The 55,637-nt window shown below is 67.0% G+C and carries 56 protein-coding genes, 1 tRNA gene and 1 pseudogene (2 of these 58 cut by a window edge); 17 read left to right on the forward strand and 41 right to left on the reverse strand.

What is annotated here, in order from left to right; all coding sequences use genetic code 11:
• The 29 genes from IE97_RS0117960 to IE97_RS0118115 all read right to left on the reverse strand — a co-directional run.
• A protein-coding gene (locus IE97_RS0117960) for a phage/plasmid primase, P4 family (protein WP_030240728.1) crosses the window boundary here: on the reverse strand, positions 1–2,122 show its 5' portion. It extends 323 nt beyond the left edge of the window; the window shows 2,122 of its 2,445 coding nt (coding positions 1–2,122); its start codon is at positions 2,120–2,122; its stop codon lies off the left edge, out of view.
• Positions 2,123–2,169: 47 nt separating this feature from the next.
• Complete coding sequence (locus tag IE97_RS43795; RefSeq protein ID WP_420706104.1) at positions 2,170–2,361, reverse strand: HNH endonuclease; 192 nt, start codon at positions 2,359–2,361, stop codon at positions 2,170–2,172.
• 265 nt (positions 2,362–2,626) lie between these two features.
• Positions 2,627–2,812 carry a hypothetical protein gene (locus tag IE97_RS0117970; RefSeq protein WP_030240732.1) on the reverse strand — a complete coding sequence of 62 codons (186 nt, stop codon included), beginning with the start codon at positions 2,810–2,812 and terminating at the stop codon, positions 2,627–2,629.
• An 87-nt stretch (positions 2,813–2,899) separates the two neighbouring features.
• On the reverse strand, positions 2,900–3,184 hold the full coding sequence (locus IE97_RS0117975; protein WP_030240734.1) for a hypothetical protein: 285 nt from the start codon (positions 3,182–3,184) through the stop codon (positions 2,900–2,902).
• A gap of 175 nt (positions 3,185–3,359) precedes the next feature.
• Positions 3,360–4,094, reverse strand: coding sequence for a hypothetical protein (locus IE97_RS0117985; RefSeq protein ID WP_030240740.1), 735 nt, complete (start codon positions 4,092–4,094; stop codon positions 3,360–3,362).
• Positions 4,095–4,338: 244 nt separating this feature from the next.
• Positions 4,339–4,563, reverse strand: a complete 225-nt coding sequence (locus IE97_RS0117990) for a hypothetical protein (RefSeq protein WP_199809821.1) — start codon at positions 4,561–4,563, stop codon at positions 4,339–4,341.
• A 17-nt stretch (positions 4,564–4,580) separates the two neighbouring features.
• Positions 4,581–5,426, reverse strand: coding sequence for a hypothetical protein (locus IE97_RS0117995; RefSeq protein ID WP_030240745.1), 846 nt, complete (start codon positions 5,424–5,426; stop codon positions 4,581–4,583).
• A 246-nt stretch (positions 5,427–5,672) separates the two neighbouring features.
• Entirely contained in the window at positions 5,673–5,954 is a 282-nt protein-coding gene (locus tag IE97_RS0118000) for a hypothetical protein (protein ID WP_030240748.1), read from the reverse strand.
• Positions 5,947–6,228 (reverse strand): hypothetical protein, encoded by a 282-nt coding sequence (locus tag IE97_RS0118005; RefSeq protein WP_030240751.1) that lies wholly within the window; start codon positions 6,226–6,228, stop codon positions 5,947–5,949. Before IE97_RS0118005 ends, IE97_RS0118000 begins: the two co-directional genes overlap by 8 nt.
• A gap of 69 nt (positions 6,229–6,297) precedes the next feature.
• Positions 6,298–8,271, reverse strand: coding sequence for a hypothetical protein (locus IE97_RS0118010; RefSeq protein WP_051705023.1), 1,974 nt, complete (start codon positions 8,269–8,271; stop codon positions 6,298–6,300).
• Positions 8,272–8,439: 168 nt separating this feature from the next.
• Positions 8,440–9,015: a hypothetical protein gene (locus IE97_RS0118015; RefSeq protein ID WP_030240757.1), complete on the reverse strand. Its 576-nt coding sequence runs from the start codon at positions 9,013–9,015 to the stop codon at positions 8,440–8,442.
• A gap of 56 nt (positions 9,016–9,071) precedes the next feature.
• Positions 9,072–9,251 (reverse strand): hypothetical protein, encoded by a 180-nt coding sequence (locus IE97_RS0118020; protein ID WP_030240760.1) that lies wholly within the window; start codon positions 9,249–9,251, stop codon positions 9,072–9,074.
• A 108-nt stretch (positions 9,252–9,359) separates the two neighbouring features.
• Positions 9,360–10,187: a peptidoglycan-binding protein gene (locus IE97_RS0118025; RefSeq protein ID WP_030240763.1), complete on the reverse strand. Its 828-nt coding sequence runs from the start codon at positions 10,185–10,187 to the stop codon at positions 9,360–9,362.
• Between the two features lie 79 nt (positions 10,188–10,266).
• Positions 10,267–12,444 carry a right-handed parallel beta-helix repeat-containing protein gene (locus tag IE97_RS40425; RefSeq protein WP_199809822.1) on the reverse strand — a complete coding sequence of 726 codons (2,178 nt, stop codon included), beginning with the start codon at positions 12,442–12,444 and terminating at the stop codon, positions 10,267–10,269.
• Between the two features lie 109 nt (positions 12,445–12,553).
• The gene (locus IE97_RS0118040) at positions 12,554–12,817 is read right to left on the reverse strand and encodes a hypothetical protein (protein WP_030240767.1); all 264 of its coding nucleotides are present in this window, start codon (positions 12,815–12,817) and stop codon (positions 12,554–12,556) included.
• Positions 12,808–13,449 (reverse strand): hypothetical protein, encoded by a 642-nt coding sequence (locus IE97_RS0118045; protein ID WP_030240771.1) that lies wholly within the window; start codon positions 13,447–13,449, stop codon positions 12,808–12,810. Before IE97_RS0118045 ends, IE97_RS0118040 begins: the two co-directional genes overlap by 10 nt.
• Entirely contained in the window at positions 13,433–14,539 is a 1,107-nt protein-coding gene (locus IE97_RS0118050) for a hypothetical protein (protein ID WP_030240774.1), read from the reverse strand. Before IE97_RS0118050 ends, IE97_RS0118045 begins: the two co-directional genes overlap by 17 nt.
• 33 nt (positions 14,540–14,572) lie before the next feature.
• Positions 14,573–15,568: a hypothetical protein gene (locus IE97_RS0118055; protein WP_030240777.1), complete on the reverse strand. Its 996-nt coding sequence runs from the start codon at positions 15,566–15,568 to the stop codon at positions 14,573–14,575.
• Complete coding sequence (locus tag IE97_RS0118060; protein WP_030240780.1) at positions 15,569–16,444, reverse strand: hypothetical protein; 876 nt, start codon at positions 16,442–16,444, stop codon at positions 15,569–15,571.
• Positions 16,445–16,481: 37 nt separating this feature from the next.
• Positions 16,482–18,644 carry a phage tail tape measure protein gene (locus tag IE97_RS0118065; RefSeq protein ID WP_199809823.1) on the reverse strand — a complete coding sequence of 721 codons (2,163 nt, stop codon included), beginning with the start codon at positions 18,642–18,644 and terminating at the stop codon, positions 16,482–16,484.
• A gap of 237 nt (positions 18,645–18,881) precedes the next feature.
• A complete protein-coding gene (locus IE97_RS0118075) occupies positions 18,882–19,163 on the reverse strand; it encodes a hypothetical protein (protein WP_030240787.1) in 282 nt (93 codons plus the stop codon).
• Between the two features lies 1 nt (position 19,164).
• A complete protein-coding gene (locus tag IE97_RS40435; protein WP_030240792.1) occupies positions 19,165–19,596 on the reverse strand; it encodes an HK97 gp10 family phage protein in 432 nt (143 codons plus the stop codon).
• Entirely contained in the window at positions 19,596–20,579 is a 984-nt protein-coding gene (locus IE97_RS0118085; protein WP_030240795.1) for a phage tail tube protein, read from the reverse strand. The genes IE97_RS40435 and IE97_RS0118085 overlap by 1 nt, the downstream gene beginning before the upstream one ends.
• A 14-nt stretch (positions 20,580–20,593) precedes the next feature.
• Positions 20,594–21,031 (reverse strand): hypothetical protein, encoded by a 438-nt coding sequence (locus tag IE97_RS40440; protein ID WP_030240798.1) that lies wholly within the window; start codon positions 21,029–21,031, stop codon positions 20,594–20,596.
• Between the two features lie 10 nt (positions 21,032–21,041).
• Positions 21,042–21,410 (reverse strand): hypothetical protein, encoded by a 369-nt coding sequence (locus IE97_RS0118095; RefSeq protein ID WP_030240802.1) that lies wholly within the window; start codon positions 21,408–21,410, stop codon positions 21,042–21,044.
• Positions 21,411–21,498: 88 nt separating this feature from the next.
• Complete coding sequence (locus IE97_RS0118100; RefSeq protein ID WP_030240805.1) at positions 21,499–22,674, reverse strand: phage major capsid protein; 1,176 nt, start codon at positions 22,672–22,674, stop codon at positions 21,499–21,501.
• An 11-nt stretch (positions 22,675–22,685) separates the two neighbouring features.
• Entirely contained in the window at positions 22,686–23,324 is a 639-nt protein-coding gene (locus tag IE97_RS40445) for an HK97 family phage prohead protease (RefSeq protein WP_030240808.1), read from the reverse strand.
• Positions 23,308–24,561, reverse strand: a complete 1,254-nt coding sequence (locus IE97_RS0118110; RefSeq protein ID WP_199809824.1) for a phage portal protein — start codon at positions 24,559–24,561, stop codon at positions 23,308–23,310. Before IE97_RS0118110 ends, IE97_RS40445 begins: the two co-directional genes overlap by 17 nt.
• Positions 24,562–24,678: 117 nt before the next feature.
• The gene (locus IE97_RS0118115; protein WP_199809825.1) at positions 24,679–26,247 is read right to left on the reverse strand and encodes a terminase large subunit domain-containing protein; all 1,569 of its coding nucleotides are present in this window, start codon (positions 26,245–26,247) and stop codon (positions 24,679–24,681) included.
• Positions 26,248–26,346: 99 nt separating this feature from the next.
• On the opposite strand from IE97_RS0118115, the gene IE97_RS0118120 reads away from it, so the two are divergent.
• A complete protein-coding gene (locus IE97_RS0118120) occupies positions 26,347–26,934 on the forward strand; it encodes a hypothetical protein (protein WP_030240818.1) in 588 nt (195 codons plus the stop codon).
• Between the two features lie 49 nt (positions 26,935–26,983).
• Here IE97_RS0118120 and IE97_RS0118125 read toward each other — a convergent pair whose 3' ends face one another.
• Positions 26,984–27,352, reverse strand: coding sequence for a phage terminase small subunit P27 family (locus tag IE97_RS0118125; RefSeq protein ID WP_420706105.1), 369 nt, complete (start codon positions 27,350–27,352; stop codon positions 26,984–26,986).
• A 261-nt stretch (positions 27,353–27,613) separates the two neighbouring features.
• Positions 27,614–27,769, reverse strand: coding sequence for an HNH endonuclease (locus IE97_RS43800; protein ID WP_420706102.1), 156 nt, complete (start codon positions 27,767–27,769; stop codon positions 27,614–27,616).
• Between the two features lie 220 nt (positions 27,770–27,989).
• On the opposite strand from IE97_RS43800, the gene IE97_RS42150 reads away from it, so the two are divergent.
• On the forward strand, positions 27,990–28,415 hold the full coding sequence (locus IE97_RS42150) for a hypothetical protein (RefSeq protein ID WP_158708311.1): 426 nt from the start codon (positions 27,990–27,992) through the stop codon (positions 28,413–28,415).
• 137 nt (positions 28,416–28,552) lie between these two features.
• On the opposite strand, the gene IE97_RS0118135 is transcribed toward IE97_RS42150, so the two are convergent.
• Positions 28,553–28,627: transfer RNA gene (locus IE97_RS0118135), tRNA-Phe, on the reverse strand.
• A 439-nt stretch (positions 28,628–29,066) separates the two neighbouring features.
• Complete coding sequence (locus IE97_RS0118140) at positions 29,067–30,686, reverse strand: recombinase family protein (RefSeq protein WP_037835118.1); 1,620 nt, start codon at positions 30,684–30,686, stop codon at positions 29,067–29,069.
• Positions 30,687–30,771: 85 nt separating this feature from the next.
• Between IE97_RS0118140 and IE97_RS0118145 the strand changes: the two are divergent.
• Both IE97_RS0118145 and IE97_RS0118150 read left to right on the forward strand, forming a co-directional pair.
• A pseudogene (locus IE97_RS0118145) lies at positions 30,772–31,704 on the forward strand (AlkA N-terminal domain-containing protein); the annotation flags it as partial.
• Positions 31,704–32,189: a methylated-DNA--[protein]-cysteine S-methyltransferase gene (locus IE97_RS0118150; RefSeq protein WP_030240830.1), complete on the forward strand. Its 486-nt coding sequence runs from the start codon at positions 31,704–31,706 to the stop codon at positions 32,187–32,189. The pseudogene IE97_RS0118145 and the gene IE97_RS0118150, both read left to right, overlap by 1 nt.
• 12 nt (positions 32,190–32,201) lie before the next feature.
• Here the strand turns inward: IE97_RS0118150 and IE97_RS0118155 are convergent, their stop codons facing one another.
• Entirely contained in the window at positions 32,202–32,684 is a 483-nt protein-coding gene (locus tag IE97_RS0118155) for a DUF456 domain-containing protein (RefSeq protein WP_030240832.1), read from the reverse strand.
• Between the two features lie 211 nt (positions 32,685–32,895).
• On the opposite strand from IE97_RS0118155, the gene IE97_RS40455 reads away from it, so the two are divergent.
• Positions 32,896–34,608 (forward strand): protein phosphatase 2C domain-containing protein, encoded by a 1,713-nt coding sequence (locus IE97_RS40455; RefSeq protein WP_078603288.1) that lies wholly within the window; start codon positions 32,896–32,898, stop codon positions 34,606–34,608.
• Between the two features lie 10 nt (positions 34,609–34,618).
• Here the strand turns inward: IE97_RS40455 and IE97_RS0118165 are convergent, their stop codons facing one another.
• Positions 34,619–36,268 carry a helix-turn-helix domain-containing protein gene (locus tag IE97_RS0118165; RefSeq protein WP_106975375.1) on the reverse strand — a complete coding sequence of 550 codons (1,650 nt, stop codon included), beginning with the start codon at positions 36,266–36,268 and terminating at the stop codon, positions 34,619–34,621.
• 190 nt (positions 36,269–36,458) lie between these two features.
• Here IE97_RS0118165 and IE97_RS0118170 point away from each other — a divergent pair, with 190 nt between their 5' ends.
• Both IE97_RS0118170 and IE97_RS0118175 read left to right on the forward strand, forming a co-directional pair.
• Complete coding sequence (locus tag IE97_RS0118170; RefSeq protein WP_030240846.1) at positions 36,459–37,088, forward strand: hypothetical protein; 630 nt, start codon at positions 36,459–36,461, stop codon at positions 37,086–37,088.
• A 438-nt stretch (positions 37,089–37,526) separates the two neighbouring features.
• A complete protein-coding gene (locus IE97_RS0118175; RefSeq protein WP_051705026.1) occupies positions 37,527–38,009 on the forward strand; it encodes an ATP-binding protein in 483 nt (160 codons plus the stop codon).
• Positions 38,010–38,095: 86 nt separating this feature from the next.
• Here IE97_RS0118175 and IE97_RS0118180 read toward each other — a convergent pair whose 3' ends face one another.
• Both IE97_RS0118180 and IE97_RS0118185 read right to left on the reverse strand, forming a co-directional pair.
• Positions 38,096–39,136, reverse strand: coding sequence for a DUF2637 domain-containing protein (locus tag IE97_RS0118180; protein WP_030240855.1), 1,041 nt, complete (start codon positions 39,134–39,136; stop codon positions 38,096–38,098).
• A gap of 229 nt (positions 39,137–39,365) precedes the next feature.
• A complete protein-coding gene (locus IE97_RS0118185; RefSeq protein ID WP_030240859.1) occupies positions 39,366–40,214 on the reverse strand; it encodes a (2Fe-2S)-binding protein in 849 nt (282 codons plus the stop codon).
• A gap of 164 nt (positions 40,215–40,378) precedes the next feature.
• On the opposite strand from IE97_RS0118185, the gene IE97_RS0118190 reads away from it, so the two are divergent.
• Together IE97_RS0118190 and IE97_RS0118200 are read left to right on the forward strand one after the other, a co-directional pair.
• Complete coding sequence (locus IE97_RS0118190; RefSeq protein WP_037835675.1) at positions 40,379–41,188, forward strand: GntR family transcriptional regulator; 810 nt, start codon at positions 40,379–40,381, stop codon at positions 41,186–41,188.
• A 398-nt stretch (positions 41,189–41,586) separates the two neighbouring features.
• On the forward strand, positions 41,587–42,123 hold the full coding sequence (locus tag IE97_RS0118200) for a hypothetical protein (RefSeq protein WP_030240866.1): 537 nt from the start codon (positions 41,587–41,589) through the stop codon (positions 42,121–42,123).
• Between the two features lie 16 nt (positions 42,124–42,139).
• Here IE97_RS0118200 and IE97_RS0118205 read toward each other — a convergent pair whose 3' ends face one another.
• Complete coding sequence (locus IE97_RS0118205) at positions 42,140–42,913, reverse strand: hypothetical protein (RefSeq protein WP_234310781.1); 774 nt, start codon at positions 42,911–42,913, stop codon at positions 42,140–42,142.
• A gap of 165 nt (positions 42,914–43,078) precedes the next feature.
• On the reverse strand, positions 43,079–44,752 hold the full coding sequence (locus IE97_RS0118210) for a PucR family transcriptional regulator (RefSeq protein WP_030240875.1): 1,674 nt from the start codon (positions 44,750–44,752) through the stop codon (positions 43,079–43,081).
• A 259-nt stretch (positions 44,753–45,011) separates the two neighbouring features.
• On the opposite strand from IE97_RS0118210, the gene IE97_RS0118215 reads away from it, so the two are divergent.
• The 4 genes from IE97_RS0118215 (at position 45,012) to IE97_RS0118230 (ending at position 50,070) form a co-directional block, all read left to right on the forward strand.
• Positions 45,012–45,902: an FAD binding domain-containing protein gene (locus tag IE97_RS0118215; RefSeq protein WP_030240877.1), complete on the forward strand. Its 891-nt coding sequence runs from the start codon at positions 45,012–45,014 to the stop codon at positions 45,900–45,902.
• The gene (locus tag IE97_RS0118220) at positions 45,902–46,453 is read left to right on the forward strand and encodes a (2Fe-2S)-binding protein (protein WP_030240886.1); all 552 of its coding nucleotides are present in this window, start codon (positions 45,902–45,904) and stop codon (positions 46,451–46,453) included. The genes IE97_RS0118215 and IE97_RS0118220 overlap by 1 nt, the downstream gene beginning before the upstream one ends.
• A 2-nt stretch (positions 46,454–46,455) precedes the next feature.
• Positions 46,456–48,855, forward strand: a complete 2,400-nt coding sequence (gene pucD / locus IE97_RS0118225) for a xanthine dehydrogenase subunit D (protein WP_030240891.1) — start codon at positions 46,456–46,458, stop codon at positions 48,853–48,855.
• A gap of 63 nt (positions 48,856–48,918) precedes the next feature.
• Positions 48,919–50,070, forward strand: a complete 1,152-nt coding sequence (locus IE97_RS0118230; RefSeq protein ID WP_030240895.1) for an XdhC family protein — start codon at positions 48,919–48,921, stop codon at positions 50,068–50,070.
• Positions 50,071–50,110: 40 nt separating this feature from the next.
• Here IE97_RS0118230 and IE97_RS0118235 read toward each other — a convergent pair whose 3' ends face one another.
• Positions 50,111–50,551, reverse strand: a complete 441-nt coding sequence (locus IE97_RS0118235) for a hypothetical protein (protein ID WP_030240900.1) — start codon at positions 50,549–50,551, stop codon at positions 50,111–50,113.
• Positions 50,552–50,628: 77 nt separating this feature from the next.
• Complete coding sequence (locus tag IE97_RS0118240) at positions 50,629–51,417, reverse strand: polysaccharide deacetylase family protein (RefSeq protein ID WP_030240904.1); 789 nt, start codon at positions 51,415–51,417, stop codon at positions 50,629–50,631.
• Positions 51,418–51,520: 103 nt separating this feature from the next.
• On the opposite strand from IE97_RS0118240, the gene IE97_RS0118245 reads away from it, so the two are divergent.
• From IE97_RS0118245 to IE97_RS0118260, 4 genes are all read left to right on the forward strand, one after another.
• Positions 51,521–52,483 (forward strand): NAD-dependent epimerase/dehydratase family protein, encoded by a 963-nt coding sequence (locus IE97_RS0118245; protein WP_030240906.1) that lies wholly within the window; start codon positions 51,521–51,523, stop codon positions 52,481–52,483.
• A gap of 147 nt (positions 52,484–52,630) precedes the next feature.
• Complete coding sequence (locus IE97_RS0118250; RefSeq protein ID WP_030240910.1) at positions 52,631–54,277, forward strand: carbamoyltransferase; 1,647 nt, start codon at positions 52,631–52,633, stop codon at positions 54,275–54,277.
• Positions 54,274–55,272, forward strand: a complete 999-nt coding sequence (locus IE97_RS0118255) for a glycosyltransferase family 2 protein (RefSeq protein ID WP_030240915.1) — start codon at positions 54,274–54,276, stop codon at positions 55,270–55,272. The genes IE97_RS0118250 and IE97_RS0118255 overlap by 4 nt, the downstream gene beginning before the upstream one ends.
• Positions 55,269–55,637 carry the 5' portion of a D-glycero-alpha-D-manno-heptose-1,7-bisphosphate 7-phosphatase gene (locus IE97_RS0118260; protein ID WP_030240917.1) on the forward strand. The gene runs 231 nt beyond the window's last position, so 369 of the gene's 600 nt are visible here — the first part of the coding sequence; its start codon is at positions 55,269–55,271; its stop codon lies beyond the right edge, outside the window. Before IE97_RS0118255 ends, IE97_RS0118260 begins: the two co-directional genes overlap by 4 nt.

Consider the following 55,637-nt stretch of genomic DNA (forward strand, 5'->3'; position numbering starts at 1 on the left):
GAAGCCCGTTCGCGTACCATTCGACGGCTCCGCGCACAGCCCACGCCACAATGCCCGCAGCTTCAGCGCGAAGCTTCCTGTCAAGGTCGTAATCCCGCTCGTGGGGCGCGAAATACCGAGTGAACGGAATGAGCTTCACACGGCGCCAAAGCCCTTCATCCTGTGACTTAAATTTCGGCTTGTGGTTCGTGGCAAGCATGATCAGAAACGTGGGCGCGAACGTGAAGAATTCCTGTCGCAGGAATCGCGCCGTGACCTTGTCCTTACCCGTGACGCGCTTCAGGACGGCTTCGCTCATGGGCTTGCCCGACTCGCCCTCAGACGCCATGACGAGACGCGCACCACGAAGGGCGGCAAGATCGTTCGGAATCCCTCCGCCGTTGCCCTTGTCTTCGAACGTGGCGAAGGGCGTCGTCTTCGTGATCCGGCCGAACACGTCAGTCAGCGTCTCCGTGAAGACGCTCTTACCGTTGGCGCCCTTACCCCAGAGCACGCCGAAACACTGTTCGCTCGTGTTGCCGGTAATGCCGTAGCCGACAAGCCGCCGGACGTAGTCCACAAGATCAGCGTTGTCCGGGAAGATTTCCGTAAGGAACTGTTCCCAGCGCGGAGCCTTCGCCGCCGGGTCGTACTCCAGCGGCAGCGACACAGTCAACATGTCACCCTTGTCGTGCGCCCGAAGCTTGCCCGTGCGGAGATCCACCACGCCATTCGCGAAGCTCAACAGGTGCGGCTTAGCGTCGAACTCCTCAGCGTCCACGTACACGCTGGGCACGCTGCGAAGCTCCGTCATGAGCGCGTCGATTCTCGTGGTCATGGTGAAGCCGCGCGACTCCGGCAGGCACCCGGCAAGCACAAGCGCCGCGCCCATGGCGTGAATCTCCTGACGCACACGCGTTGCCGACTTGACCCAGGTCACGCCGTCCCAAACGAAGTACCCCAACCCGGGGGCGTACTTGATACGCCCGTCAGTCCATGCGACCAGGGCGTGAGCGTTCATCGCGTCCGACTCGCCGTACGTCGACACAAGGTCGCCCAGGATGCGGGCAGCGTCGGCGCCCTGGTCGCTCGACACCTGAACGGCGCCGGTCCGCTGGGCAACCTCCGCCTTACGGTGCTGTGCCTCAGTGGTCGCCCGATCCTTCACGGGGCGAGCGGCCTTGACGGCAGCGTGAAGAGCCTTCGGGAACGCTTCAGGGTCGCGCTCACGCCAATCGGTAAGGTCTTCGCCTGCCGTCGGAACGGTCAGCGCGTACACGTCGATACCGTGGGCGGCAAGCCCCTCAGACAGACGAAGCGTGAAGCTCTGTCCGGCAGTGTCGTTGTCGCCACACACAATGACCTGAAAGCCGCGAAGCCCGTCGGCCAACTCCGCGACAAGCTCAGGATTGTTGACCAGGGAAGCGCCCCGGACGGCAACGGCGTCATACCCAACGCTGACGGCTGTGAGCGCGTCGCCCGGCCCCTCAGTGACCAGAATGACCCCGTAACCGGCTTCGCCCCTGAACACGCCGTACGGCGCCCAGCGCTGCCCTTCAGGGTTGCTCAGACTCAGCCACCGCCCCGGACACTGCCCACTCAGGTCACGCCCCTGGGCGCCACGGGTCACGCCGTCGAACCCCTTCAGCGGCACCACGAGACGCGGGTACCGGGCGAAGGTACGGGAGACGAACGACGGCTGAATGCCTGCCGCTACCGCACGGTCGTATTCCTCCGGCCGGAACGGCTTAGCTTCGGAGTACCGGAGCCCCAGCCGCTCAGCCTCAGCGGGTCCGATACCGAACCGGTTGTCGGCATACGTACCGTCACCCAGCGGCAGCGACTCAAGCCACATGCGGAGCGCGACCACGTTTGCCGGACCAACCATCTTCGGCCTTTCCTTCGGAACGGTAGCGCCGTCGCCGGTCGCGTTGAACAGATCAGCCCACTTCAGCCCAGCGGCATCGACGACGTCCTTCGTCTCACAGCCCGCGCGGCACGTGAGTCTCACCTTCAAGTCGTCACCACGCCAGATACGCAGCGACGGACGCGAGTCGGCGTGAGCCGGACAGACGGCGAGATACCCCCCGTCCGGCTCTTCGCTGACTTGCTGGAAACGCCCCAGGATGCCGACGAAGTCCATACGAACCCCCTTCGATAGTTGCTCTCAGTGGGGCGTAAGGGAGTCGGTTACTCGACGGCAGGCGCGAACGTCAGTGCCCAGTCGGCAAGCGTCTTCGCACCCTTGCTGAGGTTGCAAGGAGCGCACGCCGGAAGCATGTTGTGCGCAGCGTCGGCACCCCCCTTGCTGAGCGGGTGCACGTGGTCAAGGTGCGTTGCCCGTCCGTCGCAGTAGGCGCAGCGATACCCCCAGCGGCGCATGATCTCGGTTCGGGAATACTCTTCGTGCTCGACGCCGTACGCCGTGGCACGTCGCTTCTGACTCAGGGTGTGCCGCTTGTCCTTCGGAAGCTTCCGGTAGTAGTCCTTGATATACGCCTTCCGGCGCTTGTTCCGGCACGGCGCGCAAGCGCATTTAGGTTCGTGCGTCACTTCCTACCCCCAGCACACAGCGCAAGCGCGAAGGAAAACCCGGATATGAAGGCCAAGCACACGGCAACGATGACGTTGAACTTTTCGTCGGTACTCACTCGCCCCACCACACAACGGACGCGCCACGAGTGATGGCGGTAGTCAGCGCGTCGGCGTAGCGCGCCCAGTCTCGCCGGTCGGTCGCCCCTTCCTTCAGGTAAATCGTGTCGCCCGGAAGTCGATCCCGGACGTCCCCCAGGGCAGGCGCCATGTCCGGCCCAATGAACAGTGCTGTGTGCATGTCTCTGCTCCCTGACTACTCACGTGAGTAGTCCGAACGCGACGAAGCCCCGGTACGAAGCGCAATGCTCCGCCCGGGGCTTGTCGGTCAGTGTTGTCCCGTCACGTTGCTACGCAACAGGCGTACGTGCTCCGTGCCGATCCATTCAGCGCGAAGCGTCTTCCGTTCGTCCAACCCGCTTCGGGACTCGACGCCGGTCGGCTGCACCTTCAGGAACGGAATTCGCTTGCCGTACGCGTAGCGAATCTCGATTTCCCGAATGATCGCGTCCGACGCGCGGCATCCGTTCCCACAGCGGGTGGCGTAATTGATCAGGTCACCGACATACAGCCTTTCCCCGGCGTAGTCGGTGACCGTTCCGCGCTGACCCATCAGTGATATTCCGGATCGAAGTCGTCTGCCGTTGGGGTGCCGAAGCGTCGAGCGCGCTCACTCAGGACGGCACGGCGAGCTTCCGGCGGGTAGTCCCACAGCGGAAGCTTTACCGTGCCGTCATGTGCTTCACGGAGCGCACGCGCCCAGTTGAACGGCTCCGTAGCGTCTAGCTTCACTCCGCGATAGCGTCGTTGTACGACTTAACGACGTTGATAACGGGCTTGTAATACGAAACAAGCTTGTTCCGCATGGGACCCTTCTTCGGCGTGTACTCGACCAACTCCAGTTCGAGATAGCCGAACACAGCGCCGCCCCGGCCGATACGCTCGACGTCGTCTTCGGCTTCGTGCAGAACCTTGAAGAGCGTCCATGAACCGGTCTGGAACTTGAACTTGCCAAGCTCAGGGTCGTCGGCCAGAGAGAACGTCACGGTGATGGACGGGTTGGGTCCGTCATCGTTCTTCGCGTCCGCCTTCCGCTCATCAAAGAGCTTCGGGCACCCGCACGGCTGACCGATCATGTCCGGGTCGTTGTGCGAGACGAAGTCGAAACCGTCACAGTGGTGCTTCAGCTTGCCGTTAACCCACTGCTTCATGTCCCAGTGGATACCGTCCGCCTCAATGACGACCGGAATCCGGGACTTCTCCGTGAAGACGTCGATGAAGTTTTCCGACGTGCTCTCCTCGTTCTCAACCGGCGAGCCGCCGAAGAGCTGAGCGACAGCGTCGGCCACGGACTTCTCGCCGGTAGAGATGCGCCAATCGGCAAGCGCAACGGGAACCATCTTGCCCCGCTCGTTCAGCTCCGAATAGCCGGAGTGGAACCGGCCAACGGTGTCGTCGCTGTACGTCTCGCGCTTCTTCGGCTTGTTGTCTTCGTCGCCTGCCCAAATGGAACGCTTAGCCATGTGTGTGCTCCCACGTGTCGGGGGCTTGTTGCCCGCTTCACTTGTGGGTAAGGGAGTCGGTGACCCGCGCTGACTACTCACGTGAGTAATCGGGCGGTACAAGCCGCAATACAAAAAGCCCCTCAGCGCCCGTGTAAGGCACTGAGGGGCTTCACTGGGGGAGTTACGTCGACTGGGCGACGCTAGCCGCCACAGCTACCGCACAGCCCGCTTCGCTGGGGGTTGCACAGACAGTTGGGACCGGTCAACTTTCCTCCTTCACAGGCGAGTCGCCCAGCACAGCGCGCACAGCGTCAGCTTGTGCCCGACGGTCGCGGATCACGCGCTTCGCGCGCTCGACGGCTTCGGCGGGTTCGACGTCGTCAATCCACACGTCGATTTCGTCCAGCAACACGGAGCCGACGCACAGTTTCTCGCGAAGCTGTACGCGTACTTCAGCGTTGCGGAACGGGTAGCGCCCCGGCTTCACACGCCAAAACTCCGCCACTAGCGCGCCCTTCGCTGAGTACCGGTCACCATGCGACCGGTCGACTTCCGCGCAACCGGCTTGCCGATCACCTTCCGGGAAAGATCACGGTCCCAGTCGAACGTTGCCCGCAGATGAAGGAACTGGGCGAAGACGTCCGGCCCAGTCTCAACCGGCTTGAACGCCCAGGTCTCATCTGTGATGTGCAGTACGGCAGCGCCGTCGAACTCCGGCATGGGCGACGTGTTGCCGTCCGGGTCAATGACGAAGTCGGCGTTCATGTAGGCGCTCATCTGAAGGGCAACGTCGGGATACGTGCTCTTCGACGTCTTCCAGTCGCCCATGATCAGATGCGGCTTCCCGGACCGGTCCGGCGTGGGCATGCCGTTGTCGTCCAGCCAAATGCGCATGACGACGTCAAAGCTTCCGGCGTACCCGTAGGTGTCCGACCATGCGACGTCCTCAGCGCGCACAAGCTCAGGGTTGACGGCGTCAAGGAACTCACGGAAGTGCTGGACGTACGGCGTCAGATCAGCGCGCACCCGCCCGACGTACTCACCGCGAATCAGGCGCTCGAAAAGATCGTGCGCTTCGCTGCCCAGGTCAGCGCGAACCTTCGTGTACCGGCGCGCGGCACCACTGAGGTACTGAACGGCGCCTTCCTTGTCGCGCGCTGCCATGTCGGCAACGAAGTCAATGGAGTCGACGGCAAGCTGTGCCGCCATTTTCGCGTTCCACGGGCCGAGGAAGTTTTGTTTCGGCAGCATGCCGATAACCGACGTGACGCCCGGGTGAACGACTTCCCGGTTTTCGGGATGGACGTAGAAGCGGCTTCCGCCCCGGTAGATAGTGCGGACCTTCGGCACGATGTGCCCCCTTCAGCGGTAGGTGTCTCTACCTGTCTGAAGGGAGTCGGCTACGTGGTGACGCTGTGATGCAGTGGCGCCAACTCCGGATTGCTCTTAGAGAAGTCTTATGTGATTCCTAGAAATGAGTCACAGCGTCACTGCATCACTCGCCCCTGGTCGGCGCTGTACGGCGCTGTGACGGCATGACGAAGCCCCGCCGGTACGTGGTGACCCGGCGGGGCTGTGAGGGGCGCTCAGGGGGATCTAGGGCGCTTGCTGACTCCGTAGCGGGTGCAGCCGCTCAACTTCCATGGCGAACACTTCCGGCTCGCCCATGTCTGCTACACGCAACGCGCTCGCCAGCCTGAACGCCACGTGTTCCGCAGCAGCAACGATCGTGTCGGCGCTCGCTGTTGCAGCCCACTGATAGGTGCGCGCCCCGGGCAGGGACGTGAAGTGATCGCCCAACCCCCACAACGCTTGCGCTGTTTCCTGCCGTACCGGGTACGGCGCGGTGAAAGAGAGTGTCACTCTCCAGTCAGTCATGCGCCTGCCCCTCCTTCGCGGGTGCTGAGTAGGCCACGGTCATTGTGACGCTGCCCTTGTCCGTCTCAAGCTCGATGCTGGCAACGCCGCCGCTGTCTGTGATCTCTGCGAGTGCGCGCATTGTGTCGTTCGACAGGTAGTAGTCATACCCGTCAATGACCCAGAGTGCGACGTCCCGTAGGGCGGGAAGTCGGTCAACTGACGTGCCGGACCCCGGACCTTCAGCGGACACAAGATAGCCACTCTCACGGGTGATGATTTCCGCGTCTTGCATGCTGTACCCCCTTCTATGGAAGGCGCCCCCGGGCCATTCCCAGGGGCGCCACGTTCTGTGCCGGTCTGACTACTCTTCGTCGCTCGTAACCAGGGCGCTCAGGTCAAGGTCGAACGCGTCGGCGGCAGCGCGAATGATTGCGTACGCCTCAGCCTTCGCCTTCCGCTTCTCGTTCGCCGCCGTGACCTTCTTGAAGCGCTTCCCGGCCTTCTCGATTTGCGCCTTCACGGCGTCCAGCGCTTCCTTCGTGCGCTCAGCGTCGGTCTTCTCCTTGACCGGAGCAAGCTTCTCGGCGAGGTAGTCGGCGGGAACTTCCGACTTCAGTTCCTTGACCTTGTTTTCAAGCTCTTCGATCTTCTCCTTCGGGGCGTCGTCGGCTTCCTTCGCCGTCTCCAATTCTTTCGTGGCCGACTCGATGGCCTTCACGCGCCGGTCGTAGCGCGCAAGCTCCGTACGGCCGTACCGGGGGAGGGTTACCCCGTGGTCGGCGTACAGTTCACGAATCGCCTCAGACGGCTTCAGTTCCGCCGGGAAGTCCTCAGCGTCTTCGCTGATACCTTCGGCCTTCAGGTCTTCACGGAGCTTCGCGTTGTCGTCCAGCTTCTTCGTGGCGCCCGGGAAAAGCTCATCCATGATGCTGCGCGACGAGTCACGGTCGGGACCGTCGAACGACTCCAGCCACTCGCACAGGACGTCACTCGCCTTGTTCTGCGTCGAGCGCTGAAGGGAGTTGAAGGCAGCAAGCCGGTCAACGTCGTCGTCAGCGATGGTCTTTCGAACCTGGTCGTACACGGCGCTGTGACTGTTCTTCGTGGTCTTACGCGCCGACATCAGGTCGGGCAGGTTGTTCGCGTCCGGGTTCGGGATGCGGGTGCGCATGTCGAGCATGATGTGTGCAAGCTTCTCGCCCGCGTTGGTCAGCTCCATCCCAAGGCGCATGCCTTCGCTGAAGGTCTTGACGCCGTCCTCAACAAGCTTCGGCACGCCGTCAAACTTGTTGAAGTCCTCAGCCTCAGCGGGGGCGGCGGCAGTGCGCTTCGCCACAGCCTTGCTAGCGGTCTTCTTCGCGGCGGCAGGGGCAGCAGCGTCGGCGGCAGCGTCGTCAGACTCCGACTTCAGCTCAGCAAGCCGCGTCTTCTTTGCGTCGCTGACCGTCGAGCGAAGCGTGTTGCGGTGCTTCGTCGGCAGGGTCTTGATGATCTCCTCGGCCCGGTCCGTGAACTTCTGGACGGCGTCGGCGTCGGTCGCGCTCTTCGTCAGGTCGGCCAGTTCGTGAACGGCGCTGATCAGCGCGTCAATGTCCTGGGTCGGCTCCGGCTTTGCGGCAGCAGTCTTCTTCGCGGCGGCAGGCATGTTGTTCTCTCCCTTGTTGAATGCGTCGCGTGCTTCCTTGGCACGGTCGGCGGCTTCGGCATGGTCGGCGCCCAGGGCGCGAGCCTGGTCGAATGCGGCGTTGTACGCGGCGTCAGCGTCAACGGGCGTGATGTTGGTCTTCGTCACCGTGACGTCGTCCAGACCCGGCACCTTCACCGGCTCTTCGGTCACGGTCACGTCGCCGGTCGGAACGACCTTCGAGCAACCGGCGCACAACTCAAGTTCCGGCTTCTGTTCCATGGCCGGACCCCAGTACTGAATCGGGTTCTTTGTGCGGGTGCGACACATCGGCAGGTTTCGCCCCTGTGCGTCAACGGCGTTGCGCAGTGCGTGAATCGCGTCGGCACCCGGCACGGCGCCAATGCGCACGTCGCCCCGAACGTCCTTCAGCTTCAGCTTCTTCGCGGCCACGGTGCGGCCCCCCTCTTCGTTGTTGGCCTTCGACTCTTCGGCCTTCGGCTCTTCGGTAGCGGACTCCGCCGTGACTTCCACGGTGGCAACCCGCTCAGTCTCCCAGCCGTGCGGCAGACGCTTCGCGGCGGCTTCGGGGCTCATGCTCCATCGAGCGGCAATGAACTCTCCATCCCGCTCGATGATGACGACGTGCGTGTAGGTGCGCGACGAAGTCCGGGTGAACTTCTGCCCCTTGTACTCTGCCGTGAACTTCATCGCTGCCCCTCCGTTGTCTCCGCTGTGCTGCGCTCAGCCTAGCGCCCCTGAGGGCCGGTTTCTGACTACTCACGTGAGTACACGGGAAGCTTTACCGTTCCTTGACCAAGCCGAGACACAAAAAAGCCCCCTACCGGCCACCCGAAGGCAGTCAGTAGGGGGCACGCGTCAGCGGGTCCGGGGGAGTAGGAGACTGTCAACGACGCTGTTCAAGTCGTCCAGCGTCCCAGTGTTGGCAATGGTCAGCGCCGTTGCCCAGTTGTCCAACTCCGTTTCGCTCCGATGCTTCGCCGTCTCGCCGGTCGCTCCGGCACCTGGGCGCGTCACCCGGACAAGGGCGAAGCCCCAGTTCCTCAGTGCACGCGCTTCGTTCTCATACCGGACGTCCGTCACGACAACCGGCAGGTTCAGCCGCTCGGCCGCCTCAATGGCAGGCACAGCCGCGCGAACCCAGAAATCCGGGTCAATGTCGCGGACCGTCTGCCCAGCGTGCTGAAGAATCCGGCGCACTTCCGGATACGTGGTCTTCGCGTAGTCCCATCCGACGTCGGCAACCAGGGCCGAAAGTCGGACCGTCACGCCATAACCGGTCGGAATGTACGGGTCGAGATTCAGCGCCGCACGCTTCAGCGGGTCAGCAAATGCCACGCGCTGATATCCGTATCGCTGCCGGAGTCGAGCGCCGACCGAATCCTTACCCGACTGGGCGGGACCGATAAGGCCGATGCTCTTGTAATAGGCCATTGCCGAATTCCCTTCGCTGGAATGCTCTTGCACTCGCCACGAAGGGAGTCGGCTACTTACGCGCCTAGGACGGCGTTCACGAAGCTCACGATGGCAGCACCCGGGAATTCCGGCTTGACGGCGGTGATCACGCCGACTACGCCGACAACGAATGCACTGACGATCTTCGGGTGAGCTTTCGCCCAGGACACGACGGCGCCCAGGTCGAAGCGCTTCGGCTTGCTGTGGTCGCCCATGGCGTCCCCTTACTGTGAGTTACGGATTAGGCCGGAGCCGGCATGCCCTGAACCCGTACAGAATCGGACATACCGGCTCCCGCGGAGCTAACGCAGAGTGAGCGTCGCTCAGACCTTCGGGACCTTCAGCGCGTCCCACGTGGTCTTACCCGGCCACCCGTCAGCGTCGGCGCCCGTGTATCCGCGCTTGCGCTGCCACTTCGCGTACGAAGCCTTGTCGGCGTCAGTCCACTGGGGACCAGGACCGTCCTTGTACGCGGAGCAACCCTCAGCCACGAGACGCTTACCCATGGCCGTGATGAGCGGAGACTTCGGCTCACGCTTGAAGAAGTCGGCGCCCGGGAACGGCGCGTACGCCTTCGGCTTGCTGGGGCTCGACGGCTTCGCGGCAGGCTTCGCCGCTTCACTCGTCTTCGCGTGCTTGTACCCGAATCGAGCGGCGTTCGGGTCAGCGCTCAGCGAACCGGAAACCGCCGGGTAGCCGTAGCCGTACACGTACGCGTCACGCCGTACGCGCTTCTTCGCATACACGCCGTCGCCCTCAGCGCCACCGGAAGCGTTCGTGTTGCCCTCATACGTGTAAACGTACGTCTCGTCATACGCGTACACGAGACCCGTGTGAGCGCCCCCGCCGGAGCCGAAAAAGATCTGAGCGCCAACGGCCGGATACTCGGAGAAGCGCCCCCGGTTCTTGAACCATGAAACGCCGATGGCGCACGAAGCCGTGTGCGGGTAAAGGTCAGCGTGTCCAGCCTCATGGGCAACCCAAGACACGAAGGCCGCACACCATGGCCACCCGTAACCGTTCTGGGAATACCCGGGAATCCTGCCGAACCAACGGTTGTACTTCGAGTCGTTGACCCAGTGGCCACCCGCGAACTTCTCACGCGTGCCGACTTCGGCCTTCGCGACCGACAGAAGCTTTTCGATGCTCAAAGCGAACTCCATTCGCGCAACCAAAAGCCCCCCAGTCGAATTACTGAGGGGCTGGACTACTCACGTGAGTAGTCAGAGATCAGATCAGGTTGTGACCCGGTGACGTCGAGCCACCCGTGAAGTCGAGCTTCGGTGTCGCCGTACCGGCCACGATGGCAACACCGGACGCCCAGCCGTTGCCGCTCATGTCGTTGCCCACGATCACGGCGCCGGTTGCCGAGTTGTCCAGCGTGACGCCGTTCGTCGTGACACCGTTCGCGCGGATCTTGTTGCCGGACACGAAGCAACCCGTTGCGTTGGCGCTGAGGCGAACTCCGGCACTTGCCGCGCCGATGACATGGTTGCCGGTCACCTGAACGTCCGAAGACGCCCCAGCGCCCGACCCGACGAAGATGCCGTAGTTGCTCGACGTCGTCTTGACCGTATTGTTCGCCACCGTGGCGCCCGTACATCCTGAGATGTTCACGCCGTTCGATCCCGCGCTGAGAACCTTGTTCCCAACAACGTCCGCGTAGTCACTGTTCAGCGCGTACAGACCCGTAGACGACGTCGTGTTGACGTTGTTGCCCACGATGGAAGGCGCATTGCAGTATTCGGCGTGTACGGCGTTACCGGTGATGTTCCGCGCTGTGTTGTTGGCGACCGTGGCCGTAGAGATGACGTTAGTCGAGTTGCCCAGCACGCGAATCGCCGAGTCCGTACCGGAGCCGCTGACCACGTTGCCGCTGATCTCGATAGCCCGCATCGTCACGGAGTAACCCGACGGCGCAGCGACCAGAATGCCGGAGTAGCCCGTTCCCGAAATGACGTTGTTGGCAATGACAGCGTCCGACCACGAATAGCCGTGAATGCCTTCCCGGAGGGTGCCTTCGATTCGGTTGCCCAAAACCTGAATGTTCTGGAAGGTGCTGCCCGAAGCCGAAGTGTGCGAACCGACAGCGCGACCGAACGGACCCAGACGCGACGACGCACCGAAATAACAACCCTGAACGAGAATGTTCCGGCTTGCCGTTCCGTCGTACGCTCCGATACTCGAAGAGCCCGAAACCGCAATGTCAATCTGAACGGCTTCGGAATACTGCCGAGAGTTGTCACCCGAGTTGTCGCGGTAACCCTCAAAGCGGCAGAACAGTGCGCGTCCGCCGTCGATAGAGTTGAACTCCAGCGCGTGAGCACTCGACGTGTTCTGAAGCGTCGCGAACATCACCGTGATGTTCTTCGCGTGAACGAAACCCATTGTGTTCGTCGTCGCCGTAACCGTGCCGGTCGTACCGTCGGAAGCGTTGTTGTCCCATACGCCGCCGAAGACGCGAATATTGCTGTGGCCGGTGTAGCCGTTGAACGTCTCCGAAGAGAGGAAGTTCCGCAGCAAGCCCGTGTTGCCGACGCTGCGAATCGTCGCCCCGAACGCCGAAATGGTCGTGTGGTCATACACGACAAGGAACGTCGACACGTTGTACGTGCCCGGGGGAATGAGGACCGTCCCGCCACCGGCATTCTTCGCAGCGTCCAGCGCTGCCTGAATCGCCGTAGTGTCGTTCGTGACGCCGTCGCCCTTCGCCCCGTACGCCTTCACGTCGCGGACTCCGCCGTTCGCCTTCGCGTTCAGCGTGCCATCAAGGAGAAGCGTGCCGGAGCCGCTACGGGACAAGAACACGTCACGTGCAGCGTTGCCGGGTCCCCACGCAAGCGACCCTTCAACGGTCATGCGCCAACGGTCGAATCCGTCGCCGTTTACGATTCCCGAAAACGCCGTAGACGTTCCCGTGTTCTGCCGACTGAGCGCCGTTCCGGTGAGCGTGCCGCCGGTCAGACTCAGCGCTGAAAGCTCAGCCGCCGTAAGGGTGACAACGCCCGTCTTGTCGTTCACGGACGTTACGCCGCCCGACGTGCCCGGGTCTCCCTTATCGCCCTTCAGTGACGCGAGCCAATCAGTCTCACTGCCGGTGAACCCGTTCTCTACGGCGATCTCGTACGCGCTGTCACCAGGGACGGCAACGTAACTCGGCGTAGTCGGGTCGGCGGGTGCAACGTCAGCCAGGTCAACCGTGTTGTCCGGCGTGTCACTCGGCAGCACCATGGAATAGGTACGTGCCCCAGTGACGCCGGTTAGATTCTCCTTAACCGTCCATGTCCAACCCGTCGGGTTCATGTCGGGGGAGTCGGTAGCGGGCAGACGGACGCCAACGTTTCCGTCGGCGTCGATTATCTGCCCCGATTCGTCGAGCGACGCGACGACCGAACCCGCAAGGAACAAGTCCGATTCCGAAAACGTAAGAAGGGGCGGACCCGTAAAGGTGACCGACCCCTTCAGTGCTCTTCCGTCCGGACCCCGGTAGGTTCCCGTAACCCGGACGGTCGGAATCTCATTCGGGAGTGGTGCCATTCGCGCCCCCAATCAGGTTGTCAATGTGTTCGCGAAGCTCACGGTTTTCAGCGCGAAGCGACTCGACGATTTCAATAAGGCGCGCGACTTCCTTCTCAAGCCGGTCAGCGCGCATGGTCTGTGCTTCGGCTTCCTCGCGCCACGCGTCACGGGCGCCGGTCTTCACCTGCCGGTAGACGAGCGTGAGGAAGAGGCAGACGCCGCCGACAATCTCAGCGGCACCAACCATGTCTGTCAGCCCCATGTGACCGGCCCTCCGTCCGTCGGCGTCAGCACGCCGTTAACGCGCGGATTGCCGCCGGTCGACTCTTCCTCGTACGTCCCCAGCGGCACGCCGGTAATCAAGAACGGGTTGCCCATGCCAACCGTCAAGTCGTCGCCGTTGTCGACCACGCGCTTGTTCACCCGGTACTCGACGGCGAAACCCTTCCACTGGTTCGGGTCGTCAAAGCCGATCGGCTGAGGATGCACCCATGACCACGTGATAGTGCGAGTGAACCCGTTGTTCGGCGCCGGAAAGTCGTCGTTCTTGTCGAGCGTGATTTCTGAAGTCTTGCCGCCCGTGATCATGTCCCGAAGCCACACGGTTACCGACACGTCGAGCGGAGACGCGCCCCCAATGGTCTGGGGAATGTGGAACGGAATAAGCAACAGAAGAACCGGCTGATTCAGGCCGGTCGAGTTGATGACGCCCAGCGTGTGAACGAACTGGGAACCCTCGTTACCTTCCAGCGACGGAGACTGATACGAGCCGTACGGCATGCGCTCATTCACGCTGCCAAGCTTCGGCTTACGCTCTAGCGCCGCTAGTCGACGCTTCAATTCGTTTAGCTCAGACACGAGCGAGGGCGGCAGCGCGCTAGCTTGAATCGCCACTTACGAACACTTCCTTACTGGCCAGAGATAGCGTCGCTGCCTCAGTGCCGTTCACGTCCACTTCAACGCGCCGTTCCGTCAACACAAACTCTTCAAGCAACCGCACGTAGCCGGAATCGACATTCACCGTGCCGTACGCCCCAGGAATGAAGTCGCGCGGGTCGAACACGCCCGGGTACAACTTCAGCGTCGGAATGGCGATTGCCTGCCGTCCCACAGCGGCCAACGCACCGGCCTTCGGAGTCAGGGACGCCGTCGACTTCAAGTCGGAACACGTCACAACCTGAGTCAGCGTCGGGGCATCAAGGGGGTTCGAAACCGTCGCGTACGGCTTCAAGCCGGTACCCATGTCGGCGCCGAACGCCCATGCGCGGGTTGCAAGCTTGCTGCCGTCGTAAGCCACCTGGGACACGTCAGCGTCGACTAGATGCGTCAGTGTCGGGAACGTCAGCGACACACGGCCGGTTCGCAGAATCCGGTTACCCACGCGCGTGCGCTTACCGTTCGCCCAGAACGTTTCGTACCGGAAATCGAAGCCGCCGTCTTCGTCGGCAAGCTCGTTGATTGCCTCAGCGATGTTCTTGAACTCGGCAAAGCCCCAGTCGCGGGAACGAATCCGGCCGGTCGTCGTGAGCCGTGACGTGTCGGTACCAATACCGCCGTTGTCGTTCGCCCACTCAATCCAGTCAGTCAGAAGAAGCGCCTGATCTTTCGTGCCGCTGTAACCCTTCCAACGACCAGGGATTACCTGCGGCCTGCCGCCTTCATCGTCCTTCGGGACCCATCCGCCCAGGTAGCACGCGCTGTAGTAGCTGTGCCACCCGGACGCATTGAGCGCCAACGTACCGGCGGCAAGATCAGCCGTTGCCGTCCAGAGCATTCCGCCCCAAACGGTCTCGCCGTCACGCGTCACCACTAGTGCGGAGCGACCAGGCTTCAGCGTGTCCGGGTCAGCGGCACTCAGCGGCATACCGACAGAAGCCGTACCGGCCGAATTCAACGTCTCGCCGTAACTAATGCCGGTAACCGGCAACGTCGCTTCAACGTCGCCGGTTTTGGCTTCAACCTGAAGCACTTCGTATTCAGGCATGGATATACCTCCTACCTATACGAAGGGAGTCGGTTACGTGTTGAACGGCGACTTCGAAAGCTGTGCATTCACGTACAGCGCAGAAATGTTGCCGTTAGGGTCAGCGGCCAACTCCAACCCGCCGGTTGTCGTGTAGGCGAGCCGCGCCGTTCCGCCGTTCTTCGACGCCGCCGAATACGACTCGCCCACGATGGTGTACGTGTGCTGAGTCGGTCGGCTAATGCTCGACGGCACGGAACCAATAGACGAGATGAGCCCCGTCGGCGTGAACCCGGGGGAGAAGTCCAGACGCCCGGACATTTCCCAGCACACAGACGACTCGCGAATGTAGAGGTTTCCCGACGTCTGGATATTGGTGGTGCCACTTTGGAAGTCGAGCGGCGTCACCGAAACCCACGGGCCGAAGTCAGCCGTGAACCATGTCGCGTCAGCCTTCCGTACCCAGCGCTGATTGCGCCCGTAGTCGTACAGCACGAAGCCGGTCGGGTATGCAGCCGCCAACGGCAGTACGCCGTCCCAGTCGATAGCCAATGTGCCGTTGTTGTACGCGGCCTGATCGGTGTACTGACCCGTAGTCCGAACAACGGTAAGCGTGAAGGTTGTTGAAGCCTTCGGCACGTCGACAATGCACAGCGCAACGGCGTTGTCCGGCCGTGCCGGAGTCTGCGGAGAAGCGGCAGGGGTGCCCTGAACAAGTTCGATGGAAAGCCCGTTGGAGCCGTCTACTGCCGAAGTCGTCAGCCGAGCAACGATCAGGTCCTTACGCGGGTTGTCGTTCGACGCCGTCGGAATGGCGACTGTCTCACCCGAAGACCACGCCCAGGTGCCGCCACCGGTCGAGCCGCCGATAAGCACGCTGCCCGCACCGATGGAAACCGTTCGGTTCGTCTGATTCGAATTGGACAGAAACTCTGACGTCGTGCGGAAGACATGCCGGATACCGCCCCGGACGATAAGCCAGTCATGCCACGTTGCGAGATCAGCCGCCCCATAGCCGACGCCGTCCTGAAACCATGCCTTCGAAGCCATCTAAACCCACCTATCCGACCACGTGAATACAGCCTTAGCTGACGTGTATTCGTTCCTACTGCGGAGCCGCAAACGATGCTCACCCGGGCCGAACTCCGGCCAAGTCGAGCCAACGGTGATAAAGCCGCTGACGTCGCCCCCCTGACCATTCCGCACGGTCATTGCTGCGGAGTCGATAACAACCGTGCCGTCGTAGTTGACGCCGAAAGACTGTCCCGTCACGTCGTCAATCAGCAGCGGAGAAGCGCCGTTCGTGATCGTGACAACCGGTCGAGCCGCCACGCTGCCGTACTGCGTAAAGCGGGTCACCGGATCGTCCGGCGTAGTGCCCTGAGATTCAACCTGCCAAGGGACCGTTGCCGGGGGAATGAAGCCCGTCGGCACAACTGCACGCTTGATGCTCCGCACCGTATGCACACGTGGCGCGTCACCATTGATGTACGGCGACGTAGCGAACAGTTCGACCACCATGTTGCAAGTCAGGTACGCGAAGTTCAGGTCTAGGGGCGCCGACCGGCGACGAACACGAGCCATCACGTACGCCGTCTGATCGGCGGCAGCGCCCGGGAACCGGAACCTGAACGGGAACTCTTCAGCCCCCTCAAGACTCGGCATAAACGCTGCCTGTACGGCGTTCAGCGCGTCCGTGAACTCTTCCCGCGTCGAGCCGTAAATCTCCAGCGTGAGCGTGACCGTGCGCCCGCTCAGATAGTCCCGTCCGGCCCACAATCCATTGCGCTGCACAAGCGTCAGATCAGACGACCGAACTTCGGGTAGGGAGAGAAGCCCGTCAACGCCGACAATCGAAACGGCGGAGTCGGGCACTCCGACGGTGAGCCCCCGATACTCACACGTCCAGTCGTTCAACTCCGCCACTTCAACACTCCTCCCTGACTACTCACGTGAGTAGTCGTCACGCCGGATTCGTCCTCAGCGCCCACGCGACTTCGCGCCCGATTGCCCAGGGGTCGGCGTTCGTCTGAACGTTTACGGTCACGCCGCCGCCATTGCTGAGCGCATGATTGGGGCGCACGTGGGAACCGTTGGGCAAGAACACTTCCTCCGGTCCGCGCTCACCAACGCGCGTCCAGCCGGAAGCCGGACCACCCATGGCGCGAATCTTCGGAATCGGGTTAGAAGGCAGACTGATGCTGACCTTTCCCCAACCCAGCTTGTCGGGGATCGCCCAGTTGAGCAGATCAATCACGGTATTGATTGCGCTCTTCGCGGCAGTCCCCACAGCGGAAGCAAGCGACGACGCAAAGCCACCCAGCTTGGAAAGCCCGCTCTTGATGCCGTTAATCACGGCGCCACCGATGGACTTACCGGCGCTCACCAGAGACGACAGCGCTGCGAGAAGCCGCGCGGGAAGTCCCTTCACGAAACCAACGACGGCGTCGAGTCCAGCCTTCGCCTTTTCCTTAACCCACTTAAACGCGTTCGTCGTCGCGTCGACAATCGTGTCCCAGTGCTGAATGATCAGACCCGGGCCGGTGAAGTTCAGGAACAGATTCTTGATCCAGTTGAAGACACCCTTGATCTTCTCCCAAACCCACTCGAAAGCCTGAGTCGTGTACTGCACGATCGTGTCCCATTTGGCAACGATGATTGCCACAAGGCCAACAATCGCAGCAATGAGAAGACCGATCGGCCCCATGGCGATAAGCCACGCTGCCGCCATACGAGCCGCCTGAAGCATGGCCTGAGCGCCCATGAGTACCCAGCCGCCGACAACCGTTGCGGCACTCACTACGGCCGTAGCCGCCGACTTGATCCACCCGCCGACCACAGACCAGTGTGCGAGCACCTGCGTTGCCGCCGAAGTGGTGGACGTCGTCGCCGTCGTGATCCACGCCGTCACGTTCGCTATCGCCGTTTGCGTCGCCGTGATACCCCATGCAATCAGCGCAGGGAGAAGAACGACCGTGATCAGACCGGCAATGGTGCCGAATATCGCGCTGTGCTGCGAGACGAAACCGGCGGCAGTAGCGAAGGCTCGCCCGACAGTGCTCAGCTTCCCGGCAAGCGATTCCACAGCCGGAATAACCGTTGTCCCCAGGAAGTCAGTGAGCCCCGACTTAAGCGCCCGGGTGAACTGCGCAACTCGGTTCGCGGCGTTGTCGTGCATCGTGTCGCCTGCCTTTTTGGCAGCGCCGTCAACCTTGCCCAGCGCCGAAACGGCAGTGTCAACGTCCATCGAATAAAGGGCGTCACCCAAGTCTTCAGCCTGTGTTCCAAAAAGGTTCACAGCGGCGGCAGATCGTTCCGCCGGGTCCTTTATAGCTCGAAGCTTGTCGAGCGTCAGACCCAAAGCTTCCTGCGCTGCCGGACCACCCGCAGCTATCTTCTTCCGCATATCGTCTGCGTTCAGGCCGATTGCCTTGAAGCCGTCGATAGTGGTCTGACTGCCGTCAATGGCGCGGATGCTGAATTCCTTGAACGCGTCGGCAACAATGTCAGCGTCACGCGCGCCGCCCTGTAGACCCTGCTGAATCAGACCCATTGCAGTCTGACCGTCGAGCCCCAGTTTCCTGAACTGAGTCCCGTATTCGTTGAACGTGTCCAACAGGTCTTGCGACTTGTTGGCGCCTTCCTGTGCGCCACGAACGAGAATGTCAAACGCTTCGTTCGCGTTGTCGGCAAGCCCCGTTTTAATCATCTGGCCGACGGCATTCGATGTTGGTCCGACTTCGTCGCCCAGGACCGCAGCGACGTCCATTGCCTTCTTGGAGATATCCGCCATTTCGTCGGCGGTAGCTCCGGCAGGCACAAGGCCCTGTTGCCAAAGGTTCTTCAGGGCTTCGTTCGCGTCGGCCACAGACTCGCCGTAGCCGTCGGCGTACACGGCACCGGCGGCTTCGCCTAGCTTCTTAGCCTCAGCGGGAGACGCGCCCAACTGCGCTGCCAGCAAGTCATTGCTAACTTCCTTCTCCAGCGCCGACGCAATGCCCATGCCGATACCGACGGCGATAGCGCCACCCGCAGCAAGCGCAAGTCCCTTCGCGTGCTCACCGAACGCGCTGACTTCCTGCGCCGCATCGTCGAGCGTCTGGGACAACTGTTCAGCGTCGCCCATGATCGTGACCTGAATCGGTCGAGCCACAGCGCACCCCCTAAGTCATAACCGGCGTGCGCCGCTCACTGCCGCTAGCTGCACTTCGCCCACCACGAGAAGACCGGCGAATTTCCTTCTTCTCCGCCTCAATGTCCTCGGCCATCTGTTCAACCAACGCGTTGAAATCGCGAAGTTCCATGCTGCGCACGTCCGACCATGTGAGCCCCTTGAAGTGGCCGATCAGACGTGCGCACGCAATCACGCGTTGGCTTCGGTAGGGTCCGGCTTTCCCTTGCCCTTCAGGTTGATCTTCAGCGCGCCGACGTCCTCAAGCGTGATATCCGGGTACTTACGCTTCATCGTCACGTACGCCATGGCCTTAAGCATCGGAGCGCGACGCGCACCCGGCTTGTTAAGCATGTCGAGCGGCTGACCGGTGATCTCCTCGATGGCGTCAATCTCGTCCAGCGTGAGGGAATCAAGCTTGAGGTCAAGCGTGAAGTCAGTGGGGATCTCACGCTTCGGGGTGCGCTGAGGCATATCAACTCTCCAAGAATTTGCGAACGACGGCGTCAATGCGACGCTCATACGTAGCGGCCACAGCGTCCGACTTACGCGCCATGGCACGGAAAAGGAACCGGTTCGGCTTGATGTTGTGCGCTTTCCAGCCGAAGTGAATTGCGGCAGCGTAAGGAACGCGCGCGGCAGAACCAGCCTTGATGACGGCACCCTTCACAGACGCCGTGACCTTGATGGACTTGTCCAGCTTGCCCGGACGGTACTTCTTCGATGACTTCGCATCGCGCTGACCGTCCGGGCTTTCTTGCTTCGCCTGGGGAATGAGGACTTCGCCGGAAGCCTTATTAGCTTCACGGACGGCCTTATTCAGTTCCTTATCCCTCAGGCTCCGCACATTGCGCTGAAACTCCCGAAGCCCCTCAACACGAATCGTGTACGCGGAGCGTTGGGCCATTACGGCTCGACCGGCGTACCGGGCTCGACGTACGTCAGCTTCAGTGCGGCAGTGCCGTCGCCCGGGTCAAGGACGCGGAACGGCAGGTTATGAACCGTGACTTCGTCCGTGGCCGCTTCGGGAGACTCGCCCGTGAACTGAATCGCCGGAGCCTCAATCGTCAGCGACGAACCAGGCAGCACGCCGACGAACTCAACCCGCAGGGAGCACAGTTCACCGGCAATGAAAGCCTCATACAGCCCCAGCGAAGCGGCGCTGAACTCACCTTCAAGGGTGCCTTCGTACGTGGGCACAGCGTTCCGAATCGGCTTCTTCTTCAGCTCGTTACCGCGCAGGAAACGCCGGTCCGTCTTCATACCCAGTTCGCCGGTCAGTTCCAGCGACGTAGCGTCGAACGCAACCGCGCTGCCGCCACGGGAAAGCTCGACGCCGGTACGCGTCCAGTCGTACGGGTACGCGTCAACCGGGTACGTGGGCGCCACGATCTGTGCCGGGTTGGTCGTGTGCTGCACGTCCTGAAAGTCGAACGTGACGTTCAGCTTGACGGCTTCCTCAACCTCAGCGGTAAGGCTCCATTCGGTCGCCACGCAGCCCAGGTGCTTGTAAGCCGCCTTAGTGCCGTCGGTGCCGGGTCGGACCATCTGCGCAGAGAATGAGGGCGCCTGAGTGACGTCTGACGTCTCGATGACGGTCGTCTTCACGCCGCCCACGTCGGTAACGGTGGCCTTGTCGAAAGCGGCAGTCAGAAGAGAACCGGCACCCGCGTCGAGTAGGTCAACTTCAAGTTCGCCTTCACCGCCCATGTTGACGACGTTTCGCCGGTCAGCGCGTGCCGTCTGCATCCCGGCGCGGAAGCCGACAGACTCAATGAATTCGCGCGAAGTCTTCCAGCTATCCGCCTGCCCCTCGTAACCCTCAACGACGGCAGACAGGGTGCCGTAAGAATCCTCGCGGCCGATGCCAATGCTTGCGTCCAGCGCCATGCGTGCGCCCCCTTCTATTGGTAGACGCGCCCACGAACACGGACGCGAACGGTCAGCGCTGCATAAGCGCCGTCAGTGGTTTCAGTCGACTCGACAGACGCCGATTCCGGCCGGACGTCGAGCAACCCGGGAACCGAAGCAAGGTTGGCGTTCAGCGCTGCACAAGCCGCCTTCACGTGGTCGCGTATCTCATACACGGAACGCTCAGCGTCAATCGGGTTGCCCGGGGTCGTAACAACGGCGTGCGCTTCAACGTAGCCGGTTACGTTGGTCGGCTTCGCGCCGGAGCGCATAGCCACGGGGGCGAGGTCATCGTCTGTGGTCGCCCCCAGCCACACACTCTTACGTCGGGCAGTGTCGCCCGTTTCCGCGAATGTGCACTGAACCCCCGTCGGCACGGTCGCCTTCAGGGTTTCGAAAAGTGCAACCTTCGCGTCAAAGATCAGTGCCACGGTGCGCCCCTCACATGAAAATGAACGGCAGGCGCACCCGGTACAGATTCAGCTTCGCGTTCACTTCGGGAAGTGACGTCGGACGCCAATGGCCACCGGCTTGCGCCAACTGGATTGACCCGAACTCTGATTGAAGCTGAAGCGCCCGATCGGGAATTCGCGACACGTGGTCGAGCACGTATTGCCGCGCCAAAGTGCGCACACACCAACGGATCGTTTCCGGCGTCGGATTCTCTGCGGTGTCCCACTTCTGTCCGCAGTACGTCTCCACCGTTTCAACGGCGAAGTCGATTGCCTCAGACAAAAGCTCATCCGAGAAAAGGGAGACGTCGTCCAACCCGTCCAGCGTGCGAAGCTCATCTATCGTCGCGTATGCCACGCTGCGCCCCCTTCAAGGGACCCAGGGTCAGGGGCGCCCCGACTACTCACGTGAGTAGTCAGGAACGCCCCACAACGCCTAGGGGAGATCAGGCACCGACGGTCAGAACCTTCGCGCCACGGGCGTCAACAAGCAGACCGTCCGCACGCTGAAGGAACCGGTAAACGATCTGGTCAGTGCTGAACTTCGCGTCGACCGAACGGTCGACACGCAGCGAACCGGCGAAGCGCACCCTGTACTTGCTCAGGTCAGCAAACAGGATCTTGTTCACCGGCATGCCGTCGTCAGTCTCAACAACCTTGCCGTTAAACAGGTTTGGGGCGCCGACGGTAAGACCGGACTGCCAAAGGTACTGGCCGTTCGCGTCCTTCAGCTTGCGCATCTGCGCCGCACGAAGATCGTTAACGACGTACTTCGCGTTCGTCCGGTACGCCGAAGGAACCTCATGGAACAGGTCAATCAGCGCGTCGGAAACAGTCGAGTCCTCAGCGACGGCGGAGAAAGTAGCCGTGGCCGGAGACGCGTCGGTCAGGATGCCGCGCGGCTGTCCCGTACCGGTACCGGTGATGAAGTGGCGACCCATGGCGTCACCAATGGCCGGACCCGCGTCGCTCACCAGGAAGCCGACAAGGTCAAGAACCTGGTCGGTGGCGAACTCATACGACACGACCGAAGCGAAGCCGTACTTGAAACCGCCCATGCTCCGCTGAGTGGTGGCCGGGTAGCTCTCGGGGATCTCCTGAGTCTCACCGACGATGGAAGCCGAAGAGCGCCCGGTGATCACCGTGAAGTCGAGCGGGTTAGCGTCGCTCGTGGTGAACGTGGTCGCGCCACCGCGCATGATGGCCGACCGCTCGACCGCCTGTGCGATGAGCTGACCGTAAAGGGTCCGGCTCAGGACGTTCGGGTTACCGGCCTTCGTGCCGTCGCGCTTCTCAGGGGCGAACTCGAAGGAACGAGCCTCACCCAGGTTGCCCGCACGAAGGACAGCTTCGTCAGTCTGCTCAGTGGCGCCGGAACGCTGCGAAGCGCCCGAACCCTGAAGGCCAGACAGAAGGGACGTCACAGCGTCGGTCGCCTTAATGGCGTCGATGCCACGCTTGATCCGACCGTCGAAATCGGCAACGGCAGTGAGAAGGCGCTCTTCCTTCTCGCGCGCCTCAGCCGTCATCTCCTTACCGGCGAATTCATCAGTCAGCGCCCGAAGCTCAGCGGTCGCACGCTCGCGCGCCTCAAAGTTGGCGCTCAGGGTAGTAGCGTCCATGCGGACACTCCTTACTTAGAAAGCGCGCGGACAAGGGCACGCGCGTCAGGGTGAGAAGCCGGGGCTGCATCGCTGACCGGCTGGGAATCGCGCTCTTCGATCGGGGGCGCGAACTCCCCAATACGCAACGCCTCTTCAATCGAGCGAAGCGACGCTTGCGTAGTCGGATAGGCAGGGTTCACGACCGGACCCAACTCGACTACATCCATGGCAGTGATCTCGCGAACGGGAAGCCCGGTTTCCGGATCGTCGTCGTCAGCGCGTCGCTGTCCGCCGTCGAGCACTCGGAACGTGAAAGACGACCCCTGAAGGTCGCCCCGCTTCAGAAGCTCCGCAACGTCACGGCCAACTGTCGTATCCGGCAAGTCGATTTCGTACCAACCGCCTTCGCGGTCTTCACCAACCCGCAACGTGCCAGACGACGTGCGCCCCAGAAGTGCGCGCGTGTCATGGTTGAAGGTTGCGTACACGTCGTTCTGTCGTAGCGACGGAGCACCGGCCCCGGGAACAATGCGTTCCCGGAAGCCGCCCAGGTCATGACTCAGCTCATTGAACCGGTACGCATACCCGCGCATAGAAATACGCCCGTCGGTGGACGCGCGCTCTTCCAGTGCTCCGCGCGCGAACCGAAGCTCACGCGTCGTCGTCATCTTCAGTTGCCCCTTCGTCTTCCGGCTCTTCGTCCGGCTTCTCTTCGGGCGGCTCGATGGCCGGGGGAGTAGGCGCCGGTTCCTGCTCTTCACCGACTTCACCCAGGTTCATAGGCACCCGGTACGTCTCGCCCAACCCGTCCGGCAACGGGGGCATGTCCTCAGCGGCTCGCACTTCGTCAATGCTGTAAATGCCGTTCTGAAGACCGATGCTCCAAAGCTCCATTCGTTCCTTCGGAGCGCCACGCTTGATTTCGTCAAGGTTGAACTTCACGAAGCGGAACCGGTCGGCAGTCTCAGCAAAGAGAAGCCGATTGAAGCCGGATTCGATCCGCTCTAGCCACGGGCGAAGACTGAACATGGTGAACGCGATGTTCTGTTCAGCAAGACCGGAGCCCCACGAAGTGGAATTCGTCGCGTCGCTGATCAGGTGCGGAGGGACGCCGAAAATGCGCGCAATCTCCGGAACCTGAAACTGACGTGTCTGGAGGAACTGAGCCTCATCGGGGCTCATAGCCACCTTTGAAAACTTCGCGCCCTCAGTCAGAAGTGCAACACGATGCGCGTTGTCGACTCCGGCGTTAGCGGCACGCCACGCTTCCCGCGCACGCGCCAAACCCTCTTCGCTCATGGTGCCGGGAACTTCCACCACAGCCCCGGGCATGGCGCCGTTGGCGAAGAACTTCGAACCGTACTTCTGAGCGGCAAGCGCAAGCCCGATGGACTCACGCGCGTACGTGATCGGGGAACATCCGACGAACTCACCCGGCAGCATCATTCCGGGAATATGAAGCACGTCGCGCGGCGTGAACCAACCCAACAGGACTTCATTGCCGTCGGCGTCAATGTCGTACGCCTCAAAAACCTTCCGGCGAAGTCCGTCCACCATGACCATGTGAACGTGAATCTTCGTCGGGTCGAGCACGTCAAGCCCAACGATGTTCGGACCGGCCCAGCGGACGGCAAGGAACGCGTTCCCCTGAAGGAGAAGCGAAAGCACCGTCTGACTCAGAATGTCAATCCGGCCCATGCCGCCCGGTTCGGCGTTCGGGTAGTCCAGCCACTCAGGGGACGCCATCTCTCGACGCGCCCCACCGCGCTTGCTGTACGTCGTCAGCGGCAGCGTGGCAATCGTCTCTGACAGAAGACGCACACAGCCGAAGACGGCAGACACCTGAAGCGCTTCCCGGGGCGTCACTGCCTCGCCGGAAGCCGCCGCAGAACCCAGGGCGTACACACTCGGGTCGTACGGCTCCCATGCGCGCTGTAGCGCCGGAGACTCGCCACGCCCGAAGAGTGCAGACCAAAAACCCACCGTGCCCCCTTCGGGTAGTGCGACTACTCACGTGAGTAGTCAGATATCGGAGAAGAACTCTTCAGACCCCGGAAGCCCCGACGTGAACACCTGTCCGTCGTCGCCTTCCCAGGTGGCCACAATCGCCGTATCGACGTGAGCCCCGTTGTCTTCGCGCCACATCACGGCGCCCCAGACGGCAAGGATCATCGCTACGGCTAGGTCGATTTTTCGGCGGCTCGACGCATGCTCTTTCGTGATGCGTGCGCCGTTCTTGTCTTCCTTCAGGACGGCGTTACCGACGTGACGCGCAAGTGCCGGATTTCCGTCGTGCGACATGCGCCCATCACGGGCAGCGTCGTACACGGCTTGCGTGGCAGGCACCATGCGCTTAAGGGAGTTGGTAGGGAACGCTTCAACCGGGAAGCCGTCGGCTTCGAGATTGTCTAGCGTCTCTTCCCAGCGGTACGGGTCAGCGACAAGGTTCCGCACCCGGTACACGTCGAGCGCTTCGTGAAGGGCATCCCGGACGTCTGCCATAGGCACGCGCCAATGAACGTCATCGGCCGGAGCTTCCCAGTGGCCGACCACGAACACGCGAAGGTCTCGGATGCGGCAGGCGACAAGCGCTGTGCTGTCACCCTTCCAAGAACCATCGAAGCCAAGAACGACTTCGTCACCAGGCTCTAGCGGGTCGCCGTCGGGCTTCGCCAATGAGTCCCACAGTCCATGCGGAAGCCACGTTGAGGCGCCCCGAACGAACTGGGAAAGCCGGTAGATCCTGAAGCTAGCTTCAGTGCTCCGCTGTGCGGCGGCTTTGAAGTCGTCAGGGTTGAGAATGTCGTACGACGGATTACAAGCCCGCCAGACTTCCGGGTCGAGATGGTCAACGGTCTCGCCCAACTTCGGCCCCCAGGACCGATAGAAAAGCGTCGGGTCGTCAGCTTCGCCGGAGTTGACCCGCTCGCCCTGCTCACAGAGTTGCGCAAAGGGTCCGTCCGGGTCCGGCCCAGCCGTCGAGATGATCAGGAACATGGGCTGATTACGGGCGGCACTGCCCAGCGTCAGCGCGTCGAATAGGTCACTGTGCTTACTGAACGCGTACTCATCAAGCGACACAGCGGCAGGGTTCAAGCCCTGTTGCCGCCCAGCGTCGGCGGACACAACCCGATAGGTGTTGTCCTTGTACCGGATCACGTCGCGCTGAACGTCGCAGACGGCGGCAAGCTTCGGGGAAGCGTTCACCATTTGCTTCGCCGAGTCGAACACCATTCGTGCCTGGTTCCGGTCATTGGCGGCAGCGATGATCTGACGCTGAGAATCGCCACGGTCGGCAATCAGGTGATACAGCATGATCGCTGCGGCAATCGTGCTCTTCCCGTTCTTGCGCGCGACGCACACGACGACCGTGCGGTGTTTCCGGCGCCAACGGCCGAACGTGTCTTGCGTCAGTTCGTACGCGTCAATGAGAAGTTCGCGCTGCCACGGGAGCAGGCGGAACGGCTGACCGGCGAACGAACCAGTCAGGTAACAAAATTCTTCGATCCACTTCGCGACCCGGTAACCCTCACTGGGAAACGGCGCGTCAGCGGGTATGTGGCGAGAGATGACCGGGTCAATGTTCGCCACGGACACCCCCAGAAAGTTCAGGAAAAGTGCCTACTCACGTGAGTAGGCATGCTAGGCTTCGTTCTGTAAGAACGAAGCAAGCGAAACGGAGCCCCGAAGATGATCACGAAGACCGAAGCCGGGAAGCGCGTAGTCACTCCCTGGGGCGCCGGTACCGTCGAGCACCACACCGACGGGTACGCCGGTGAACTCGATTACTTCCTGGTCACGCTCGACAAGCCCGCCGACTACGGCGTGACCCAGGTGCACATCAAGCCCGCTGACGTCGTCTGGGAGAAGCCCGCCCAGGTGTCTACCGGCGAAGGGCCGGAGCCCCGTTCGATCCGCTTCGAGTCTGAGACGTGTGGACGCTGCGGCGGCAAGGGCCGGAAGAATGACGGCGGCTGGGGCGCCAACCACAAAGGCATTTGCTACCGCTGTAACGGCGCGTGCGTAGTCGACACGGCCAACGGATACCGGGCCCGACAGGCGTACAACAAGATGCGGGATGAGCGTCTGGGTACGACCTGGGGTGAGCTTGCCGACGGCGAAGTGTTCAAGTTCGAAGGCAAGTTCTACGAGAAGGGCGCGCACCCGTGGCTGGTGCTGCCCGAAAGCACTCCGGTTCACCGGCACAACGGCGCAGCGACCCGGGCAATGTGGCGCGAGATCGCGAAGCGCTACAAGGGCGCAACGCTCGAATACTGAGGCAGCAGGAAGAACGCCCCTGGGGAAACCTGGGGGCGTTCTTCGTGCCCTAGAAGTCTTCCGGCCCAGCGGCCACCTTCCGTGCCTCAGCGGCCACGAGACCCAGCCTCAGACGTGCTTCCGGTGTGAAGCCGATCGCTGTCTCAATGCTCCGTAGTTCCTTCTCCGTCGACTCGACGAAGCGGAGCATGGGGTGCGCGACCGGTTGGCCGTTGTACCCCTCCGACATGTAGCCGTCGGCTTCGACCAGCGCCAACAGGTCCGCACGCCGGTCGTGAAGCTCGCAGTACCGGAGAATCACGTTCCGGTCAGTGTCGGGGGAGTACGCACCCATACCGGCAGACCACACGTTCCGCCACACGTCCTTGCCGGTGGCCTTCAGGTGCGTCGGCACCCTGGGCGCGCGTCCCTCGTACACAACGGGGGCAGGTTCAGCGACGGCGGCAGTGTTGGCGTTTCCGGTACGCATGTCCGGCGCCTTTGCTCGACTCACTTAGCACCCCCTTAACGGGTCGTTAACTGACCCATTCTCAGCGTGCCGAAGTGGCGATAGGCCAGTGTTTACAAGGGTTCAGGGCGCTGGGGGGCCGGGGTCCGGCCTTACACCTAGCGTGCGTTTTCCGAGCTGGGGCCGGGATCGCTGTAAGAAATGGCGGCGAACTTTCGACCCGCATTCCCCCTAGAAGGGGCGCTTGCCGAAGTCCATTGCCGTCTTCGCTTTATGGCATGACTTGCATAGGCATTGCACGTTGTCTTCAACGTCTTCGCCGCCCAATGCAAGAGGCTTGATGTGGTCAATGTCCAACTGACTAGGCAGCGCGAAGCGAAGGCACATCACACACGCAGCACCACCAGCCTTACGCACAGCCCGCCGAAGCTTTGCCGCAGCGTTGTTGCCACGAGCAATGGCAGCACGCCGCTTAGCGTGACTCTTGATGCTGCGCTGTGCGTTGTAGTGGGAATGGTGCAGTGCACATCGTCCGGCGTGCGTCGCCCAGTCCCTACATTCAAGGCACCGTGTACGCACACCGACACCCCCTAGTAGAATCCCCCCTATGCGTGAATGCACAGGATGCAGGAAAGAAAAGCGAGACGACGCGTTCAGCGTCACCAGGACACCCAGCGGAGGGCAGCGCAGAGAGACCGTATGCAAGAAATGCAAGGCCGAATACCAACGTGATCGGCAACGCGCACAGAACGAATCCGGCGAGCGCACATACGCGGACAGGATGATCGCCCACCGTGCGCGCCAAATGCGCCTGAGTGAAGACGAGTACATTGCCGCCCAGCATGCGCCATGCGAAGTCTGTGACCGTGAAGCCGAGGAAGGCGCCCTGAACTACCCGTACCGGAATCGCCGGACAGGATCGTTTCAAGGCACCGTGTGCCCGAATTGCAGTCGAGCGATCGGCTACCTGGGACACGACCCGAACCGGGCGCATGCCCTTGTGGCGTTCCTGATCAGTAAGCCGAAGGTCTGACTACTCACGTGAGTAGTCAGGAAGTGTTTAGGGTTACTCGCCGTCCGCTCACTCAGTGACTAGCTGAGCAGTGGGGACCGGTTTCACCCTGGGCGCATATCGTCGAGCCAGTCACGGCTCTATTGTGTGCGCCCTTGTGCCGCCCGATGGACTCGAACCACCGACCCCCGGGATTTCACTCCGGTGCTCTATGCCAACTGAGCTAGAGCGGCAACGCCGGTCACTCAACCCTGGGAGAGATGCAGGGGAGTCGACCGGCTGAAGGATGAGCACTCAGGCGCCGTGCGGATCGCTACTTGATGCGCGGTGCAGATTCACCCCTCTACCTATATGAAGGGAGTCGGTGACTTACCGGGCAGCGACTACAGCGCCGGAAGCCGGTCGGTGACGTTGTGATGCAGTGGCGCCGACTCCGGATTGCCTATAGAGAAGTCTTATGTGAATCCTAGAAATGGATCACTGCATCACTGCATCACTCGCCCCAGGTCAACCGCCTGCCGCTGAGTGGTGCCGTGACGAAGGAGCTACTAGTTAGGCTAACTAAAGATTCGAGCCTAAAAGAGAAGGGCCGAACCGGTATCGGCTCGACCCTTCCCGCTGTCCCCAGGAAGCCCCTGGGCGCCCGCCTGAGCGCCTTTCGCGGCCTGGCGGCTACTGGGACCCGTTGGCGTGCTCTTCGTCCCGCGCAATGGCTTCCAGCTCTTCGGCGCCCTGGGCGAAGAACTCATTGGCCATGTGCCACTTCACGCGGTCTTCGTTGAGCTTGAACGTGCGCCCACGCTTCGCGCGCTTGATCCGGACCGTAACGCCCGCTTCACGCAACATGTCGCGCCGTTCCTTGTCGTCGGCGTCCCGCCACGCGTCCGCAATGGTCATGCCGAGTTGCACAATTTCCACACGGGCCGGTCGGGCTTCCCGTGACTCAAGCTCAGCAAGGCGCGCGTCGAGTGCGTCGGCACGGCGTTTCCACGCTGCCTGAGCGGCCTTACTCTTCTGTTGCCCCTGCTCCCTCATGTGGGCTTCGTACTCCGCCGTTGTGGCGTCAATCTCCGGCTGAGGGTCGTACCCAGGGATGCGCCGTGTTTCGGTGAGTCGCATTCCGCCGACGGACCGAAGGAACCGTTCCCGAACGTAGTCTTCGGCCCATTCGAGCTTCACGCTTGCTGGCTCAGGGCACTTCTCGCCCCGCCCCCACGCTCCGCACTTGTAGACGGCGGAAATGCCCTTACTGTTCGCTGAGGGATTCCCGACGAACATGTGTTGTCCGCACCCGTCACACAAGATCACGCGCAACAGAAGCGCCGTACTATCGCGGCGTTCCCACTTCGTACCGTCTTCGTTGGCTTCGATGATGAGCGCGCCCACAGCGTCGAATTCCTCGCGCGTAAGGATCGGCTCACGAGTGGCCATTACGGGTGCACCTTCGTCGTCGCGCACGGGTCCCGACCGCGTCATTTTCCAGCCCAACAGGCTTTCCGACGTGAGAAGTTTTTTCAGGGCGCCGTGCCGCCACTTGAAGCTTTCCTTTTTGATTCTCTCGCCGACGCTGTTACCGACCCCGCCGCCCTTCTTCCTACCTTGAACCAGGCTCCAATGGTCGCGCGGTGAGGGAATTCCGGCTTCGTTCAGTTCGTGGCAGATTGCGGAAAGCGTCTTGCCGTTCTTCAGTTCCTTGATGGCGCGTTCAATGACGACAACGGCTTTTTCGTCCTGAACAAGCGTCATGCCGCCGCTTTCGAGTGGGGCTGGCATGTAGCCGTAAGGGGGCTTCGAACCGCGCCACCGAAGCGGCATGGTCCGCATTGCTGCCTGAGCGCCCAGCACCCGCTCACGAATGGACTGAGCTTCGAACTGAGCGGCGAAGGCAAACAAGGTGACCATGAGCTGTGCCATAGGGTCCAACGGGTTGCGGAAGTCGAGTACAAGCCTTCCGCCGGGTCCCTCAGCAATGACGATCATCTTCCGGTGATCGCGCGCCCATTTGCTCAGTTCGTGCATGTCGTCCATGGACCGAACGGCACGGTCAAACCGCCAGAACACAAGCGCGTCGAAGTCGTCGGGGCGCTTCAGCCATGCGCCCAGTTCCGGACGCTCGAAGGGTGTCGTCTTGGACGCGCTAACGCCCAGGTCGACCGCTTCACGGTCGCTGAAGTCGATACCGAGTGCTGCGCCCGCGTCATGGTTGGCGGTGCGCTGCCGCTCAGGGCTTGTCGTCTCGTCCGTCAGCACGGACAGGCGGAGTACGGATAGGCCACGCAGGGGGGTCGTCATGCCGGACACGAAGGGAGTCGGTGACGTGGCGCTGACCTGGGCATTTACCGTCAAGGGATGGCCTCTCCTGAAGTGTCAGTTGAGCGCCTTCGGTTTCGCCAGCGTGCGGCAGTTCAACGACACGATCCGCGCCGTGTACGCGTCGACACCGAGCGAGCTGCGCGCCGCCGCGCGCAGGAGCGGCCGGGGCCGCCGTGCGGCCGCCCCGGACGCCGGCATCCCGCTGCGGCTCGCCCACCGCGGCCCCTACCAGGCCCGCCCCGTCTTCGACCTGCTGGAACGCGAGGCCGTGCCCGGCATCGAGGACGTCAGCGGCCCGCCCGGCGCACGCACCTACCGGCGCACGCTCCGCCTCCCGTACGGCACCGGCATCGTCGCCGTCGACGAGCGCCCCGGCACCGCGCGGACCGGACTCGGAGCCCACCCGGGCGGCTGGCTCGACGCCCGGCTGCACCTCACCGACCCCCGCGACCTCACCACCGCCGTCCAGCGGCTGCGGCGGCTGTTCGACCTCGACGCCGACCCCTACGCCGTCGACGAGCGCCTCGCCGCCGACCCCGGACTCGCGCCCCTGGTCGCCGCCCGTCCCGGCCTGCGCTCGCCCGGCACCGCCGACCCGGAGGAACTCGCGGTCCGCGCGCTGACCGGCCGGGCGGAGGCGGAGCGGCTCGTACGGCGCTACGGCAAGGCCCTCGACGCCCCCTGCGGCAGCCTCACCCACCTCTTCCCCGAGCCCGCCGTCCTCGCCGGGGCCGAACCCGGCGGCACCCTCGGCGCGCTCGCCGCCGCCCTGGCCGACCACGCCGTACGCCTGGACCCGGGCGCCGACCGGGACGACGCGCAGGACGCCCTGCGCGCCGTGCCCGGCCTGGACGCCCGCACGATCGCCGAGGTCCGCACCCGCGCCCTCGGCGACCCGGACGTGGCTCCCCCCGGAGCCGAAGTCCCCGACAGCTGGCGCCCCTGGCGCTCCTACGCACTGAACCACCTGCGTGCCGCAGGGAAGTGGGAGTTGTGATGACCCCGACGTACTGGACGAACGTGGCCTCCCCGCTCGGGCCGCTCCTCCTCACCGCAGCCCCGGACGGCGAGCTGACCTCACTGTCCGTGCCCGGGCAGAAGGGCGGGCGGGTGGTGTCGGACGAGTGGCGGCGGGACCACGGGCCCTTCCGTGAGGCCGAGGAACAGCTCACCGCCTACTTCGCCGGGGAACTGAAGGAGTTCCGGCTCGCCTGGCGCGCCGACGGCACCGCCTTCCGGGAGAAGGTCTGGGCCGCACTGGACGACATCCCTTACGGCTCGACCGTGACCTACGGGGAGATCGCGGCCCGGATCGGAGCCCCCAGGGCGGCGGTGCGGGCCGTCGGCGGGGCGATCGGCGCCAATCCGTTGCTGGTCGTCCGGCCGTGCCATCGGGTGATCGGCGCGGACGGCACGCTGACGGGTTACGCGGGCGGGCTGGACCGTAAGGTGCGGCTGCTGACGCACGAGGGTGTGCTGTAAGGCCGTGTGGCGTCACCCCGAGAACACGGCGCCGACCCACGCCGCCGCGATCAGCTGGCAGGTGAACAGTTCGGCCAGCACGCTGGAGCCGCCCGAGCGCATCGCGGTGCGCAGGGCGGTGACCGCCTCGGCACGGCCGCCGAGGCGGAGGCGCTCGGAGAGGTAGATGCCCGCCAGAAAGCCCGGGATCGCGCCGAGCACGGGAAGCAGGACGAAGCCGAGGGTGGATCCGGCTCCGGCGTAGGCCAGCATCCGCCGGTTGGCGCGGCTCGCCCGCAACCGCCGGGGCGGAAGAGCCCAGCGGACGCCCTGGGAGACGAACATCAGGCCGGTGGCCCCCACCAGGACCCACCACGCGACGGGCTGGGGATCCTTCAGCGCCCACCACATGACCGCGGCCCACACCAGCAGCGACCCGGGCACCGCGGGCAGCAGCACTCCGCACAGTCCGAGCAGGATGACCAGCCCGACCAGCAGGAGGTCCCACACTCCCATCTGACCAGACTGCCGGAAACGGGGAGAAGGCGCAGGTCAGGGGCCTGGCAGCGGTCAGGATCCGCAGGTCAGCCGGTCGCGGCCGCCGGGACGCCCTGTATCGGATGACCGTTCTACGGCTCACTCGACGCGTCGATCATGCTGCCGAGACAGGCCGGTTTTTTCCACAAGCCCCGTTTTCATCCCGCTCGTGCGGTGGACAATCAGGAACATGAGCCAGCAGGGGGGAAGGCCCACCGGTCAGGAGGACGACTGGTGGAGGCAGTTGTACGACGACTCCACCGGCGACACGGGGCCCGCCCCGGCACCCGACTCCCTGGACGACCGCTTCGCGTCGGCGGCGGGGGCGGTGGGGGAGCGGGCGGATCCCGGGTCGGGCGGGGCGACGGGGGACGAGCGATCTGTCTCCGGCCCGGCGAGGCCGGGCCGGGCGGATGAGGGACCTGTCTCCGGCGCGGGATCGCCGGGCGCACGCTCCGGCTCCCACGACGGGGAGTCAGCGGTGCCGGGGACTCGGGCAGCGGACGTCGACGCGGAGCCGGTGGTTCCGGTGCCGCGGACCCGGAACGCCGACGCACTGGACACCCCCCGCCCCACCGACCCGGCACCGCAGCGCGCACCCTGGGAGCCACCGCCCGCGCGCCCCACGGGGCCGGTCACCTTCCCGACCGCCGCGACACCGACAGGGCACGCCGACCTGTCGCCCGCGCCCACGCGTCCCACCGACCTGTCGCCCCCGCCCCCACGCCCCACCGGTCCACCGCAGGCGCCTCCACGCCAAACCGGCCCACCGCCGGCGCCTCCACGCCAAACCGATCCACCGCCGGCGCCTCCACGCCAAACCGATCCACCGCCGGCGCCCCCACACCAAACCGGCCCACCGCCGGCGCCTCCACGCCCCACCGTCCCCCCACCCGATCAAGCCGAGCCCTGGATCGAGCCCCTCGCGTCTGCCACCCGGCAGCGCGGCCACGTGGGCTCCCGGCCGCCCACCTACGACGCGGAACCCACCGCGCTGCCGGCCGCCGACCCGGATGATCTCGGCGATCTCGTCGCGGACACCGTGCTCGACGGCGCACGGTACGGGTCCTGCACCCTGCGGGCCGTGTCCCTGAGGGGGGACTCCGCGCGGTACCGGGGGGAGCCTCGGCGGGACTCGTTGCTGACCGCCCGGTTCGGGGTGGGGGAGCAGGCGTTGCTGCTGGTGGCGATGGCGACCGGGGCCCGGGCAGCGCCGGGGGCGCATCGGGCCGCCGCCGAGGCCTGTATCTGGATCGGGCGGGCCGTCGGGCGCAGTCACCTGCGGCTCGTGGAGGACATAAGGGCCGGCCGGCGCGGTGATCTCAAGTCGGGTCTGCACCGCCTCACCGACCGCACTCTCGGCAAGCTCCGCGCCGGCGCCGCCGAACGGGGCGTCGACCCGGAGGAATACGCGGCGAGCCTGCGCTGCCTGTTGCTGTCCGCCGATCCGGAGTGCCGTACGCGGGTCTTCTTCGGCGTCGGGCCCGGGGGTTTGTTCCGGCTGCGGGACGGCGAGTGGCAGGACATCGAACCGCAGGTCGTCGAGGTCAGGGGCGAACCCGTCCTGGGGTTCGGGTCGCCGCCCGCCGAGACGCCCGAGGGTGACCGGCTCACCATGGACCTGGGCATCCCGACCCTGCCCAGCCCCTACGAACCCGCCCCGGAACCGCCCCGCGAACCCTTCCGCTTCCGGACCTCCGTCGCCCGCCCGGGTGACACCCTGCTCATGTGCAGCGGAGGTTTCGCCGACCCGCTGCGCGGCGAGCCGGAGCTGGGCGAGTACCTGGCCGACCGCTGGTCCCGCACCGAGCCGCCCGGACTCGCCGCGTTCCTCGCCGACTCCCAGGTACGGGTCAAGGGCTACGCGGACGACCGTACGGTCGCGGCCGTCTGGGAGGCGTGACAGGGGCCGGTCAGCGGTAGGGAGCCCACTGGTGTGCCGAGGTGTCGTACGTGTAGCGGGGCAGCCCCGTGATGCCGCTGGTGCGGAACGGGCGGCCGTCGTCGTCGACGCGGACCGTGCCCCTGCTGCCCTGGGATGACCAGTCCAGCTCCAGGTACCAACGGCAGTCGCACGTCGCGGTCCGGGCGGTGACCAGCAGCACCTCGGGGTCCCGCGCGGAGACGCGGTACGGCATGCGCACGGCCGGGATCGGCGTGCCGGCGTCGTTCCCGGGGACCGCGTGTGCGATGGGGCGGTCCTTGTCCAGGTTCACGTCGAAGTACCGCGGGGTGAGTGAACCGCCGCAGCCGTTGTCCATGGCGTAGGCGTTGCCCTGGGCCGCCGCGGTACGCCCCACCACGCGCACGCGCAGCGCCTCCAGCACGACGGCCGTGTCCGTCCGCCCCTGCACGGACAACTGCACGATCGTCTCCCCGCCGTGCACCGCGTCCTGCGTCGCCGCCCACGCTCCGGCGTCCTGGGGTGCCGGGGGTGGCGGCACCTGCCGCGGCGGCTTGGAGATGACGTAGTCATGACCGCAACCGAACTTCCATGCCTGGGAGTTGACGGACCAGGTGAGAGGTGTGGCCGGTGTCCTCCCAGCGGGCGGCGGGGTGGTTGCCGGAGTCGAGGGGGCGGGGGAGCTCTTCTTGTCCGGGGTGGCGGACGGGCTGGGCCGTTCCGGGGTGGGGGAGTTGCTCAGGGCCGTCGGCGTGGGGGCGTCGCGCTCCTGTGCCTCGGCTTCTGTCGTACCGGGTGCGGCGGGCCCGGCCGCAGGAGCACGACCGGCGGACGAACGCCGCCCGTCCGGCAGCGCGGACAGGCTCCCGAGTGTCGCGAGCACGGCACAGGCAGCGGCCAGACCGATGGCGACGCGCCTGCGCCGGTACCAGGGGCGGCGGGGGAGTGGGGTTTCGCCGGCCGCCGGGTGGCGTGCTGACGCGGGGTCGGGCGCCGGATCCGGGTCTGGTGCCGACTCCGGGTGGGGCGCCGACTTCGTGTGGGGTGAAGGGTGGGGCGCCGACTCCGGGTGGGGCGCCGACTCCGTGTGGGGTGATTCCGGGCGGGGCTCCGACTCCGCGTGGGGTGACTCCGGGCGGTGCGCAGACTCCGGGCGGGGTAACTCCGGGCGGTGCGCAGACTCCGGGCGGGGCTCCGACTCCGCGAGCGGTGGCTCCGGGCGGGGCTCCGACTCCGCGTGCGGTGACTCCGGGCGGGGCTCCGACTCCGGGTGGTGTGTCGCGTCGCCCTCTGCCGTGCTCGCTGCGCTCGCCCCAGCCGCCGCCCGGGGCCGCTGCCGCGCCGCCACCGCGAGGAGCCAGCGGCGGTGGAGTTCCAGGCGTTCCTCCGGCGACGCCCCGCACAGCGCCGCGAAGCGCTCCACGGGGGCGAAGTCGAGGGGGACCGCCTCGCCCGCGCAGTAGCGGTGCAGCGTCGAGGTGTTCATGGCCAGGCGGCGGGCCAGTGAACCGTAGCTGCGATCCGTGCGGTCCTTCAACGCTCTCAGCAGCGCCGCGAACTCCGCGACGTCGTCGACCTCGTCGACGCCGTTCTGTACCGACACCGTTCCCCCGCCCCCGTTCCCCGTCCCGACTCGTCCGGGACCTGCCCGGGACCGCATCCCAGGCACCCCATGTACCTGCACGTCAGACGGCCTGGGATGGTTCCACCGTGCTGCATCGGGCGCATGCCGTTGCGTCCGCCCGCCATGACCGCTGATGCTCTTGGTGTCGCACTGACCAGGCCCGGGCCGGCCGGCCCACGGCGCGGCGGCATCCGACATCCACGCACTCACCCACGGGGGGACACCCATGCCCATGCGCACCCGAGCAGGCGCGCTCACCGCACTCACCGTACTGACCACCGCGGCCCTCGCGGCCGGCACGCTCCTCACCGCACCGGCCGGAGCCGCTCCGCCGGCCGCCTCACCCAAGTTCCTGTCGGCCTCCGAGCTGCCGCCGCACCCGTCCTCGGCCTGGACCGCGGGACCGGTCACCGACGGCTTCCCGGGGGAACTCGGCTCCTGCCTGGGCGCGGAGGGCCTGCCCGGTTACGACTACCGGCACCGGCAGTTCCGGACCGACCTGGATACCGGCGCGGTACAGGTCACCGTCGTGACGGGCTCCGCCGCCAAGGCCAAGGCCCTCGCCGCGCGGCTCGACGACGAGATCCGCACCTGCGCCGACCGCCTCGAGGAGTCGTACCCCGACGTCGAGGCCGAGGGCCGCGACTACGGCACGCTGCCGGTCGAGGAGGGCGCCCGCGTGCGCGGACTGCACACCGAGACATCCTGGGGCGCGACGGACATCGCCCTGCTGTCCGTCGGCCGGGACGGCAGGACCGTCACCGTCGTGCGGTGGGGACAGATGGGCGACTTCGGCGACGCCCCGGTGGCCGCCTTCAAGACGACGACGACCACCGCCGTCAACAAGCTCTACTGACCGACGCGACCACCGCGAAGGACCGGGGCCGTCCTCCCGCCACGGGGGTGGGGAGGACGGCCCCGTACCGGCCGGCGTCCGAGAGGGACCGTAGAAACCGTCGTACTTCGGCCAACTTCACCGGAGCGACGCGGACGGTGACCGTCCGCCCCGTCTCTGCACCGCGTACGGAAGGATCGGCAGCCGGCCATCGGCAGTTCGGCCGATCTCCGGCCGTCAGCATCCATCACGGCACCCGCGACGGTTACCCTCTTGTCCCCCTGCCCTCCGCCGTCGTACCGCTCACGACCGCTCCGGCCGGCCCGTCGGCCGCGTCCGCGTGGCCGAACATCCGGTCGTTGACGACAAGACATGACTGCCGCGTGCCCGATGGGGCATGGATCCCCGTGAACGTGTTCGAGCAGGAGGGGAACCGACATCGGCGCGCGGGCGGGGGTCATGGAGAGGCAGGCACGACGAGGCGGTCCCATAGCGATCGGGGCCCTCTCGGCGAAGACGGTGGAGGACGAGACCGAAGACGTCACGGAGCAGGCGCCGACACCACAGTTGAGGCGCAGACTCGGGCGGGCGGACCTGCGGGCCGTGCCGGAGGCCCGCAAGGCACTGCGGGAACTGCTCGGACAGTGGGGGAAGAACGGACAATCCGACGTAGCGGAACTGCTCACCAGCGAACTCGTCACCAACGCCATCGTCCACACCGACCACGACGCGGTCCTGACGGCCACCGTCGGGCCCCGTGGACTGCGGGTGGAGGTACGGGACTTCGTGGCCCGCAGACCCCGGCTGCGCGTACCGGCCGCCGACAGCGGTACGAACGGCAGGGGCCTGTTCCTGGTGCAGTCCCTCGCGGACGCCTGGGGGGTCAGGGCGCACGGCGTGGGCAAGGCCGTCTGGTTCGAACTCGGCTCCGAGGCGGCGTGAGCGGCAGGGCATGAGCGCGAGGCCTGAGCGGCAAAAGGGGACGCGGCCCGCGGGCCGCGTCCCCTTCCGTCCTGTGCGCCACCCGGTCAGCCGAACTGCTGCTCCAGGTCCTTGAGCTTGCGCTCCAGGGAGTCCAGGCGCGGCAGCGCCATGGTGTCGTCCTCCGCGGTGAGGTCGACGGTCACCTGGTCAGTCCCTTTGCGGGCCGGCTGAAGGGAGGGACGCGAGCGGACGGGCAGAGGCTCCGGCCCGGATATGGCAGGCTCCGCGGAGACCTGCGAGGAGCCTCGCTCCACCTGCACCTCCAGCTGCCGGCCGCCGCCGCGGCCGAGGTAGCCGCGGTGGCCGCGGCTGATCGCCTTCAGCTGGGCCCGCTCCACGCGCTGCTGGTCGCGGCGCCGCTGCCGGGCCTCGTCCTTCTTGCGCTTGTCGTCGCGCACCTCGTCGACCGCCTCGTCGAGGCTGCGCACACCCTCCAGGAGCATCAGCGACCAGGCCCTGTACGTCTCCCGGGGGGCCCGCAGCCAGCGCACGATACGGATCTGCGGCAACGGGCGGGGCACCAGGCCCTGCTCCCGCAGAGCGGCCCGGCGGGTCTGCTTCAGCGCGCGGTCGAAGAGCACCGCCGCCGACAGCGACATGCCCGCGAAGAAGTGAGGCGCACCCGCGTGGCCGATGCCCCGGGGCGCGTGCACCCAGTTGAACCAGGCCGCGGCGAACGCGAACGTCCAGACGAGTATCCGGGAGCCCAGCGCGGCGTCACCGTGGCTGGCCTCGCGTACCGCGAGCACGGAGCAGAACATCGCCGCGCCGTCCAGGCCGAACGGAACGAGGTACTGCCAGCCGTCGGTCAGCCCGAGATTCTGCTCGCCGAAGCCGACCAGGCCGTGGAAGGAGAGCGCGGCGGCGACGGCCGCGCAGCAGAAGAGCAAGACGTAGGAGACGGTGCCGTAGACGGCTTCCTTGCGTCTGCGGCGCTCCTCGCTGCGCTCCCAGGAATCGTCCGCACGCGTGTCCTTGACCGAGGAGCGCTTGCCGCGCGCGAGCACCGCCACCGCCGCCAGCATGCCCAGGAGGAGCACGGCGCCCGGAAGCAGCCAGTTCAGCGATATGTCGGTCAGTTTCATTGGGGTGGTCCCTTGCATTGGGATAGGGCCTAACGCCCGCCATAGTGGCCCAATCCCCTCGGCGCTCAGGGGGTTTCGGGGCAAGAGGCCGCCAACGAAGTGCAAGGGAACGCCCAGGGCGGTGTTCTGCTCGAACTACCGCTTGAGGGAAGGAAGTTGAGTTCGAACACGACCACCCGTACGGGTGGTTCCCAGGAAAGTTTCGGTGACACGTGAGGGTGGTGCGACCTCAACTGGCGGTGGCCAGCAGCTTGGTGACCCGGTCCGCGTCACAGGTGCGCGGGCAGGTGGCACAGGTGTCCTCGGGACGCAGGGTGTAGAACATGCAGCAGCTTGCCCGGTCCCGGGTGCGCAGGGGCTCGCCGCCGGGGCCGGTCAGCTCACGGAAGGCGGCCGTGCCCACGTACGGCTTCGTGGCGCCCGGCAGGAGCAGCTCCAGCTCGCGCATCGCGCGCCGCTCCTCGATCTCGCCGAACAACTGGGCGACGTACCAGAGCCCCTCGACGATCTCGTCGGTCGCCATGCCCCACAGGGCGCGTCCGCGCCGTCGCATCCGGGGGCCGAAGCCGGTCAGGACCGGCTCCAGGTGCTCGGCGACCGCCGACCGCACCTCGGCCCGCAGCGCCTCCTCGTCGGGGACGACCCGGGCGCCGGGCAGCACGGCGGCCTCGTCGCCGGGCAGGCAGGCGAAGCCGGCCGGGCGGACGGCCAGGTGGCCGAGGGCGTGGCCCGGGGCGGCGCGGTCGAACGAGACGTGCGTCACGGGGTAGCGGGGCACGCGGCGGTTCAGGAACCAGGGGACGGTGATCAGGAGGCATGCGGGCCAGGCGTACCGGTGCAGGCCGAAGCTGGCGATGACGTCCGGGCGGGCCTGCTGGTCGTAGTCCTGGCGTATCTGGGTGTCGTCCCAGGCCAGGTACGAGTCGAGGTCGGTGCCCGCGGCGGCGAGGGAGGCGGCGGTGATCCAGCCGCCGTCCGGGGTGTCGTCCCCGGGGGCGAGTTCGGTGACGGCGAGCCCGGGGAGGACCTCGGCCAGGCGGGCGTAGGCGCCGGAGACGGCCGAACGGGGCACGGGCATGCGATCACCGATCCACGTCGTCGAACGGGTGCTCTGAAGGTAAGCCTTACCTTATCGAAGATCGCCGGGATTTGAACTGGCGGCCGGTGCGCTTATGGTGCTTGACGGACGAGTAACAACCCGCCGTAATGACCGCAAGTACCGATACGTCCGGAGGAGGACCCGTGAGGCAGGTCGCGCAGGGCTCCGCCGGGACAGGGGCGCCGCAGGCGCGTGCCGGGGAGTCCGGGCAGGCGGGGCCGGCCCGGGTGCCCCAGCAGACCGGGGAGGTGCGCGGTGAACACACGCACAGTGAGCCCGCCCCTCCGCGGCACCGGCCTGTGGTGCGACGGGCCTCGGTGCGCGGGCAGATCGTCGACGCCCTGCGGGCCGCGCTGGTGGCGGGCGAGCTCAGGCCCGGGGAGGTGTACTCGGCGCCGGCGCTCGGCGAGCGGTTCGGGGTGTCGGCGACGCCGGTGCGGGAGGCCATGCAGCAGCTGGCCCTCGAGGGCGCTGTCGAGGTCGTGCCGAACCGGGGGTTCCGGGTGGTCGAGCGCGGGGCGCGGGAACTGGCGGAGCTGGCCGAGGTGCGGGCGCTGATCGAGGTGCCGGTGATGCTGCGGCTGGCCCGTACGGTGTCGGCCGAGCGGTGGGCCGAACTGCGTCCCTTCGCCGAGGCGACGGTCCGCGCGGCGTCCTCCGGCTGCCGCGCGACGTACGCGGATTCGGACCGGGTCTTCCACCGGGCCGTGCTGTCCCTGTCCGGCAACGAACAGCTGGTCCAGATCGCGGAGGACCTGCACCGGCGGGCCCAGTGGCCGCTGGTCGGGGGCGGGACGGGGGTACGGGGGCGGGCGGACCTGGTGGCGGACGCGCACGAGCACACGGCGTTGCTGGACGCGTTGATCGCCCGGGACCTCGAGGTGGTGCGGGAGTTGGTGGGGGAGCACTTCGCGGGAGCGGCGGCGGCCGGTGGGGGATCGCGTAGCGCCTAGCAGTGCTGTCCGGAGAGGTTGGTGACGGTTCCCTCATCGGCGCACCGCGGAACGGCACAGAGCCGGACTTCGGCCCAGCTGTCGCCGGCACCGCCGCCGAGCCGCCGGAGATTCGGCAGGGCCGATTCGGGAACGCCGGAACGCGGGAGCGGGGAGCTCGTGAACAGGGTCCGGGCAGATCGTGAACAGGGTCCGGGCAGGCGGATGGCCAGGCCCCGGCAGCAGGCCGGGGCGGCGTTCGGCACCTGCCGCCGGCGGCGCCTGGGGCGCGACGACGAGCGGACGCTGACCCCCCTTCAGGCGCAACAGGGGTACTGACGCCGCGTGGCGTCGTGTGCCCTGACGCCACGCGGGTGAGCATGTGCGGACCCAGCTCTCTTCCCGTACCAGGGGATGCGATGCCCGACCGCGCTGACCATGTCCGCCCCGAGGGCGGCGCACCAAGGGGGATCTCGCTGCGACGGCCGTCGGAGCAGTTGCTGTTCAGCGGGATCTACGGACTGGTGCTGGCCAGCTCCATGGTGGCCGCCCTCGACGAGACGGGCGAGAAGGCCGATCCCGGTGCGGACGCGCTGTGGGTACTGATCACCGCGCTGGCGTCCGGTGCCGCCCATGGGTACGCGCACGTCATCGCGCAGCGTGCGGCCGCCGACGGGGCAGCCACCACGAGCAGCCTGCGGGCGATGCTCGCCGCGTGGCCACTGGTCGCCGCCGCGCTGCCCACGGTGGGGATACTGCTCGCCGCGGCAGCCGGGTGGTGGGCGGAGGACACGGCTGTGGACGCGGCCCTGCTGTTCAATCCCGTCGCCTTGTTCGCCTTGGGCACCTCGGCCGCCCGCGCCGCAGGGCACGGATGGCTGTCCTCATGCCTGGCAGGGGGCCTCGACATGCTGATCGGCCTGGTGATCATCATGGTGAACGCCCTGGTCCATTAGCCTCCCCCGGACCGCGTCACGCCGTGGCCGCCCCCGCCGCCGGAGGCAACGGCGTCAACACCCGTGCCAGCCACGTCGGCACACCCCCGAGCAACCGGAACAACCGCCGAGCCTCCTCCCGCAGCCGGGACGCCTCCGGCTCGGTCTCCGTGTCGGCCAGGGACACCAGCGCCGGGGCCGTGCCGACGAGGTAGCCCAGTTCCTCGCGGATCCGCAACGACTCGGCGAAACCGTGCCTGGCCTCCGCCAACTCCCCGTCCCGCAAAGCGAGCCCGGCCAGGTGGCGCCATGTGAAGGACAGCAGCAGCGGGTCGGAGTGGGCCGTCGCGCCCGCGTGAGCCCGGCGATACGCCGCACGTGCCGCCTGCGGGGACCGCGTCAGGTTCTCGGCGAGCAACCCGCGCCGGAAGTCGAGCAGGGCCCGCTGGCCGGCCCCCGGAGGGATCAGCGCCGCCGCCCTCCCCAGCGCCGCGCGGGCCTCGTCGGCGCGGTCACGCACCGCGAGGAGGGTCGACGCGTAGGCCAAGTACCCGCGTTCACAAGCGGCCGCGCCACGCTCGTCGTCGCTGTGCGCCAGCGCCTCGGCGGTGCGCAGGGCGTCCTCGGCCTCCTCCCAGCCCTGCTCGGTGTACAGACACCGCTCCACCAGCAGCGAGGCGCGTTGCAGCGCCGCCGCGGGGGTGTCCGGCAGCAGAAGGGCGGCGGCGTCGGCCCAGCACGCGCGGGAGCGCAGCCGCCATACCGCGGTCTGGAGGGGATCGTCACCGGCGGTCGTTCCGTTACCAGACATGGCGGTATGCGCCACGTTGCCCTCCCCGAGCACGCCATCGAGCTGTTGAGTGGTGGCGGCATCTCAGCACGAATCGCGGCGCCGGGCCAAGAGGGTGGGTGAAGGATTTCACAAAGTCGTGGGACTCCGGCCCCCTCGCGGTTCGGGCCGGGACACCCCGGCGTCTCAGCTCATCCGCAGCGCCAGGAAGAAGTCCAGCTTGTCCTCCAGCCGTGACAGGTCCCGGCCCGTCAACTGCTCGATGCGGCCCACCCGGTAGCGCAGCGTGTTGACGTGCAGGTGGAGACGGGCGGCGCAGCGGGTCCAGGAGCCGTCGCAGTCCAGGAAGGCCTCCAGCGTGGGGATGAGTTCGGCTCGGTGGCGGCGGTCGTAGTCGCGGAGCGGGTCCAGGAGGCGGGCCGTGAACGCGCGGCGGACGTCGTCCGGTACGAAGGGGAGGAGCAGGACGTGGGAGGCCAGTTCCTGGTGGCCCGCCGCGCAGACCCGGCCGGGGCGGGCCGCCGCCACGCGGCGGGCGTGCCGGGCCTCCTCCAGCGCGCCGCGCAGGCCCTCCGCCGAGTGCACCGTCGCGCTGACACCGAGGGTGAGGCGCCCGTCGCCGTCGAGGCCCGCCGTGAGGGGGTCCCGCACGGACGCCAGGAGGGCGTCCGCGAGGATGCCGGTCTCCGAGCCGTCGTGTTCCGTCGAGACGGCGGGCAGCGGGACGAGGGCGATGGCCTCCTCGCCGGTGTGGGCCACTGCGATGCGGTCCGAGTGCTCCGGGCCCGCCGACAGGGGGTCGACCAGGATCTCCTCCAGCAGGGCCTGGGCCATCGGGCCGCTCTCGGTCTCCCCGCCGTCCCAGTCGAGGCGGGCCACGACCACCTGCCAGTGCGGCGCCGCGCCGAGGCCGGGCAGCAGCACCGGTGCGGCCACCCGCAGACGGGCGGCGATCTCGGCGGGGGCAGCGCCCGTCTGGACCAGCTCCAGGACCTCCTGGGCGAGGCGGCGGCGGACCGTGCGGGCGGCGTCCCGGCGGTCCCGCTCGACCGCGATCAGCTGGGTGACGCCGTGCAGCAGGTCCAGGCGCTCCTCGGCCCAGTCCCCGGCGTCCGCCTCGACGGCCAGCAGCCAGTCGGACAGCACGGTCTCGCGGACGTCGCGGGCGGTCTGCGCGGAGCGGCCCGTCGAGCGGACCGGGAACAGGGAGTAGGTGGAGCCGCCCAGGAGGACGCGGTGGGGGGCGCGGCGGCCGGTGCGGGTGGCGGCCAGGTGCTCCGCCGCCAGCCGTCCGCACGCCTCGGCCGGCAGGGCCGGTCCGCCGACCTTGGGATCGGCGATCAGCCGGCCGGTGGGGGAGAGGACCCAGGCCCGCAGGTCCAGGTCCGAGCCGAGCAGGTCGAGGACCACGTCAGGGCCGCCGCCCGCCGGGCCCGAGGTCATCATCCGGCGGTGCCGGTCGACCACCGCCGCGAGGTCGCCGGCCCGCTCGCCGGAGACCTGCCGCACGACGTGCTCCGTGATGGTCGCGAACGCCACCGACTCGTGGACCGCGAAGAGCGGGAGGCGGTGCCGTGCGCAGGCGACGACCAGGTCCTCCGGCACGTCGCCCAGCTCGGCCTCGCCGGCCGCCAGCGCGGCCACGCCCTCCTGCACCAGAATCCGCACGAACGGCTCCGAGTCCGCGGCGTCCCGGCGCCAGGCCAGGCCCGTGAGCACCAGCTCGCCGCCCGACAGGTAGCGGCTGGGGTCGCGGAGATCGGTGGTCATCACACCGCGCACGGTGCGGTCCAGCTCGTCCTCGCCGCCCAGCAGCTTGAGGCCCAGCGCGTCCGTCTCCAGCAATGCGCGCAGCCGCATGCTCGTCGCCGCCGTTCTTTGTCTCGATCACGTTTCCACAGGAAGACGAGGACGTTCCTGAGGGCCTTTGTTCATACGAATCTACAAGATGCCCGTCCTGGCCAGCCAACTCCTTCATGGTTTCCGTGACTGACCCGTCGGAGTGCCGCCCTGTGTACTGAGTCCCATACGCGTCAACAGCACATGACGAGCCGGGACCGCCGCACACGGATTGGCTCAATCTGATCGCCCCACGAGATGACGGAGAAGAGAGCCGGTCATGGACTTCCTTCGCCCCGCCAGCTGGGAGGAGGCGCTCGCCGCGAAAGCCGAGCACCCCACCGCTGTGCCGATTGCGGGTGGCACCGACGTGATGGTCGAGATCAACTTCGACCACCGCCGGCCCGAGTACCTCATGGACCTGAACCGCGTCGGTGACCTCTCCGAGTGGGAGGTCGGCGAGGAGAGCGTCCGGCTGGGCGCCTCCGTGCCGTACACCAGGATCATGGAGAACCTGCGCGCGGAGCTGCCGGGCCTGGCCCTCGCCTCGCACACGGTCGCCTCCCCGCAGATCCGCAACCGCGGCGGCGTCGGCGGCAACCTCGGCACCGCCTCCCCGGCCGGCGACGCCCACCCCGCGCTGCTCGCCGCGGGCGCAGAGGTGGAGGTCGAGTCGGTGCGCGGGTCGCGTCGCATCCCGATCGACGAGTTCTACAAAGGCGTGAAGCGCAACGCGCTCGCGGCCGATGAGCTGATCCGGGCCGTGCACGTGAAGAAGGCCGACGGGCCGCAGCAGTTCTCCAAGGTGGGGACCCGGAACGCGATGGTCATCGCTGTCTGCGCCTTCGGGCTGGCGCTGCACCCGCGGACACGGACCGTGCGGACCGGTATCGGCTCCGCCGCGCCGACACCCGTTCGGGCCAAGGCCGCCGAGGAGTTTCTGAACGCCGCTCTGGAGGAGGGCGGCTTCTGGGACAACGGGAAGATCATCACCCCGTCCGTCGCCAAGCGGTTCGCGGACCTGTGCTCCGCCGCCTGCAACCCGATCGACGACGTCCGGGGCACCGCGAGCTACCGCCGCCACGCGGTCGGCATCATGGCCCGCCGCACGCTGACCTGGACCTGGGAGTCCTACCGCGGCGCCCGCCACATCACCGAGGGAGCCGCGTGATGCGTGTCCACTTCACGGTCAACGGCCGACCGCAGGAAGCCGACGACGTGTGGGAGGGCGAGTCCCTGCTGTACGTGCTGAGGGAGCGCCTCGGCCTTCCGGGGTCGAAGAACGCCTGTGAGCAGGGCGAGTGCGGGTCGTGCACCGTACGGCTCGACGGTGTGCCGGTGTGTGCGTGCCTGGTGGCGGCCGGCCAGGTGGAGGGCCGTGAGGTCGTCACCGTCGAGGGGCTCGCCGACTACGCGAGACACCGGTCCTGCGGCAGCGGCGAAGCCGGAGGGAGGCAGGCCGACGGCACCGACTCGCAGACCGGCGAGGGCACCGAGCTGGCCCCGATCCAGCAGGCGTTCATCGACGCCGGCGCCGTCCAGTGCGGCTTCTGCACGCCCGGTCTGCTGGTCGCCGCCGACGAGATGCTGGAGCGCAACCCCGACCCGACCGACGCGGACATCCGCGAGGCCCTGTCGGGCAACCTGTGCCGCTGCACCGGCTACGAGAAGATCATGGACGCGGTCCGCCTCGCGGCCGCCCGGCAGGGAGAGGCGGTCTGATCATGTCTTCCCCCAACGGAACGCCCACCAAGATCACCCAGGGTTCGCAGACCAAGGGCGGCATCGGCGAGTCCACTCTCCGCCCGGACGGCACCCTCAAGGTCACCGGCGAGTTCGCGTACTCGTCCGACATGTGGCACGAGGACATGCTCTGGGGGCAGATCCTCCGGTCGACGGTCGCGCACGCGGAGATCGTGTCCATCGACACGAGCGAGGCCCTGGCCCTGCCGGGCGTCCACGCCGTCCTGACCTACGACGACCTGCCCACGGACGTGAGGCACTACGGGCTGGAGATCCAGGACACCCCGGTCCTCGCCCACGGCAAGGTCCGCCACCACGGCGAGCCGGTCGCGATCGTCGCCGCCGACCATCCGGAGACCGCCCGCCGCGCCGCCGCCAAGATCAAGGTCGACTACCGCGAACTGCCCGTCCTCACCGACGAGGCCTCCGCGACCGCCCCGGACGCCGTCCTCGTCCACGAGAACCGCGACGATTACCACGCCGGTCACGTCCCGCACCCCAACATCCTCCACCGCCAGCCGATCGTGCGCGGCGACGTGGCCGCGGCCCGTCGGCGCGCCGCCGTGATCATCGAGGGCGAGTACACCTTCGGCATGCAGGACCAGGCCTTCCTCGGCCCCGAGTCCGGTCTCGCCGTGCCGGAGGAGGACGGCGGCGTCCACCTCTACATCGCCACCCAGTGGCTGCACAGCGACCTGCGGCAGATCGCGCCCGTGCTCGGCCTGCCCGAGGACAAGGTGCGGATGACGCTGTCCGGCGTCGGCGGCGCGTTCGGCGGGCGCGAGGACCTGTCGATGCAGATCCACGCCTGCCTCCTGGCGCTGCGCACGGGCAAACCCGTCAAGATCGTCTACAACCGGTTCGAGTCCTTCTTCGGGCACGTCCACCGCCACCCGGCCAAGCTGCACTACGAGCACGGGGCCACGCGCGACGGCAAGCTGACGCACATGAAGTGCCGGATCGTCCTGGACGGCGGCGCCTACGCCTCGGCCTCCCCGGCGGTCGTCGGCAACGCCTCCTCCCTGTCCGTCGGCCCGTACGTGATCGACGACGTGGACATCGAGGCCATCGCCCTCTACACCAACAACCCGCCCTGCGGCGCCATGCGCGGCTTCGGCGCCGTCCAGGCGTGCTTCGCCTACGAGGCGCAGATGGACAAGCTCGCCGAGGAACTCGGCATGGACCCGGTGGAGTTCCGTCAGCTCAACGCCATGGAGCAGGGCACCATCATGCCCACCGGGCAGCCGGTCGACTCCCCGGCGCCGGTCGCCGAACTCCTGCGCCGCGTCAAGGCGATGCCGATGCCGCCGGAGCGGCAGTGGGAGAGCAGCGAGGGCGCCGACCTGCGGGAGCTGCCGGGCGGCCTGTCCAACACCACGCACGGCGAAGGCGTCGTACGCGGGGTCGGCTACGCGGTCGGCATCAAGAACGTGGGCTTCTCCGAGGGCTTCGACGACTACTCGACCGCGAAGGTCCGGATGGAGGTCGTGGGCGGCGAGCCCGTCGTCACCGTCCACACGGCGATGGCCGAGGTCGGCCAGGGCGGTGTCACGGTCCACGCGCAGATCGCCCGCACCGAGCTGGGCGTCACCCAGGTGACCATCAACCCGGCCGACACTCAGGTGGGCAGCGCCGGTTCGACCTCCGCCTCCCGGCAGACGTACGTCACCGGCGGCGCGATCAAGAACGCCTGCGAGCTGGTGCGCGAGAAGGTGCTGGAGATGGGACGCCGCAAGTTCGGCTCCTACCACCCGGCCTGGGCGACGGCCGAACTTCTGCTGGAAGGCGGCAAGGTCGTCACGGACGGCGGCGAGGCCCTCGCCGACCTGGCCGATGTCCTGGAGGATGAGAACGTCGAGGTCGAGGAGGAGTGGCGGCACCGGCCGACCGAGCCCTTCGACCTGCGCACCGGCCAGGGCAACGGGCACGTCCAGTACTCCTTCGCCGCCCACCGCGCCGTCGTCGAGGTCGACACCGAACTCGGCCTGGTGAAGGTCGTCGAGCTGGCCTGCGCCCAGGACGTCGGCAAGGCGCTCAACCCGCTGTCCGTGCTCGGCCAGATCCAGGGCGGCACGACCCAGGGCCTGGGCATGGCGGTCATGGAGGAGATCGTCGTCGACCCGAAGACGGCGAAGGTGAAGAACCCGTCCTTCACCGACTATCTGATCCCGACCATCCTCGACACGCCGACCATCCCGGTCGACGTCCTCGAACTCGCCGACGAGCACGCCCCGTACGGGCTGCGCGGCGTCGGCGAGGCACCCACCCTGTCGTCGACCCCGGCGGTCCTCGCGGCGATCCGCGACGCGACCGGCCTGGAGCTGAACAGGACGCCGGTCCGCCCCGAGCACCTGACCGGCACGCACCTCTCCGAGGGCTGAGCGGCACCGTCCTCGCCGGGGACCTCGTCCGCCGCCTCCCCGACCCCAAGGAGACCGAGACAGATGCTGGACATCGCCGAGGAGCTGAACCGGTGGGTCGAGCAGGGCCGTGACTTCGCCGTGGCCACCGTGGTGGCCGTCGGCGGCAGCGCACCCCGCGGCCCCGGAGCCGCGCTCGCCGTGGACGCCGACGGCACGGCCGTCGGCTCGGTCTCCGGTGGCTGCGTGGAGGGCGCGGTCCACGAGCTGTGCGAGCAGGCGCTGCGGGACGGCGAGACCGTCCTGGAGCGCTTCGGATACAGCGACGACGACGCCTTCGCCGTGGGTCTGACCTGCGGCGGCGTCATCGACATCCTGGTCACCCCGGTACGGGTCGCCGATCCGGTCCGGCCGGTGGTCGCGGCCGCGCTCACCGCGGCCGTGTCCGGGGAGGCGGCGGCGGTGGCGCGGATCGTGTCGGGCCCGCGCGAACTGACCGGCCGGGCCCTCCTCGTCCGCCCCGACGGCTCCTACGGCGGAGGCTTCGGCGGCCACCCGGAGCTGGACCGCACGGTCGCCGCCGAGGCGGGCGCCCTCCTGGACGCCGGCCGCACCGGCACCCTGGAGATCGGAGAGCAGGGCTCTCGCTGCGGAGCACCGCTCACGGTCCTGGTCGAGTCCTCGGTCCCGGCGCCCCGCATGATCGTGTTCGGCGCGATCGACTTCGCCTCCGCCCTGGTCCGCGTCGGCAAGTTCCTCGGCCACCACGTCACGGTGTGCGACGCGCGGCCCGTCTTCGCGACCCGGGCGCGCTTTCCGGAGGCCGACGAGATCGTCGTCGAGTGGCCCCACCGCTACCTGGAACGCACGGACGTCGACGCCCGCACGGTCCTGTGCGTCCTGACCCACGACGCCAAGTTCGACGTGCCCCTGCTGAAGCTGGCCCTGCGCCTGCCGGTGGCGTACGTCGGTGCCATGGGCTCCCGGCGCACCCACCTGGACCGCACCGCACGCCTGCGCGAAGCAGGCCTCACCGAAGCGGAGTTGAGCCGGCTGCACTCCCCGATCGGCCTGGACCTCGGCGCCCGCACGCCCGAGGAGACGGCCCTGTCGATCGCGTCGGAGATCGTCGCCGAGCGGCGTGGCGGCAGCGGGGTCCCGCTCACCGGGGCGCACACGCCGATCCACCACGAGCCGGAGGCGAAGGCGGTCCGGCGGATCGGGTCGGTGGCCTGACCGGGTCAGAAGACCGTCAGGCGCGGCACGGGGCCGGGCGTCACGGTGACCTGAGCAGACGGTTCAACGCCCGCCCGAACACATACCGCGAGGAGCGCCGCACCACGCCGTCGAGGAGCGACGGCAGCAGCCGGATCCTGATCTCCTCCCGCCAGACCACGCGGGTACGGCCTCCGGGGCCCGGGCGGACCTCCAGCTCCGCCCAGCCGAGAACCACCCGGCCCCGCTTCTCCAGGCGGCACAGTCCCGGCACCCCGTCCTCCGGCGGCTGCCACACCGTGACCTCCATCGGGTCGTCGAAGGACAGCGGGCCGATACCCGAGCGGGCCACGACGACGGTGCCCTGACGGGTCGGTTCGGGTGGGACCACTCTGACCGCGGTCAACGGCACCACCTCACCGTGCCGCCGCCACCGGGTGATCCGCCGCCACGCCTCGTCGAGGGGAAGCGGGACCGTTCGTTCGAGCAGGATGTTCGCCACGTCACGATCGTAGGAAATCCCCGCTGCTCAAGGCCTGTTCTGTGCATGCCTCACCCGGTTGGCCCATGGCTCGGGCCCTACCGGTAGACCTCCCCCGGCTCCGCCTTGCCCGGCGCCAGCAACTGCGGCACCGTCACGAACACGTACCCTCGTTCCTTCAGGGCGTCGATGATCCCCGGCACGGCCGGCACGGTGCCGTCGTAGATGTCGTGCAGCAGGATGATCCCGTCCCGGGACGCTTGGGCGAGGACCCGGCGGGTGATCAGGTCCGAGTCGGTCGTCCGGTAGTCCTTCGCCGTCACGCTCCACAGCACCTCGGCGAGGCCCAGCTCGCGGCAGATCTCGTGCACGGTCTCGTTCGTGCGGCCTTGCGGCGGGCGCATCAGGGTCGGGCGCCGTCCGGTGAGGCGTTCTATCTCCTGGTTGGGGCGTTCCAGCTCCTCGCGTATCTCCTCGGGTCTCAGCCGGGTCAGGATCTTGTGGTCCCAGGTGTGACTGGCCACCTCGTGGCCCTCGTCGGCCATGCGGCGCACCAGCTCCGGGTACGTCTCGATGTGCCGCTCACCTAGGAGGAAGAAGGTCGCCGGGACCTGTTTTTCCCTCAGGATGTCCAGCAGACGCGCGGAGTGCTCGCTCGGGCCGGCGTCGAAGGTGAGGGCGATGCACTTGGTCCGGCGGCAGTCGGCCGTGCCGAACCCGGCTGCCTGGACGTCCACCGCCGCCTGTGCCCGGACGGTGGCGGGAGCGGTGGTCTCGCGTCCCGTGCACCCGCTCAGGGCCAGGGTGAGTGCGGCGGCCGCCGCGAGCGTTCCGGCCGTTCGGAACGCGGTCCCCGTTTTCTTCATCTTCTTGGTCAGAGAAGGCATGCCGGGACTATACATGCAGTGTATACATAAGGTGTATAGAGTTTTCCGGCGCTGCGAGTGGCTACCCGCCGCCGGAACGCAAACCCGGCGGAGGGAGGGTCTCGTGAACGGACATGTCTGGCGCCGGGCTCTGGTGACCGGCGGTGCCGGGTTCGTCGGATCCCATCTGTGCGCACGGCTGCTCGACGCCGGCGCGGAAGTCGTGTGCCTGGACAACCTGGCCACCGGCTCCCGGGCCAACGTGGCCGACCTGGAGTCGCGCCCCGGCTTCCGCTTCGTGCGCGGTGACGCCACCGACCCGGAGGCGTTCGCCGGCCTGCCCGGCCGGTTCGACCTCGTCCTGCACTTCGCGTGCCCGGCCTCGCCCGCCGACTACCTGCGGCTGCCCCTGGAGACCCTCGACGTCGGCAGCACCGGCACCCGCCTCGCACTGGACCGCGCCCGCGCCGACGGCGCCCGGTTCGTCCTCGCCTCCACCTCCGAGGTCTACGGCGACCCGCTGGAACACCCGCAGCACGAGGGCTACTGGGGCAACGTCAACCCGGTCGGCCCGCGCAGCGTCTACGACGAGTCCAAACGCTTCGCGGAGGCCCTGGTCACCGCCCATCGCGGCGTGCACGGCACCGACGCGGCCATCGTCCGGATCTTCAACACCTACGGCCCCCGGATGCGCACCGGCGACGGCCGCGCCGTCCCCACCTTCATCGCGCAGGCCCTGGACGGCATGCCCCTGACCGTCGCCGGAGACGGCGGGCAGACCCGCTCGCTGACCTACGTCGACGACACCGTGGACGGCGTGCTCGCCCTGGCCGCCTCCGCCGAGACGGGCCCGGTCAACGTCGGCGGCGGCGACGAGATCACCATGCTGGAGCTGGCCCGCCGGATCGTCGAGCTCACCGGCTCCGCCTCCCGCATCCGGTTCGTGGACCGCCCCGCGGACGATCCCGCCCGGCGCCGCCCCGACACCCGGCTGGCCCGGGAACGGCTCGGCTGGCGACCCCGCGTCGGCTGGGCGGAAGGCCTGGAGCGGACCGTTGGCTGGTTCTCGCGGTCCGTGGCGGCCTGAGCCGGTCACCGGCCGCCCACTCGGGGCTACATAAAGTGACACAACTGGCGATTTCGGGTCAGTTGGCTCCAATTGTTTGAGACAGCTGCATCGCGGCACTCGCCAGGACCGTAGTCCCCATCGACCACGGGATGGAGCACAGCCCTCATGCGCATCCTGGGTATCAACGCCCTGTTCCATGACCCCGCCGCCGCCCTCGTCATCGACGGCAGGACGGTGGCGGCCGCCGAGGAGGAGCGCTTCAGCCGACGCAAGCACGGCAAGCGCCCGCTGCCGTTCTCCGCGTGGGAGCTGCCCGAGCTGTCCGCCCGCTGGTGCCTGGACCAGGCGGGGCTCCGGCCCGGGGAACTGGACGCCGTCACCTACTCCTTCGACCCGAAGCTCGCCCGGCCCGCCCGCGACATGGGCCTGAACGACCCCTGGGACCCGCTGCGCCTGGAGTACGCGTGCCGCGCCCCGGAGTTCCTCGCCGAGGCCCTGCCCGGACTCGACCCCGACCGGGTCGTCTTCGTCCCCCACCACGTCGCCCACGCCGCCTCCGCCGGGCCCGCCTCCCCGCACCCCGACAGCGCCGTGCTCGTCCTCGACGGCCGCGGCGAGGCCGCCTCCCACCTGGCCGGCCGCTACCGCGAGGGCAAACTCGACACCCTCGCCACCCAGGCCCTGCCCGACTCCCTCGGTCTCGTCTACGAGGACCTCACCGAACACCTCGGGTTCCTGCGCAGCAGCGACGAGTACAAGGTGATGGCCCTCGCCTCCTACGGCACCCCCCGCTTCCTGCCCCAGCTGCGGCAGTACGTCCACCCCACCGGCCACGGCGGCTTCCGCGCCCACGGCGTCGACTGGGCCTCCTTCGCCCCGCCCCGCGCCAAGGGCGAACCCTGGAACCAGGACCATGCCGACCTCGCCGCGAGCACCCAGGCCGTCCTCGAGGAGGTCCTGCTGGAGCTCGTCGACTGGCTGCACCGCGAGGCCGGCGGCGAGGCGCTCACGATGGCCGGCGGCGTCGCCCTCAACTGCGTAGCGAACTCCAAGATCGCGGAGAAGGGCCCTTACCGGGACGTGTGGGTGCAGCCCGCCGCAGGCGACGCCGGCACCGCCCTCGGTGGGGCGCTGCACCTCGCCGAACAGCCCGCCCCCATGCCCGGCGCCGACCTCGGACGCGGCTGGAGCGACGACGAACTGCGCACCTGGCTGGACACCGCCGCCATCCCCTACGAACAGCCCGACGACATCGCCGAGACCGTCGCCGAGGTACTGGCGCGGGACGGAGTCGTCGCCTGGTTCCAGGGCCGCAGCGAGTACGGGCCGCGCGCCCTCGGACACCGCTCCCTGCTCGCCCACCCCGGCCGTGCCGAGAACCTGGAACGCCTCAACCACGTCAAGGGCCGCGAGGAGTTCCGTCCCGTCGCCCCCATGGTCCTCGCCGACCGCGCCGCCGAGCTGTTCTCCGGCGGCCCGCTGCCCAGCCCGTACATGCTGTTCGTGCACGACGTCGCCCAGGAGTGGCGGGACCGCGTCCCCGCCGTCGTGCACGTCGACGGCACCGCCCGCATCCAGACCGTCGAGGAGCGGCGGGAACCGCTGGTGGCGCGGATGCTGCACGGCTTCGAGCGGCGCACCGGACTGCCCGTGGTCGTCAACACCAGCCTCAACACCGCCGGGCGGCCCATGGTCGACGACCCCCGCGACGCCCTGGAGTGCTTCGGCTCCGCGCCCGTCGACCTGCTGGCCATCGGGCCGTACGCGGTCCACCGGGGGCGGGCGTTCGCCGCCGGGAGGAGCGCCGCATGACCTCGTACGCCGTCGTGATCCCGACCCTCGTGCGGGACACCCTCGCCGACTGCCTCGCGTCGCTCGCCGCCGCCACGGGGCCGCGTCCCGAGCAGATCGTCCTCGTCGACGACCGGCCCGACCCCGAACCGGACAGGCTGGAGCACCCGCTGAGCGTCCTCGGCGACCTGCGGGAGCGCACCACCGTGCTGGGCGGCGGCGGTCGTGGGCCCGCCGCCGCCCGCAACACCGGACTGCGCGCCGTGACCGCGCCGTGGACCGTCTTCCTCGACGACGACGTCCAGGTCGGGCCGCACTGGGGCGAGCAACTCGCCGAGGACCTCGCCGAAGCGTCTCCCGACATCGCCGGCGTCCAGGGCGTCATCGCCGTACCCCTGCCCGGCGAACGCCGCCCCACCGACTGGGAACGCGGCACCGCGGGACTCGCCCGGGCGCACTGGATCACCGCCGACATGGCCTACCGCACCGAGGCCCTCAAGCGGGTCGGCGGCTTCGACGAACGCTTCCGGCGTGCCTTCCGCGAGGACGCCGACCTCGCCCTGCGCGTCCTCGACGCGGGCTGGCGCATCCGGCAGGGCCGCCGCACCACCCGCCACCCCGTGCGCCCCGCCTCCCGCTGGGTGTCGGTGCGCCAGCAGCGCGGCAACGCCGACGACGCCCTCATGCGGCAGCTGCACGGACCCGACTGGTGGGACAAGGCGGTCGCGCCGCGCGGCCGGATCCGCACCCACGCGGCGATCACCACCGCGGGCGTCGCGGCCTGCGCCCTCGCCGCCACCGGGCACGGCCGGGCCGCCGCGGCCTGCGCACTCGGCTGGGCGGCCGGCACGGCCGAGTTCGCCCGGGCCCGCATCGCCCCCGGACCCCGCACCCGCCACGAGGTGACCACCATGCTCGCGACCAGCGTGCTCATCCCGCCCGCCGCGACCTGGCACCGGCTGACCGGCGCCCTGCGCCACCGACACGCCCCCTCCTGGCAGGAGGTGGCCCGATGAGCCCGGTCAAGGCCGTGCTGTTCGACCGCGACGGCACCCTCGTCGAGGACGTCCCCTACAACGCCGACCCCGGCCGCGTACGCCCCGTGGACGGTGCCCAGGAGGCGCTCGCCATGCTGCGCGCACAGGGCATCGCCACCGGCGTCGTCACCAACCAGTCCGGTGTCGCACGCGGACTGCTCACCGAGGCCGACGTCCGCCGCGTCAACCACCGCGTGGACGAACTCCTCGGCCCCTTCGACGTGTTCGCCGTCTGCCCGCACGGCCCCGACGACGGCTGCCACTGCCGCAAACCCCAGCCCGGCATGGTGCTGTGGGCGGCCGGGCGGATCTGCACCAACCCCGCCGACCTCGTCGTCATCGGC

Origin of the sequence: Streptomyces sp. NRRL S-455 (assembly GCF_000717875.1) — a bacterium.
Lineage (GTDB): Bacteria > Actinomycetota > Actinomycetes > Streptomycetales > Streptomycetaceae > Streptomyces.

Excerpts from the sequence above, each read along its gene's own strand:
- IE97_RS43800 (WP_420706102.1), bottom strand. The coding sequence starts at position 27,769 with ATGTGCCTTCGCTTCGCGCTGCCTAGTCAGTTGGACATTGACCACATC.
- IE97_RS0118010 (WP_051705023.1), bottom strand. The coding sequence starts at position 8,271 with ATGAAGTTCACGGCAGAGTACAAGGGGCAGAAGTTCACCCGGACTTCG.
- IE97_RS0118050 (WP_030240774.1), bottom strand. The coding sequence starts at position 14,539 with ATGCCTGAATACGAAGTGCTTCAGGTTGAAGCCAAAACCGGCGACGTT.
- IE97_RS40445 (WP_030240808.1), bottom strand. The coding sequence starts at position 23,324 with ATGACGACGACGCGTGAGCTTCGGTTCGCGCGCGGAGCACTGGAAGAG.
- IE97_RS0118165 (WP_106975375.1), bottom strand. The coding sequence starts at position 36,268 with ATGCGGTCCCGGGCAGGTCCCGGACGAGTCGGGACGGGGAACGGGGGC.
- IE97_RS0118015 (WP_030240757.1), bottom strand. The coding sequence starts at position 9,015 with ATGGCCTATTACAAGAGCATCGGCCTTATCGGTCCCGCCCAGTCGGGT.
- IE97_RS0118180 (WP_030240855.1), bottom strand. The coding sequence starts at position 39,136 with ATGAAACTGACCGACATATCGCTGAACTGGCTGCTTCCGGGCGCCGTG.
- IE97_RS0117970 (WP_030240732.1), bottom strand. The coding sequence starts at position 2,812 with ATGCACACAGCACTGTTCATTGGGCCGGACATGGCGCCTGCCCTGGGG.
- IE97_RS0118040 (WP_030240767.1), bottom strand. The coding sequence starts at position 12,817 with ATGGGGCTGACAGACATGGTTGGTGCCGCTGAGATTGTCGGCGGCGTC.
- IE97_RS42150 (WP_158708311.1), top strand. The coding sequence starts at position 27,990 with ATGCGTGAATGCACAGGATGCAGGAAAGAAAAGCGAGACGACGCGTTC.
- IE97_RS0118005 (WP_030240751.1), bottom strand. The coding sequence starts at position 6,228 with ATGCAAGACGCGGAAATCATCACCCGTGAGAGTGGCTATCTTGTGTCC.
- IE97_RS0118215 (WP_030240877.1), top strand. The coding sequence starts at position 45,012 with ATGGACTTCCTTCGCCCCGCCAGCTGGGAGGAGGCGCTCGCCGCGAAA.
- IE97_RS0118185 (WP_030240859.1), bottom strand. The coding sequence starts at position 40,214 with ATGCCCGTGCCCCGTTCGGCCGTCTCCGGCGCCTACGCCCGCCTGGCC.
- IE97_RS40435 (WP_030240792.1), bottom strand. The coding sequence starts at position 19,596 with ATGGCCCAACGCTCCGCGTACACGATTCGTGTTGAGGGGCTTCGGGAG.
- IE97_RS0118085 (WP_030240795.1), bottom strand. The coding sequence starts at position 20,579 with ATGGCGCTGGACGCAAGCATTGGCATCGGCCGCGAGGATTCTTACGGC.
- IE97_RS0118100 (WP_030240805.1), bottom strand. The coding sequence starts at position 22,674 with ATGGACGCTACTACCCTGAGCGCCAACTTTGAGGCGCGCGAGCGTGCG.
- IE97_RS0118140 (WP_037835118.1), bottom strand. The coding sequence starts at position 30,686 with ATGACGACCCCCCTGCGTGGCCTATCCGTACTCCGCCTGTCCGTGCTG.
- IE97_RS40455 (WP_078603288.1), top strand. The coding sequence starts at position 32,896 with ATGAGCCAGCAGGGGGGAAGGCCCACCGGTCAGGAGGACGACTGGTGG.
- IE97_RS0118220 (WP_030240886.1), top strand. The coding sequence starts at position 45,902 with ATGCGTGTCCACTTCACGGTCAACGGCCGACCGCAGGAAGCCGACGAC.
- IE97_RS0118075 (WP_030240787.1), bottom strand. The coding sequence starts at position 19,163 with ATGCCTCAGCGCACCCCGAAGCGTGAGATCCCCACTGACTTCACGCTT.
- IE97_RS0118155 (WP_030240832.1), bottom strand. The coding sequence starts at position 32,684 with ATGGGAGTGTGGGACCTCCTGCTGGTCGGGCTGGTCATCCTGCTCGGA.
- IE97_RS0118205 (WP_234310781.1), bottom strand. The coding sequence starts at position 42,913 with ATGTCTGGTAACGGAACGACCGCCGGTGACGATCCCCTCCAGACCGCG.
- IE97_RS0118200 (WP_030240866.1), top strand. The coding sequence starts at position 41,587 with ATGCCCGACCGCGCTGACCATGTCCGCCCCGAGGGCGGCGCACCAAGG.
- IE97_RS0118065 (WP_199809823.1), bottom strand. The coding sequence starts at position 18,644 with ATGGGCGACGCTGAACAGTTGTCCCAGACGCTCGACGATGCGGCGCAG.
- IE97_RS0118230 (WP_030240895.1), top strand. The coding sequence starts at position 48,919 with ATGCTGGACATCGCCGAGGAGCTGAACCGGTGGGTCGAGCAGGGCCGT.
- IE97_RS0118240 (WP_030240904.1), bottom strand. The coding sequence starts at position 51,417 with ATGCCTTCTCTGACCAAGAAGATGAAGAAAACGGGGACCGCGTTCCGA.
- IE97_RS0118255 (WP_030240915.1), top strand. The coding sequence starts at position 54,274 with ATGACCTCGTACGCCGTCGTGATCCCGACCCTCGTGCGGGACACCCTC.
- IE97_RS0118210 (WP_030240875.1), bottom strand. The coding sequence starts at position 44,752 with ATGCGGCTGCGCGCATTGCTGGAGACGGACGCGCTGGGCCTCAAGCTG.
- IE97_RS0118170 (WP_030240846.1), top strand. The coding sequence starts at position 36,459 with ATGCCCATGCGCACCCGAGCAGGCGCGCTCACCGCACTCACCGTACTG.
- IE97_RS0118020 (WP_030240760.1), bottom strand. The coding sequence starts at position 9,251 with ATGGGCGACCACAGCAAGCCGAAGCGCTTCGACCTGGGCGCCGTCGTG.
- IE97_RS43795 (WP_420706104.1), bottom strand. The coding sequence starts at position 2,361 with ATGCGCCGCTGGGGGTATCGCTGCGCCTACTGCGACGGACGGGCAACG.
- IE97_RS0117975 (WP_030240734.1), bottom strand. The coding sequence starts at position 3,184 with ATGGGTCAGCGCGGAACGGTCACCGACTACGCCGGGGAAAGGCTGTAT.
- IE97_RS0118175 (WP_051705026.1), top strand. The coding sequence starts at position 37,527 with ATGGAGAGGCAGGCACGACGAGGCGGTCCCATAGCGATCGGGGCCCTC.
- IE97_RS0118120 (WP_030240818.1), top strand. The coding sequence starts at position 26,347 with ATGATCACGAAGACCGAAGCCGGGAAGCGCGTAGTCACTCCCTGGGGC.
- IE97_RS0118150 (WP_030240830.1), top strand. The coding sequence starts at position 31,704 with ATGACCCCGACGTACTGGACGAACGTGGCCTCCCCGCTCGGGCCGCTC.
- IE97_RS0118000 (WP_030240748.1), bottom strand. The coding sequence starts at position 5,954 with ATGACTGACTGGAGAGTGACACTCTCTTTCACCGCGCCGTACCCGGTA.
- pucD (WP_030240891.1), top strand. The coding sequence starts at position 46,456 with ATGTCTTCCCCCAACGGAACGCCCACCAAGATCACCCAGGGTTCGCAG.
- IE97_RS0117985 (WP_030240740.1), bottom strand. The coding sequence starts at position 4,094 with ATGGCTAAGCGTTCCATTTGGGCAGGCGACGAAGACAACAAGCCGAAG.
- IE97_RS0118055 (WP_030240777.1), bottom strand. The coding sequence starts at position 15,568 with ATGGCTTCGAAGGCATGGTTTCAGGACGGCGTCGGCTATGGGGCGGCT.
- IE97_RS0118250 (WP_030240910.1), top strand. The coding sequence starts at position 52,631 with ATGCGCATCCTGGGTATCAACGCCCTGTTCCATGACCCCGCCGCCGCC.